At 68.1% G+C, this 56,735-nt stretch carries 48 protein-coding genes (1 of these 48 only partly in view); 25 read left to right on the forward strand and 23 right to left on the reverse strand.

Translation table 11 applies throughout. The annotated features are described in order from the left end of the window. The first annotated feature begins 80 nt into the window (after positions 1 to 80). Positions 81 to 464: a DUF6896 domain-containing protein gene (locus PotMrB4_RS16865; RefSeq protein ID WP_232060724.1), complete on the forward strand. Its 384-nt coding sequence runs from the start codon at positions 81 to 83 to the stop codon at positions 462 to 464. A gap of 374 nt (positions 465 to 838) precedes the next feature. Beyond that, positions 839 to 1,339 carry a BRO family protein gene (locus PotMrB4_RS16870; protein ID WP_044407080.1) on the forward strand — a complete coding sequence of 167 codons (501 nt, stop codon included), beginning with the start codon at positions 839 to 841 and terminating at the stop codon, positions 1,337 to 1,339. A 327-nt stretch (positions 1,340 to 1,666) separates the two neighbouring features. Here PotMrB4_RS16870 and PotMrB4_RS16875 read toward each other — a convergent pair whose 3' ends face one another. From PotMrB4_RS16875 to PotMrB4_RS16900, 6 genes are all read right to left on the reverse strand, one after another. After that, the gene (locus tag PotMrB4_RS16875; RefSeq protein ID WP_160483314.1) at positions 1,667 to 2,326 is read right to left on the reverse strand and encodes a hypothetical protein; all 660 of its coding nucleotides are present in this window, start codon (positions 2,324 to 2,326) and stop codon (positions 1,667 to 1,669) included. A 52-nt stretch (positions 2,327 to 2,378) separates the two neighbouring features. Further along, positions 2,379 to 2,774 (reverse strand): GFA family protein, encoded by a 396-nt coding sequence (locus PotMrB4_RS16880; RefSeq protein ID WP_142008407.1) that lies wholly within the window; start codon positions 2,772 to 2,774, stop codon positions 2,379 to 2,381. 151 nt (positions 2,775 to 2,925) lie between these two features. Then, positions 2,926 to 3,297, reverse strand: a complete 372-nt coding sequence (locus PotMrB4_RS16885) for a cupin domain-containing protein (RefSeq protein ID WP_232060725.1) — start codon at positions 3,295 to 3,297, stop codon at positions 2,926 to 2,928. Between the two features lie 199 nt (positions 3,298 to 3,496). Next, the gene (locus PotMrB4_RS16890) at positions 3,497 to 4,540 is read right to left on the reverse strand and encodes a hypothetical protein (protein ID WP_172433993.1); all 1,044 of its coding nucleotides are present in this window, start codon (positions 4,538 to 4,540) and stop codon (positions 3,497 to 3,499) included. 143 nt (positions 4,541 to 4,683) lie between these two features. Further along, a complete protein-coding gene (locus tag PotMrB4_RS16895; protein ID WP_172433994.1) occupies positions 4,684 to 5,814 on the reverse strand; it encodes a M14 family metallopeptidase in 1,131 nt (376 codons plus the stop codon). Positions 5,815 to 5,912: 98 nt separating this feature from the next. After that, the gene (locus PotMrB4_RS16900; protein ID WP_044403674.1) at positions 5,913 to 6,566 is read right to left on the reverse strand and encodes a YceH family protein; all 654 of its coding nucleotides are present in this window, start codon (positions 6,564 to 6,566) and stop codon (positions 5,913 to 5,915) included. A gap of 434 nt (positions 6,567 to 7,000) precedes the next feature. Between PotMrB4_RS16900 and PotMrB4_RS16905 the strand changes: the two genes are divergently transcribed. Further along, a complete protein-coding gene (locus tag PotMrB4_RS16905) occupies positions 7,001 to 7,531 on the forward strand; it encodes a hypothetical protein (protein WP_172433995.1) in 531 nt (176 codons plus the stop codon). A gap of 232 nt (positions 7,532 to 7,763) precedes the next feature. Continuing rightward, on the forward strand, positions 7,764 to 9,719 hold the full coding sequence (locus tag PotMrB4_RS16910; protein WP_172433996.1) for an acetoacetate--CoA ligase: 1,956 nt from the start codon (positions 7,764 to 7,766) through the stop codon (positions 9,717 to 9,719). A 627-nt stretch (positions 9,720 to 10,346) separates the two neighbouring features. Here the strand turns inward: PotMrB4_RS16910 and PotMrB4_RS16915 are convergent. The 6 genes from PotMrB4_RS16915 to PotMrB4_RS16940 all read right to left on the reverse strand — a co-directional run bounded on the left by PotMrB4_RS16915 (position 10,347) and on the right by PotMrB4_RS16940 (position 16,007). Then, positions 10,347 to 10,598, reverse strand: coding sequence for a DUF2790 domain-containing protein (locus tag PotMrB4_RS16915; RefSeq protein ID WP_044403681.1), 252 nt, complete (start codon positions 10,596 to 10,598; stop codon positions 10,347 to 10,349). 190 nt (positions 10,599 to 10,788) lie between these two features. Next, a complete protein-coding gene (locus PotMrB4_RS16920) occupies positions 10,789 to 11,043 on the reverse strand; it encodes a DUF2790 domain-containing protein (protein WP_142008358.1) in 255 nt (84 codons plus the stop codon). 206 nt (positions 11,044 to 11,249) lie between these two features. After that, positions 11,250 to 12,131, reverse strand: a complete 882-nt coding sequence (locus tag PotMrB4_RS16925; protein ID WP_394354041.1) for an efflux RND transporter periplasmic adaptor subunit — start codon at positions 12,129 to 12,131, stop codon at positions 11,250 to 11,252. Between the two features lie 6 nt (positions 12,132 to 12,137). Continuing rightward, positions 12,138 to 12,338 (reverse strand): DUF1656 domain-containing protein, encoded by a 201-nt coding sequence (locus PotMrB4_RS16930; RefSeq protein WP_044403687.1) that lies wholly within the window; start codon positions 12,336 to 12,338, stop codon positions 12,138 to 12,140. Further along, a complete protein-coding gene (locus PotMrB4_RS16935; RefSeq protein WP_172433998.1) occupies positions 12,328 to 14,508 on the reverse strand; it encodes an FUSC family protein in 2,181 nt (726 codons plus the stop codon). The genes PotMrB4_RS16930 and PotMrB4_RS16935 overlap by 11 nt, the downstream gene beginning before the upstream one ends. Beyond that, positions 14,505 to 16,007, reverse strand: a complete 1,503-nt coding sequence (locus PotMrB4_RS16940) for an efflux transporter outer membrane subunit (protein ID WP_172433999.1) — start codon at positions 16,005 to 16,007, stop codon at positions 14,505 to 14,507. Before PotMrB4_RS16940 ends, PotMrB4_RS16935 begins: the two co-directional genes overlap by 4 nt. Before the next feature lie 175 nt (positions 16,008 to 16,182). On the opposite strand from PotMrB4_RS16940, the gene PotMrB4_RS16945 reads away from it, so the two are divergent. Continuing rightward, a complete protein-coding gene (locus tag PotMrB4_RS16945) occupies positions 16,183 to 17,127 on the forward strand; it encodes a LysR family transcriptional regulator (RefSeq protein WP_044403693.1) in 945 nt (314 codons plus the stop codon). An 8-nt stretch (positions 17,128 to 17,135) separates the two neighbouring features. Here PotMrB4_RS16945 and PotMrB4_RS16950 read toward each other — a convergent pair whose 3' ends face one another. Further along, positions 17,136 to 17,348: a hypothetical protein gene (locus PotMrB4_RS16950; RefSeq protein WP_172434000.1), complete on the reverse strand. Its 213-nt coding sequence runs from the start codon at positions 17,346 to 17,348 to the stop codon at positions 17,136 to 17,138. Positions 17,349 to 17,561: 213 nt separating this feature from the next. On the opposite strand from PotMrB4_RS16950, the gene PotMrB4_RS16955 reads away from it, so the two are divergent. After that, a complete protein-coding gene (locus PotMrB4_RS16955) occupies positions 17,562 to 17,786 on the forward strand; it encodes a hypothetical protein (RefSeq protein WP_172434001.1) in 225 nt (74 codons plus the stop codon). Between the two features lie 24 nt (positions 17,787 to 17,810). Here the strand turns inward: PotMrB4_RS16955 and PotMrB4_RS16960 are convergent, their stop codons facing one another. Both PotMrB4_RS16960 and pdxB read right to left on the reverse strand, forming a co-directional pair. Next, positions 17,811 to 18,281 (reverse strand): hypothetical protein, encoded by a 471-nt coding sequence (locus PotMrB4_RS16960; RefSeq protein ID WP_052807548.1) that lies wholly within the window; start codon positions 18,279 to 18,281, stop codon positions 17,811 to 17,813. Between the two features lie 97 nt (positions 18,282 to 18,378). Further along, complete coding sequence (pdxB, locus tag PotMrB4_RS16965) at positions 18,379 to 19,521, reverse strand: 4-phosphoerythronate dehydrogenase PdxB (RefSeq protein WP_172434002.1); 1,143 nt, start codon at positions 19,519 to 19,521, stop codon at positions 18,379 to 18,381. Positions 19,522 to 19,781: 260 nt separating this feature from the next. On the opposite strand from pdxB, the gene PotMrB4_RS16970 reads away from it, so the two are divergent. Then, complete coding sequence (locus PotMrB4_RS16970) at positions 19,782 to 21,176, forward strand: MATE family efflux transporter (protein ID WP_232060726.1); 1,395 nt, start codon at positions 19,782 to 19,784, stop codon at positions 21,174 to 21,176. A gap of 51 nt (positions 21,177 to 21,227) precedes the next feature. Here PotMrB4_RS16970 and tusA read toward each other — a convergent pair whose 3' ends face one another. Then, positions 21,228 to 21,467 carry a sulfurtransferase TusA gene (gene tusA, locus PotMrB4_RS16975; RefSeq protein WP_044403704.1) on the reverse strand — a complete coding sequence of 80 codons (240 nt, stop codon included), beginning with the start codon at positions 21,465 to 21,467 and terminating at the stop codon, positions 21,228 to 21,230. A 140-nt stretch (positions 21,468 to 21,607) separates the two neighbouring features. Here tusA and PotMrB4_RS16980 point away from each other — a divergent pair, with 140 nt between their 5' ends. Beyond that, positions 21,608 to 23,140, forward strand: coding sequence for an alpha/beta hydrolase (locus tag PotMrB4_RS16980; RefSeq protein WP_172434003.1), 1,533 nt, complete (start codon positions 21,608 to 21,610; stop codon positions 23,138 to 23,140). Positions 23,141 to 23,149: 9 nt separating this feature from the next. Here PotMrB4_RS16980 and rlmM read toward each other — a convergent pair whose 3' ends face one another. Next, positions 23,150 to 24,202 (reverse strand): 23S rRNA (cytidine(2498)-2'-O)-methyltransferase RlmM, encoded by a 1,053-nt coding sequence (rlmM, locus tag PotMrB4_RS16985; RefSeq protein WP_172434004.1) that lies wholly within the window; start codon positions 24,200 to 24,202, stop codon positions 23,150 to 23,152. A gap of 249 nt (positions 24,203 to 24,451) precedes the next feature. Here rlmM and acnA point away from each other — a divergent pair, with 249 nt between their 5' ends. From acnA to PotMrB4_RS17015, 6 genes are all read left to right on the forward strand, one after another. Further along, entirely contained in the window at positions 24,452 to 27,148 is a 2,697-nt protein-coding gene (acnA, locus tag PotMrB4_RS16990) for an aconitate hydratase AcnA (RefSeq protein WP_172434005.1), read from the forward strand. Positions 27,149 to 27,310: 162 nt separating this feature from the next. After that, positions 27,311 to 28,876, forward strand: a complete 1,566-nt coding sequence (locus PotMrB4_RS16995; protein WP_074967834.1) for a methyl-accepting chemotaxis protein — start codon at positions 27,311 to 27,313, stop codon at positions 28,874 to 28,876. 239 nt (positions 28,877 to 29,115) lie between these two features. Next, a complete protein-coding gene (locus tag PotMrB4_RS17000) occupies positions 29,116 to 30,249 on the forward strand; it encodes an efflux RND transporter periplasmic adaptor subunit (protein WP_232060727.1) in 1,134 nt (377 codons plus the stop codon). Next, the gene (locus PotMrB4_RS17005) at positions 30,246 to 31,322 is read left to right on the forward strand and encodes an efflux RND transporter periplasmic adaptor subunit (RefSeq protein WP_172434007.1); all 1,077 of its coding nucleotides are present in this window, start codon (positions 30,246 to 30,248) and stop codon (positions 31,320 to 31,322) included. Before PotMrB4_RS17000 ends, PotMrB4_RS17005 begins: the two co-directional genes overlap by 4 nt. Next, the gene (locus PotMrB4_RS17010; RefSeq protein ID WP_172434008.1) at positions 31,319 to 34,396 is read left to right on the forward strand and encodes an efflux RND transporter permease subunit; all 3,078 of its coding nucleotides are present in this window, start codon (positions 31,319 to 31,321) and stop codon (positions 34,394 to 34,396) included. The genes PotMrB4_RS17005 and PotMrB4_RS17010 overlap by 4 nt, the downstream gene beginning before the upstream one ends. A 173-nt stretch (positions 34,397 to 34,569) precedes the next feature. Continuing rightward, on the forward strand, positions 34,570 to 35,106 hold the full coding sequence (locus tag PotMrB4_RS17015) for a hypothetical protein (protein WP_142008330.1): 537 nt from the start codon (positions 34,570 to 34,572) through the stop codon (positions 35,104 to 35,106). 385 nt (positions 35,107 to 35,491) lie between these two features. Here the strand turns inward: PotMrB4_RS17015 and PotMrB4_RS17020 are convergent, their stop codons facing one another. Both PotMrB4_RS17020 and PotMrB4_RS17025 read right to left on the reverse strand, forming a co-directional pair. Further along, on the reverse strand, positions 35,492 to 35,995 hold the full coding sequence (locus PotMrB4_RS17020; RefSeq protein WP_074967824.1) for a hypothetical protein: 504 nt from the start codon (positions 35,993 to 35,995) through the stop codon (positions 35,492 to 35,494). 288 nt (positions 35,996 to 36,283) lie between these two features. Further along, positions 36,284 to 37,543 carry an XAC2610-related protein gene (locus PotMrB4_RS17025; RefSeq protein WP_172434009.1) on the reverse strand — a complete coding sequence of 420 codons (1,260 nt, stop codon included), beginning with the start codon at positions 37,541 to 37,543 and terminating at the stop codon, positions 36,284 to 36,286. 197 nt (positions 37,544 to 37,740) lie between these two features. On the opposite strand from PotMrB4_RS17025, the gene PotMrB4_RS17030 reads away from it, so the two are divergent. From PotMrB4_RS17030 to PotMrB4_RS17055, 6 genes are all read left to right on the forward strand, one after another. After that, the gene (locus PotMrB4_RS17030; RefSeq protein ID WP_142008323.1) at positions 37,741 to 38,655 is read left to right on the forward strand and encodes a LysR family transcriptional regulator; all 915 of its coding nucleotides are present in this window, start codon (positions 37,741 to 37,743) and stop codon (positions 38,653 to 38,655) included. Positions 38,656 to 38,657: 2 nt separating this feature from the next. Then, positions 38,658 to 39,572, forward strand: a complete 915-nt coding sequence (locus PotMrB4_RS17035) for a LysR family transcriptional regulator (protein WP_172434010.1) — start codon at positions 38,658 to 38,660, stop codon at positions 39,570 to 39,572. 139 nt (positions 39,573 to 39,711) lie between these two features. After that, complete coding sequence (locus PotMrB4_RS17040) at positions 39,712 to 40,341, forward strand: glutathione S-transferase family protein (protein WP_172434011.1); 630 nt, start codon at positions 39,712 to 39,714, stop codon at positions 40,339 to 40,341. Positions 40,342 to 40,402: 61 nt separating this feature from the next. Then, complete coding sequence (locus tag PotMrB4_RS17045; RefSeq protein ID WP_172434012.1) at positions 40,403 to 42,454, forward strand: pyridoxamine 5'-phosphate oxidase family protein; 2,052 nt, start codon at positions 40,403 to 40,405, stop codon at positions 42,452 to 42,454. 43 nt (positions 42,455 to 42,497) lie between these two features. After that, the gene (locus tag PotMrB4_RS17050; protein WP_172434013.1) at positions 42,498 to 42,971 is read left to right on the forward strand and encodes a nuclear transport factor 2 family protein; all 474 of its coding nucleotides are present in this window, start codon (positions 42,498 to 42,500) and stop codon (positions 42,969 to 42,971) included. 171 nt (positions 42,972 to 43,142) lie between these two features. Then, complete coding sequence (locus PotMrB4_RS17055; protein WP_172434014.1) at positions 43,143 to 44,207, forward strand: alpha/beta hydrolase; 1,065 nt, start codon at positions 43,143 to 43,145, stop codon at positions 44,205 to 44,207. A 138-nt stretch (positions 44,208 to 44,345) separates the two neighbouring features. Here the strand turns inward: PotMrB4_RS17055 and PotMrB4_RS17060 are convergent, their stop codons facing one another. From PotMrB4_RS17060 to PotMrB4_RS17070, 3 genes are read right to left on the reverse strand one after another with little or no spacing between them, the layout of a single operon-like run. Next, entirely contained in the window at positions 44,346 to 45,623 is a 1,278-nt protein-coding gene (locus PotMrB4_RS17060; protein WP_172434015.1) for an MFS transporter, read from the reverse strand. A gap of 60 nt (positions 45,624 to 45,683) precedes the next feature. Next, positions 45,684 to 46,859, reverse strand: a complete 1,176-nt coding sequence (gene argE, locus PotMrB4_RS17065) for an acetylornithine deacetylase (RefSeq protein ID WP_172434016.1) — start codon at positions 46,857 to 46,859, stop codon at positions 45,684 to 45,686. Positions 46,860 to 46,897: 38 nt separating this feature from the next. Continuing rightward, complete coding sequence (locus tag PotMrB4_RS17070) at positions 46,898 to 48,274, reverse strand: L-serine ammonia-lyase (RefSeq protein WP_172434017.1); 1,377 nt, start codon at positions 48,272 to 48,274, stop codon at positions 46,898 to 46,900. A 140-nt stretch (positions 48,275 to 48,414) separates the two neighbouring features. Between PotMrB4_RS17070 and PotMrB4_RS17075 the strand changes: the two genes are divergently transcribed. The 3 genes from PotMrB4_RS17075 (at position 48,415) to betB (ending at position 52,648) form a co-directional block, all read left to right on the forward strand. Beyond that, the gene (locus PotMrB4_RS17075; RefSeq protein WP_142008306.1) at positions 48,415 to 49,326 is read left to right on the forward strand and encodes a LysR family transcriptional regulator; all 912 of its coding nucleotides are present in this window, start codon (positions 48,415 to 48,417) and stop codon (positions 49,324 to 49,326) included. Between the two features lie 245 nt (positions 49,327 to 49,571). Next, positions 49,572 to 51,155 (forward strand): N-acyl-D-glutamate amidohydrolase, encoded by a 1,584-nt coding sequence (locus tag PotMrB4_RS17080; RefSeq protein ID WP_232060728.1) that lies wholly within the window; start codon positions 49,572 to 49,574, stop codon positions 51,153 to 51,155. 20 nt (positions 51,156 to 51,175) lie between these two features. Continuing rightward, complete coding sequence (betB, locus tag PotMrB4_RS17085; protein ID WP_172434019.1) at positions 51,176 to 52,648, forward strand: betaine-aldehyde dehydrogenase; 1,473 nt, start codon at positions 51,176 to 51,178, stop codon at positions 52,646 to 52,648. Between the two features lie 24 nt (positions 52,649 to 52,672). Here the strand turns inward: betB and PotMrB4_RS17090 are convergent, their stop codons facing one another. Beyond that, positions 52,673 to 53,296: a TetR/AcrR family transcriptional regulator gene (locus PotMrB4_RS17090; RefSeq protein WP_160158553.1), complete on the reverse strand. Its 624-nt coding sequence runs from the start codon at positions 53,294 to 53,296 to the stop codon at positions 52,673 to 52,675. A 288-nt stretch (positions 53,297 to 53,584) separates the two neighbouring features. Between PotMrB4_RS17090 and PotMrB4_RS17095 the strand changes: the two genes are divergently transcribed. Continuing rightward, complete coding sequence (locus tag PotMrB4_RS17095) at positions 53,585 to 55,501, forward strand: DUF1302 domain-containing protein (RefSeq protein WP_172434020.1); 1,917 nt, start codon at positions 53,585 to 53,587, stop codon at positions 55,499 to 55,501. 32 nt (positions 55,502 to 55,533) lie between these two features. After that, positions 55,534 to 56,735 carry the 5' portion of a DUF1329 domain-containing protein gene (locus PotMrB4_RS17100; protein WP_172434021.1) on the forward strand. Its footprint extends 181 nt past the window's final position, so only the first 1,202 of its 1,383 coding nucleotides appear in the window; the start codon lies at positions 55,534 to 55,536; the stop codon falls past the right edge of the window.

Here is a 56,735-nt window from a genome sequence, read left to right on the forward strand (position 1 = left end):
ACAGGCGGGCAACTGATTGGTAGACTCCCGCTCCGCCTTCATTCCTGCCTCGGAAGCACATGGACACTCGACTTACCCGCTTGATCGCCGACTACCAGGCCGCCGTTCGTGAAGTGATCGACGCGATGCAACGCTCTGGCCTTCAACTGCCAGCCTCCAATGACGACTGGGCCGGCAACGACATGGAGCAACGGGGCGAATTGGCCGGTGGCATTCCCTACTTCAAACACGGGTACGGCTGCGCGGCTCGGCTGCCATCCGGAATCGCCGTGGATTTCGATTTTGGCGACAACGGTGAAATCGACGGTGTAGAAGCGTGGCGTCTGGCGGGCTTTGCTGGCTCACGGCTTCGGGATTACGGATTCGACGATGAAAGCGCCTTGATCGCCTGCTTCAAGGCGGCAGTGGAGCGCGATGAATTGGTGTACTCGGGGTACATCCTCTATTACCTGAAACGCTCCTGACCCTTGGTATGACGCGGGCTTCAAGACGGTGGGCTGAAGCCCACCCTACACGCCCCCTTGAATCCTCTGCGTGCTTGCCCTCCCCGCCCCACCTCCCTATCCTTCGCCGGTCGCGGTAAATCCCGCGGCCGGGTTTGACAGCCTGTTGTCTGGGCGCGATTGCGCCACTGGTGCATACGAAAAACGGCGTACGTTTTTTGTAGGCCCATGCACGTATGCAACTTTTACAGTTGCGCCGCTTTATGGCAGATCGCGCGGGGAGACCCTTGCGGTCTGCCGGTTCCTGGACCCGGTCTGTCAACCCCGCGCGGTCTGCCACCTTTCGATTGACAGCGAACAGTGGCAGCTCCTAACCCGTCCAGAGGAGCTTCACCATGCAAGACGCATATACCCCCGTTGTTTTTCTGCGCTACGCCTACCAACTCCGTGCCGTGATGGTCGACAACCGCCCCTGGTTCGTCGCCGAGGATTTCGCGCGGCTGATCGGTGCGCTGCGCCCCTATCGCCTGCCCCAGCGGGTGGACCCGCACCACCGGCGGGCGCTATTCCTGCTGCACCAGTCCGGCGCCCGCGAGGAGGTGGAGGTGATCAGCGATGCCGGGGCCTACCAGGCGCTGTACCGCTTCCACCACCCGGAGCACCGGGCCATCAGCCAGTGGCTGAGCGAGCAGGTGGTGCCAACGCTGCACGACCGCCATCGGGATGCAGAGGCGGCGCCCCGCCGGGCCTACATGTGCTGGGCCAACCAGCCGATCAACGTGCTGAGCTGGCAGGGGGATGTCTGGATCAACCGGCAGGACCTGCCGGTCTTCCTCGCCAGCCTCGATGAGCCGGCATTGCGTACAGACGCCAGTTGGCGGCAAGCGCCCTGGTAAATCGCTGACAGACGGGCCCTTCGGGGCCCGTTTTCGTTTGGGCCGGCGGGATGGGTGCGGGCGGTTTTGCGGGGTGACGCGGGTGGGCGGGGCGTAGGGTGGACCGCGCTTTATCGGTCCACCGTTTGGTGTGAGCTGGGCATGGCGGTGGGAGGGTCGGCGCGGCTTGGGGTTGATGCGGTTCGCTGAGCTCACCGCATCCTACGGGTGCCATGCCGTGTGGTGGGGGTTGTGGGGCGTTGGTGCGTGCAGGTTCGCTCCCGGGCTGAAGCCCGGGCTAAGAGCGCATCGCGAATGGGTTCGCTGCCACTAGGTGAGCGACGTGTTTCAGCCGAAGTGCATGTCGACCAGTTGCATGGCCGGAGCAGGCCTGTCGGAGTGGATATTGCAGAGCTTCACATTTCCGAATCCGAAGCGCGTATGGCACTGGACGTACCATCTCCAGACACCCCCCACGAATGCACCCACGAAGGTGTATTCGAGGTAATCCTGCTTGTATTGGTTGTTCTCCGCATCCCAATCCAGCGACAGCCTGGAGTCGAAACCCACCTCGATGGAACTGTCCAGTTTGACGACCGATGCAGCGCGCTTTGCGAATAGGCCGTTGCCATTCTTCAGATCAGCTGCAACATGAGCGACCTGTTGTGCGCCAACCGCGATGTAGCACCCTGTGAGCATCGAAGTGAAGACGAAGTCGGCCCTTCGCTCAGCGATGCTGGTGACCGCAACGGCACCAGGGGCGTAGTCCACCCAATACCCCCTCAAAGGTGCTTCAGCCCCCGACTGGGGCTCAGTGCCTTGCTTTAGATGACGCACCAGTTCGACACCTGAACTGCCAGCGCGGATATCAAATTCGGCCACCTTGTGTTCATCAAGCCGCAACAGAAACATGTCCGTACCCCACTCACCCTTGGTACCGATCTGCAGGGGGTAGCGCAGCAGGAAGCCGAGCACGTCATCCCGAAATTCCTTGTTGTATCTCTGCATGGGGTGGAAATCCTTCGCAGTATGTGGGTGGGGTGAGCCTTGCCCTGGAGACTCAGGCGTCGCTGGCCGACAGGTGCCACCAGGCTGGCCGGCGGTCGACGAAGGCGTGAGCGGTGGGTGCAAGCGCGGGGTGGTGGTTGTCGTCGAGGCTGCCGAGCAGCAGGCCGAGGGTATCGCCGTCGTCCAGGGCGCCGAGGGTGCTGCCGCAGTGCCGGCAGAACGCGCGGGAAGACTGGGCGGAGGAGCGGTAGCGGGCGGGCTCGCCGTCGGGGCCGGTCCAGGTGATGGCGGCCTTGGGCAGTTCCATCCAGCACAGGGTGAGGCTGCCGGAATGACGCTGGCAGGTGAGGCAAGAGCAGGTGTGCACGCTGACGTCGTGCTCGGGAAGGCGCGCGCTGAAACGGATGGCACCGCAGAGGCAGCCGCCGGTGAAGGTGAGGTCGCCCATGCCGGGCCTCCTTGCCGCGTGGAATTGGGCTTGGAGTGTAGGCGTGCCGCTTCGCTTCGGTAAGGCCCCTCCTCGGCCGGTATTGGGGCGTTTGCGGGCGTTGGCTGGTGGGGGTAGCCCGGGCTTCAGCCCGGGACGGAATGGCAGACGGTCAGATCCAGACGTCGTTCTGGGCGGTGCGTTCGCCGCCTTCTTCGCCGGTGTTGATTACGCCACGGGGTTCGATGAGCAGCATCTTCACTTCGCGTTCAGCATAGGGCTTGTGTTCGACGCCCTTGGGCACGACATACAGCTCGCCGGGGCCGAGCAGGACGGCGCCGTCGCGGAGGTCGATGCGCAACTGGCCTTCGATCACCAGGAAGGCTTCGTCGGTGTCGGCGTGGGAGTGCCAGATGAAGTCGCCTTCGATGCGCACGACCTTGAACTGGTAGTCGTTCATTTCGGCGATGACTTTCGGGGTCCACTGTTCGCTGAACAGGGAGAGCTTGTGCTGCAGGTTGATGCTCGGGTGGGTCGGCTGCACGACGCGGCTCCTGGCTGATGGGTGAGCTGCGAGGGTAGCGAGGGCCGCTGCGATGCGCTTGTACGATCCTGCGGTTTTCTCGGCGGCGTACTACTCGATCCCCCGTGCGCTTTCGGAGCAACTGCGGGGCGACCTGGCACCTCGCCCGCCTGGAACCCGCGAGCGACTACAGGAGCCGCTCGCGTTGCGCCCGCCGTGCCTACGGGGTGAGCGACAGCGGTACGCCCCAGATGGGGTCCTGCTTGCCCTGCTGGCGCAGCGGGGTGATCTGCAGGGGCTGGATCCGCGACAGCAGCGCCTGGTGCCTGTCACTGAGGATGCGCTGGGCGATGAGGGAGGTGGTGAAGTCCATGGGCGCGGGCCAGGTGTAGACGGTGAGGTTCTCCAGCGGGCATTCGACCTTTTCCGGGGCGGTGGCCCGGCATTTGGACGCCTGGTATCGGTAGCCCGGGGTGCGCAGGTGCATGCGTGGGGCCAGCAGCAGTTGACCGCCCTGGACGGTGAAGCTGGCGAGGGCCTTGTCGGCTGGCAGGCGCGACTGGACCTTGATGGAGGGGACGTCGCGGGAGTCGGTCTGCTGGTAGTAGCCGGCCCCCGAGCGCTGGGTGGTCTCGCTGTATTGCTGTTCGCCCCAGGCGACACAGGCGCCCGAGGCCATGTGCACGGCGGTGCAGACGGCCTGGCTCCTGGTTTCGGTGCCGTAGGTGGCGTCCTTCCACACGTCTTCGCGGTAGTACTCGCGGTACAGCTCGGTGGACAGGTACGCGGTGCCGTTGGGGCCGCTGCCGGAGCCGGGTGGGCCGCTGCGGGCGCCGATTTCGTCGAGCACGCCACGGATCTGGTAGTCGTCGCCGCCGGTGAGCAGGTACTTGCCGGGCGGCAGGATGTGCACTTCGAAGGCTTTGAACAGGTAGGTGGCGTTGCGATCCCGCTGCAGTTCGTTGGTCTGGAACCTGCGGCCGAAGGTGATCGTCGGGTCCTGCTCGTTCTGCCAGATCACCGTGGGCGTCCATTGGATCATGTCCAACCCGTCGTTCAGGGTCTTGTGGGGGTTCACGTCGGCCACCAGCACCACGGCCTTGTTGGCCTTGAGGGCGGCGTCGATCTCGTCCAGCAGTTGCGCGTAGCGCGGGTCGTCCATGGTGCCGGGGCTGCCGGTGTAGGGCTCGGGCACGCAGCCGGAAAGGGACAGGGCGAGCAGCACGGCGGCCGGCAGGGCGGAGAGCAGGCGAGGCAGTCTCATGCATCGTTCCTTGATGGGGGCGGACCGGGCATGTTGCGTCGACCGGGGGCGGGGCGAAATAGTGCAGATGAGCTAGCGCGGGGCTGAACGCGGCGGGGCTCCGCCTGGTACGCCCTCCCCGGTTGCCGGGGAGGGCCTTGGGGTCAGCGCAGGCCGTGGACCATGGCGGCGGCGACGCTGAGCACGTCCTGGCCGAGCTTCATGGAACGCTTGCCGTTCCAGCCGGTTTCCGGGGCGGGGTTGTCGTCGTGGTCCTTGAAGGGCATTTCGATGGTGAAGGACAGGCAGTCGAACTCCAGGCCGACGGCGTTGCAGGCCAGGGTGATGTTGGCCTGGCCGGGCTCGTCGCGGGGGTAGCCGTAGCGGGTCTGGAACTCGGCGCCCATGTCGACGAGGCGGCGGCGGAACTCTTCTTCCAGGGCGGCGAGGCGCGGGGTGTAGCCGGGGTTGCCTTCGCAGCCGGCGGTGAACACGTGGGGGATCTCCTCGTCGCCGTGGATGTCGAGGAACAGGTCGACACCGATGCGGCGCATCTGCTGCTGGACGAAGTGGACTTCGGGGGTCTCCGCTTCGCTGGCCGACTGCCAGGCGCGGTTGAGGTCCTTGCCGGCAGCATTGGTGCGCAGGTGGCCACGGTAGGCGCCGTCGGGGTTCATGTTGGGGACGAGGTAGAGGTCGGCGGCGTCGAGCAGGCGCTCCAGCTCCGGGTCCTGGCGCTGCTTGAGGCGCTCGATGATGCCTTCCATGAACCATTCGGCCATGTGCTCGCCGGGGTGCTGCTGGGCAATGATCCAGACGCGGCGCTGGGCCTGGGGGTTGCGGCTGACCTTGAGCAGGGGGATGTCGCGACCTTCGAGGCTCTTGCCGGTGGCGACGATCTCGGCGCCGGCCGCTTCGACGGCCTGGCGGATGAGGGCGTCGTGGCGCGCGCGGCTGTAGGGCTCGAAATAGGCGAACCAGATGTGCGACTGGGTGGGCTCCAGGCCGAAGTGCAGGCCGTTCTCGTCGAAGCGGCTGGGCACGCGGAACCAGTTGACCTGGTCATAGGAGGCGGCGGCGTTGTAGCCGGTCCAGGCGTGGGCGTAGGCGGACTGGCCGGCGTTGACCAGGCTGAAGTCATGATGGCTGCCGGGGGTCATGCCGTCGACCTTGAAGTGGAACCACTGGAAGTGGTGGCTGCGCAGGTCGGGGCGCATGGCGAGAAGGACGTGGCGGGGGTTGCTGGCGTCCTTGACTTCGATGTTGCCGCTGTCGAAATCGGCACTGATCTTCATGGCTACCTCGGGCTGTGTCAGGGGTGCGCGCAAGAATGGCAGGTCGCCCGGTGCGGGCATATGCACCAGGCGACAAAGGCTTGCGTGATGGGGACGGATCAGTGGCCTTCGAGCCGGGCGAGGCGCTCTTCCAGTTCGGCGATGCGGGCTTCCAGCTGCTCGACGCGGCTCTCCAGGCCGGCGCGGGATTCGCTGCGCTCGGGGGCGTCCTGCCGGGTGGCGAGCAGCGCTTCGAGGTCGGCCGCCTCGCCCAGCAGGTGCATGAAGCGCTCTTCACGCTGGCCGCTCTGGCGCGGCAGCACGGTGGCCAGGCCACGGGCGGCGAGGCGGTCGAGGTGGTGGCGGACCTGGTCCAGGTCGTCGAACTCGTGCATGCGGCCGCTGCGGGTGAGCAGTTCGCCGAGGGTCTGCGGGCCGCGCAGCAGCAACAGGCCAAGCAGGATGAGCTGCGGCTGGACCAGCTCCAGGGTCTTGTCGGCGCGCTGCTCCCAGCGGTCGGCGCGGCTGCCCATCACCAGGCGGGCCAGGCCACGCCCTTCGAGGGTGCGCATGCCCTGCCCCACCTGGCCGGCGGTGAGGTTCATCACCGGTTCGCGGCTGGTCTTCTGGTTGCTGGCCAGCACCAGGGCGTTGAGGGTCAGCGGGTAGGACTCGGGGGTGGTGGCCTGCTTCTCGATCAGGCTGCCGAGCAGGCGGACCTCGACGGCGCTCAGGGGCTCGTGGGTGAAGGGCGTTTCGATCTCGCTGGACATGGGGCCATCCATTGGTAGGAAAAGGCCCATAGCCTAGCAGGACGCCCGGCAGCTGCCTGCATGCGCGCAGCGCTCTGGCCCGGCCAGGCCAGCCTCCCCGTCGCTACCCGCTGGATGCCGCATGCTTGCGGGCGGCGCCAGACGTTCAATGATCCGAACACGAGCCTGCTATCGATGGCGTGTTTCAGGATATTTCCGGCCATTTAATCGAATTATTCGATTGTTATGATTTCGCGCAAGAGTGTTTTACATAAGGTTTCAGGCGTTCTCATAGAGTCAAAAATTACACATAACTAACTGTTTTTATTGGATAAATTAAGCACTATCAATGAAATCGATGGTCACCATTGACCATCTCCACTTTTTTATCGATTTTATTTCTCTAACATTGCCCTCGTGTTCACTTTCAACCCCACTTCCACGAGGAACCCATCATGAAAATGCGCATCCTTGCCAGCCTGTTCGCCGTCAGCCTGACCGCTACCGCCAGTGCCTTCGCCCTGCCCCAACAAACCCAGCAGGACTCGCTCCTGACCGCCGGTGCCGAACGCGCCGTGAACCCGCCGGTTGCCGAGAACGGCTCCGATCGCACCCCGGGCTTCCGCGTTGCTGAAGATGGCTCCGACCGCACCCCGGGCATCCGCGTTGCTGAAGACGGCTCCGACCGCACCCCTGGTTTCCGTGTTGCCGAAGATGGCTCCGACCGCACCCCCGGCATCCGCGTGGCCGAAGACGGTTCCGACCGCACCCCTGGCATCCGCGTTGCTGAAGACGGCTCCGACCGCACCCCCGGTATCCGCGTGGCCGAAGACGGCTCCGACCGCACCCCCGGCATCCGCGTCGCCGAAGACGGCTCCGACCGCACCCCCGGCATCCGCGTGGCCGAAGACGGTTCCGACCGCACCCCCGGTTTCCGTGTTGCCGAAGACGGTTCCGACCGCACCCCCGGTTTCCGTGTTGCCTGAGGCCACACGGAACGGAGCGCATCCCGCCTGAGTCAATGCTGTCGCGAGGCCAGATCGATGCCTGAAACATCCCACGCTTGAAGGCGCCCTGACCGGCGCCTTCGGCGTTTATGGGGTACCGCTCACCTCCCCTGTCCTCATCTCTAGGCTCCCGCGCCTGGAACGCACCCGGCTTTCCCCCGGCGTCTGGAGGGCCCATTATTCGGGCATTCCCGTGCACGAGGATGTCCCCATGAGCCAACCCCTCTGGAGCCCGAGCCCCGAGCGAATCGCCGCCACACGGATGGAAGCCTTCCGCCGCCATGTTGCCGAACGCCATGGCGTGGCCGTGCCCGACTACGCCGCGCTGCACGCCTGGAGCGTGGCGGACCGGCCGGCGTTCTGGTCGACCCTGGCCGCGTGGTTCGAGGTGCGTTTCCACCAGCCGCCCCGCGCGGTATTGGAAGAAGGCCCGGTCATGCCGGATGCGCGCTGGTTTCCCGGTGCAACGCTGAACTTCGCCGAGCACCTGCTGCGGCGCCGCGATGACGCGCCGGCGCTGGTGGCGGTGGACGAGGACGGCAGCCGGGTGCAGCTCTCCCATGCCGAGCTGGCCGCCCAGGTCGCCGGGTTGCAGCGCAGCCTGCGGGCGCTGGGCGTCGGGGTGGGGGATCGGGTGGCGGCCTTCATGCCCAACACCTGGCAGACGGTGGTGGGCATGCTCGCCAGCGCCAGCCTGGGGGCGACCTGGTCGTCCTGCTCGCCGGACTTCGGCACCCAGGGGGTGATCGACCGCTTCGGGCAGATCGAGCCCAAGGTGCTGATCGCCGCCGCCGGCTACCACTACGCGGGCAAGACCCTCGACCTCACGCCCAAGCTCAACGAGATCCTCGCCCGCCTGCCCAGCCTGGAGCAGTTGCTGGTGGTGCCCCATGCACGCCCGGACGCCCGGGCGGAGGACTTCCAGACCCCAGCACGGGTGGCGCTGTGGGGCGACTTCTACCAGCCCGGCGGCGAGCTCGTGTTCGTTCCCGTGCCCTTCGACCAGCCGCTCTACATCCTCTACTCCAGCGGCACCACCGGCGTGCCCAAGTGCATCGTCCACGGCGTCGGCGGCACCCTGCTGCAACACCTGAAGGAGCACGGCCTGCACTGCGACCTGAAGGCCGAGGACACGCTGTTCTACTACACCACCTGCGGCTGGATGATGTGGAACTGGCTGGTCTCCGGCCTCGCCCTGGGTGCCACCCTGGTGCTCTACGACGGCTCGCCTTTCCACCCCGCCCCGGAACGCCTGATCGACCTGATCGACGCCGAAGGCATCAGCCTCTTCGGCACCAGCGCCAAGTACATCGCCGCCCTGGAGAAGGCCGGCGTGGAGCCCTGCCGCAGCCACCGGCTGGAACGTCTGAAGACGGTGCTTTCCACCGGCTCGCCCCTGGCCCACGAAGGCTTCGACTACCTCTACCGCCACTTCAAGGCGGACCTCTGCGTGTCGTCCATCTCCGGCGGTACCGACATCGTCTCCTGCTTCACCCTGGGCAACCCGGTGCTGCCGGTGTGGCGCGGCGAGCTGCAATGCAAGGGCCTGGGCATGGATGTGCAGGTGTGGGACGAACAGGGTCAGCGCCTGGTGGGCGAGAAAGGCGAGCTGGTCTGCGCCCGGCACTTCCCGTCGATGCCGGTGGGGTTCTGGAACGACCCGAACGGGGAGAAATTCCACGCGGCCTATTTCGAAACCTTCCCCGGCGTCTGGGCCCACGGCGACTACGCCGAGGAAACCGCCCATGGCGGCCTGGTGATCCACGGCCGCTCGGATGCGGTGCTCAACCCCGGCGGGGTGCGCATCGGCACCGCCGAGATCTACCGCCAGGTGGAGAAGATCGAGGAGGTGCTGGAGTCGATCGCCATCGGCCAGGGCTGGCAGGGCGACGTGCGGGTGGTGCTGTTCGTGCGCCTGCGCGAGGGCGTGGCGCTGGACGAGGCCTTGCAGACGCGCATCCGCCGGGTGATCCGCGACAACACCACGCCGCGCCATGTGCCGGCGAAGATCGTGGCGGTCAGCGACATACCCCGCACCATCAGCGGCAAGATCGTCGAGCTGGCGGTGCGCAACGTGGTCCACGGTCGTCCGGTGAAGAACACCGACGCCCTGGCCAACCCCGCCGCGCTGGAGCAGTTCCGCGACCGCGCGGAATTGGCTGACTGACAGGCACCGGCACGTGGAAAACGGCCGAGGCGGCCACCACCGCCCGGCCTACCCCTATCCAGGGAAATGGCCGACGGGGCAGCCGAATGAAGGGAAACTTTACGTCGAGCGTTCGCGAGCAGCGCTCGCTCCTACGTTGGTGCTCATGACCCCTCCTCCCCAGCCTGAAGCCCGGCTACGTGTCGCGCTCCGTAGGATGCGGTGAGCTCGGCGAACCGCATCAGGTCGTTGCTCAGTGCCGCCGGGCACTCCGGATTGATGGGCTTCGCTGCGCTCAGCGCCATCCTATGAGGTGCCTGAGTCCGACTACGCGCCGTGCTCCGTAGGATACGGTGAGCTCGGCGAACCGCATCAGGCCTTTGCACGGTGCCGCCGGGCACTCCGGATTGATGGGCTTCGCTGCGCTCAGCGCCATCCTAAGGGGTGCCGGCCCGGGCTACGTTTCGCGCCCTGTAGGATGCGGTGAGCTCGGCGAACCGCATCAGGTCGTTGCACGGTGCCGCCGGGTACTCCTGATTGATGGGCTTCGCTGCGCTCAGCGCCATCCTACGGTGTGCTTGAGGCCGGATTGCGGCATGCAAAAAGCCCGGCACGTGGCCGGGCTTTTTGGGTGGATCAGGGGTCGGTTCAGTTGGAGCAACCGTTGCCGAACACGCGGTATTCCACGCGGTGGATTTCGCCCTGGCGGTCTTCGTAGACCATGTGGGCGGGGACGACCTCGCAGACGTCCGGGATGCGGCTGTGGGAGATGACCTTGGCCACATCGAGCTTCATGCCGTAGTGGTAGGTCTTGGTCTGGATGCCGTCGTCCATGGCGGGTGTGGTCGCGAGGGCCAGGGGCGAGAGAAGCGCCAGGGCCAGGGCGGTCAGTACTTTCATGGGCAGTCCCCGTAGGTCTGGAGGGTGGTCGCCGGCCGGGTAGCAGGCGGCGAATTCACGCTATCGGCAGCCTGGATTTCCTACAGGCTGTACGCCCACCCCCACACGGCAGGTGCGTCCTACAAAGCGCGGCCTCCTGAAACGACAATGCCCGGCTCATCGGGCCGGGCATTTGTCAGGGAGCGGGCGGTCAGCCGTTGGAGCAACCGTTGCCGAACACCATGTACTCCAGGCGGTGCACCTTGCCCTGGTGGTCCTCGTAGGTCAGGTAGGCCGGCACCACGCCGCACACATCGGGGACCTCGCTGCGGGAAATCACGCGGGCGATGTCCAGGTCCATGCCGTACTGGTAGTGCTCGACCTCGGCGGGAACGGCCTGGTCAGGCGAGGCAGCGAAGACGAGCGGAGACAGGCCGGCAAGCGCCAGCAACAGGAAAGCTTTCATGGGTTCTAGTACTCGATTGCCTTGAGAAGGGCTTCGGCCCGCCCTCCACGAGCGGGCCGAAGGTATTGCGCGACACCGCACACGAACGGTGAAGTGGATCAAGCATGTGCCTCTGTCGTGGGAGGCGGAATCCATTCTAATGCCCGCCCCACGGGGCTTACAGGGCGATCCAGCACAAGGACTGTGACGTGCTGGTCAACAATCCCTCAGGCGCCGGGCTGGCCCTGGCGCGACTCGTCCACCACCACCGTGCAGGTCATCCCGGCGGACAGCTCCAGCCCCTCGGGGACCTCGTCCAGGTGGATGCGCACCGGCACCCGCTGGGCCAGACGCACCCAGTTGAAGGTGGGGTTCACGTCGGCCACCAGCTCGCGGCTTTCCGGGTTGTCGCGGTCGTAGATGCCGCGCGCCACGCTGTCCACGTGACCGAGCAGGCGCTCGCCGCTCATCAGGCGCATCTCCACCTTCGCGCCCTGGCGGATGCGCGGCAGGCGGGTCTCCTCGAAGTAGCCGTTGACGTAGAAGGAGTGCGCATCCACCAGCGCCATGCCGGCTTGCCCGGCGTGCACGTAGTCGCCCCGGTAGAGGTTGAGGTTGGTCACGTAGCCGTCCACCGGGGCGCGGACTTCGGTGCGTTCCAGGTCCAGCCGCGCGGCGTCGAGCCGGGACAGCGCCTGGCGGTAGCGGGCCATGGCGCCGTCGGCCAGATGGCCGGCGTCCTCGCGGTTCTCCCGTGAGACCACCAGGTCGTCCATGTCGGCTCGCCGGCGGGCGTTCAGCCGGCGCATCTCCAGGTCGGCCTTGCGTGCGGCCACCTCGGCCTCGGCGTCACGTACGGCCAGCTCGTAGTGGGCACGGTCGATGCGCACCAGCACGTCGCCGGCCTTGACCCGCTGGTTGTCGCGCACCGGGATCTCCACCACCAGCCCGGCCACGTCGGGGGCGATGTTGATCACGTCGGCCCGTACCCGGCCGTCACGGGTCCAGGGCGAGTCCATGTAGTGCTGCCACAGGCGCTGCACCAACAGCACCGCCAGGGCGAGGATGAGCAGGGTCGCGCTGACACTGATGATTCGTTTCACGGACAGGGTCTCTCAACGGTAGGTGGCCAGGGCCAGGGAGGCGTACAGGCAGGTGAACAGGCAGACCCGCAGCAGCACGGGGTGCCAGGCCAGGCGGTAGAGGCCGAGCCGCGCGGCGACGCGGTCGATCAGCCAGCCGCCGACCAGGGTGATCAGGAACAGCAGGGTCAGGCTCGGCAGGTAGACGCCGTGCACGGCGATTTCACGGGGCATGGGCGGGTACCGGGGCGGTGCCGGCGTCCTGGTGCTCGGCCCAGGGTGCCAGGGGGTCCAGCAGGGAGGTGCGGATGAAGTGCAGGTAGCTCTGCAACCGCCGCAGCGGCGAGGTCTCGAACTGTGGCGCGCAGGGCTCTGGGGTGGCGCGCACCGCCTCGATGGCCTGCTCGACGGCCTGCAGCGCACGCTGGCGGTTGACCTCGCCGGGCTGGATCAGCAGGCGGATCAGCGCCCGGCCCATGGCGCGCACGGCGTGGCGCCAGGGCATGGATTCGGCATAGCAGGACAGCGCCGGCAGGCGCGCCTGCTCCAGGCGCAGTTCGATCACCGCGTGCCCCACCTCCTGCACGGCGAACATCCAGCGCAGCAGCCGGCGCTGGATGTCCGGACGCCCGGCGGAGAAGGCATAGGCCTGGGCCAGCAGGTCACGGGTGCCGCTCTCGAAACCGCTGATCAGCCCACGGATGCGCCCACTGACGGTGTGCACTGCGCACATGCGCAGGTCGTGCTCCAGACGCCGCCACAGCCAGGGCCGGTTGGGCGGCAGAATCAGCGCCGCCGCCAGGGTCGCCACGGTCATCGACAGCAGCACCGCCAGGTACTCGTTGAGCAGCCGGTAAGGGTCGTACTGCACCAGGTTGCCCGGCAGCGACAGCAGGCAGAACCACACCAGCAGCCCCACGCCGTAGCCGGACCAGGCCGGGCGCGACAGCAGCAGCGCGCCGAGGGCGAAGGTGGGCGCCAGGGCGCAGCAGAGCATGACGAAGCCATCCAGCGAGGGCAGCACGCAGAAGGTGGTGAAGATGCCCGCCAGGGCGCCGCCGGTGGCGCCCAGGGTCAGTTGCAGCGCCAGCCGCTTGGGGTTGGAGGAGGACGAGGCCAGGGCCGAGATCATCCCCACCGTCATGGTGAAGGTCTCCCCGGCGGGCCAGGCGGTGGCCATCCAGAAGGTGCCCAGGGCGAGGATCAGCAGGCTGCTGCGCATGCCCGCCACGGCGGCGGCCAGGAGGTTGGCGCGGGGGCGGAAGCTCTCCTGCCAGTCCTCCCGGTGGTGGCGGTGTTCCAGCAGCGAGGCCAGGGTCATGGCGTAGCCATGGAGGTCGTCGACGAAGCGGAACAGCAGCTCGGCGGCGGTATCGAAATCCAGCGCGCCGGCCTCGTCCACCTGGCGTTCGGCCAACCAGCCGCGCCCGCTGCGGATCAGTTGCATCAGCTCCTGCCGGCAGGCGGCCAGACGTTCGGCGAACTCCGCCGCCTCGGCGTCGCTGCCCAGGCGCTCGCGCTGCGCGGCCAGCAGCGCCGAGACCTCGCCGAGGCACGGCTGCAAGGCCTCGCGCACCAGGTGGGCGCCGCCCAGGTGCAGGCGCTTGAGCAACTGGTGCAGGGCGTGGAAGCGCGTGGAAAGGACCATGAACTCGTTGTTCAGCCGTGCCAGCCGCCCGGCGCGCATGCGCATGTGCGGGTCCTCGAAGGTGGTGGCGTTGCGCATGTTCTCCAAGCCCACGGCCACGGCGGCGAAGCGCGCGTTGAGCGCTTCGAAGCGCTCGCTGTCGAGGCTGCCGGCCAGGCCTTCGCAGGCGAATGCAGCGAAGTCGCGAAAGCGCGCCTGCAAGGTGCCGCGCAGGTCGGCGCTGGTGGTCTGGGGCAGCACCAGGGCGCTGACCAGGCCGGTGCAGAGGATGCCCAGGGTGATCTCCAGCACCCGCCACAGCGCCGACATGAAGGCGCCTTCGGGGTGCAGGGTGGCGGGCAGGCCGATGATCACGGCGGTGTAGCCGGCCAGCACGCAGGCGTAGCCACGGAAGTCCCGGTAGCGTGCCGCGCCGGCGGTGCACAGGCCGATCCAGATGGCGATGGCCAGCATGAACAGCACCCGCTCCTGATTGAACAGGGCGATCAGCGCCACCATCACCGTCAGCCCCAGCAGCGTGCCGATGATGCGGTAGAAGCTCTTGGCCAGGACCTGCCCGCTCTGCGGCTGCATGACGATGAACACGGTGACCAGCACCGTGCCGGGCTGCGGCAGCTCCAGGCGGTAGGCCAGCCACAGGGCGATGAAGGCGGTGAGCAGGGCCTTGAAGATGAAGACCCAGGTGACCCCTTCGGTACGGGCCCAATGGGCAAGGTCACGGCGCAGCGCCGTGGTCCAGGTAGCGTCGATGTTCATGGGCGTGCCAGGCGGAAGCGGGGTTCGGAGGGCGTCAGGTGTTCAGTGGCAGGGCCGGCTTCCTGCGGCAGGCCACCGCCCAGCTGCAGCAGCAGGTCGGCCTGGGCGGCGAGGCGCCGTGCGCGCACCTGCTGCTCCACGCGCTGGGCCTCGAACAGGGCCGGCTGCGCCTGCAGCACCTCGCTGTAGTCGGTCAGCCCGCGTTGCTGGGCCAGCAGGGTCAGGTCGCAGGCGTGTCGCGCCTGGGCCACGGAGACTTCCGCCAGGCGCTGTTGCTGGTGCAGCGACTCCAGGCGCACCAGGGCATCGGCCACGCCCTTGATGGCCTGCACCAGGGTCTGGTCGTAATGCCCCACTGCCAGGTCGTAGCCGGCGCTGGCTTCGGCCAGTTGGCCGCGCCGCCGCCCGCCGTCGTAGAGCGGCAGGGACAGCGCCGGGCCGAGGCCCCAGGTGAGCTTGTCGTAGCGCAGGAAATCCAGCACGCCGCCCTGCACCGCCGAGCTGCCAAGACCGCCGAGCAGGTCGACATTGGGGTAGAAATCCGCCTTGGCCGCCTCGATGCCCTTGGCTTCGGCCGCCACCTGCCAGCGTGCCGCCACCAGGTCCGGGCGATGGCCGAGCAGTTCCAGGGGCAGGCGCGGCGGCAGGCCGATGTCCCTGAGCAGCGCCAGGCGCGGCCGAGTCATGGCTTCGGCAGCCCCCGGCCCCTCCCCTGCCAGTGCGGCGATCAGGTTGTGATCGAGGGCGATGCTTTCGCGCAGTTCGTCGATCTGCCGCTCCACGGGCGGGATGCCCATTTCCGCGCGGGTCACCTCCAGGCGGGTGCCGATACCGTCGTGGCGACGACGCTTGGCCAGCCCCACCAGCTGCTGGCGCTGGGTCAGCTCGGCCTGGGCGATGTCCAGCTGGCTGTGATGGAGCGCGAGGCCGATATAGGCGCGCACCAGGTTGCCCTGCAGTTCCAGGGCTGCCAGCCGGGCTTCGGCGACGCTGGCCCGGGCACGGTCCACCGCCGCCTCGCCACGGGCACGCTCGCGGCCCCAGAGGTCCAGCGGGTAGCTGAAGCCGAGCTGGCTGGTGTTGTTCCACGAGCTGGTGCGCGCCAGGTCGCCGGGGCCATAGAAGGCGTCGTCGGGCCAGCGCTTGCGCTGCACGTTGGCGGCCAGGCCGAGGCTGGGCGATTCGTCCGCCTCCACCACGTGGGCCAGGGCCCGCGCCTGGCGGACCCGGGCGGCGGCCATGTCCAGGCTCGGGCTGCCGGCCAGGGCGCGGTCCATCCAGGCGTCCAGCTGCGGGTCGCCGAAGGCTCGCCACCACTGGCTGGCGGGCCAGCCGGCCTGGGCCTCGGCCGAAGCGATGGCGGCCCCCACCTCCAGCGCGGCCGGGTCGGGGACCTGGCTGGCCGGGGCGATGCCGTTGGAGTCGATGCAGGAACAGAGGAGCGGGAAACAGACGTACAGGCTGACCCGGAGCAAGCCGGGCCGATCGATGCGGGGCACGTGCGGCGAATCCTGATGGCAAGGGCTCTGGTGGCCCGTAACGGCGGCGATTCTATGTGTCGCCCGGGGGTCAGGATAAGCACACGGATAGGTGATTCATTGTGTACTCAGCGGCCATAATCGGCGGCACCACTTCATGCCAGAATTCGCGCCCCGTTCCGGGCCGGAGCCCTTGATGGACATCCTCTTCAACATGCGTGCCTTCGTCTGTGTCGCGGAGACCGGCAGCTTCACCGCCGCCGCCCAACGACTGGACCTGACCACCTCCTACGTTTCCCGCGCGGTCGCCACCCTGGAGACCCACCTGCGAACCCGCCTGTTGCACCGAACCACCCGCCGCATTGCCCTCACCGAAGCCGGCCAGCGCTACCTGATGCGATGCGAGCAGATCCTCGGCTACATCGAGGAGGCCGAAGCCGAAGCCAGCGAAGCCCACGCCCGCCCCGCCGGCAACCTGAAGGTCCACGCCATGACCGGCATCGGCCAGCACTACCTGATCGAAGCCATTGCCCAGTACGCCGAGACCTACCCGGACGTGAGCTTCGACCTGACCCTGGCCAACCGCACTACGGACATCCTCGACGAGGGTTACGACATTTCGGTGGTGATCGCCCAGGAGCTGCCGGACTCGGGCTTCATCTCCAAGCAGCTGGGCACCACCTACAGCGTGCTCTGCGCCTCCCCCGGCTACATCGCCAAGCACGGCGCGCCACGCCAGCCCGCCGACCTGCTGGGGCATCGCTGCCTGCGCCTGGTGAACTCGGTGATGTCGCTGGACAAGTGGACCTTCGATGGCCCGGACGGGCAGCAGATGATCACCATCACCCAGACGCCCTTCCAGGTGAACACCGCCGATGCGCTGACCGAGGCGCTGCGGGCGGGCATGGGCATCGGCGTGCTGCCGGTGTACTCGGCGGTGCACGGCCTGCGGGACGGCAGCCTGGTGCGGGTGCTGCCCCATCACAGCCTGTTCCCGTTGGGCATCTATGCGCTGTACCCGTCGCGGCAGTTCCTCGATGCGAAGATCCGCACCTGGGTGGAGTTCCTCCGCGACTTCCTCCCCGGCCGCCTGAAGGCCGACGAGTCGGTCTTGCTGGAGCACAGCGCAACGCTGGGTTGAGCCTTCCGTCAGGCGGCGAGCGCAGCACTCTGGCGCTTGCGCCGCTTGGCGCTCTCCAGCAGCCAGATGGCCTGGCTGGCCTGGGCGTCGGCCAGGCGCACGAAGGGGCCGGCCTTCACCGTGCCATCCAGCACCACCAGCCAGCACGCCAGGTGGCCGGCGCGGCGCAGGGTTTCGGGGACGGCTGAGCCGACCAGGGACATGATCTCGGCACTGTGCATGCTGGACTCCAGGGCGATGTGGACGATGGCGTCACTCTAGGAGCCGGCCTGGCGGTACGGAAATCAGTCCGCTCGATAGTGCTCATGGGTCGCCACGATGCCGCCACCGCCCTGCCCGCGCTGACCGGCGAGGTGCCCCGAAGCCGTCAAATGCCCCGCACCTTCACGGCATTCCGCCGTCCAACATCGGACAGCCGCAAGCGGAGACGCGAGATGCCTGGCAGCTATCGATACGAAATCATCTACCGGCTCCACGGGAGCCCGCAGGCGTTCATCGTCGAACGGGACGGACCGCCCAGCAGCGCCGATATCCATGCGCTGCTGGTGGAGCGACACGGCATTCCACTGGGGGAGACGCCGCCGAGGGACAACCGGGACTACCTGCGCCTGACCACCGGCCACGGTATCCAGGACGTGGCGGTCAGGCGCAAGTACTGACGGCCACGCAGGCCGTCGGCAGGATCAGCTGAGGGTGCCGAGGTTGAAACCGGTGACCGAGGCCAGGGTGCCGCGCCACAGCGTCAGTCCGGTGCAGGTCAGGCCGCCGGCGGCGTAGACGCTGACATCACGCAGGTGGATGTACTGGGGCGGCAGCAGGTTCGGGTCTTCCCCGGTGGACTTGGCCATGACGCCGAGCTTGGCGAAGGTGGCGCGGATGTCCTCGCGGCCCTCTTCCGGCCAGGAGTGGGCGTATTCCTGGGCGAACAGGTCGAAGTAGCTCTCCACGGAGATCAGCGTCCCGCTGACCAGGCCTGCGCCGACGGTGAGGGTGATGCCCACTTCCACGCCGAGTTCGTTGGCCTGGCGCACCAGCATCTGCAGGAACCAGTCCATGCTGCGCCCCGTCCACTCGAAGTCCTTCGCCGTGCTCAGGTCATAGCTGCTGAGGATTTCGGCGGCATTCGACTTGGGGGTGTTCTGGGTGTCGCTCATTCGTCCATCTCCGTGGTTGCGGGGCTTGAAGTCCAAGGGTTATAGCACGGCGCCGGCGACAGGCAGGCGCCGCCGTTGCGCGGCAGCTCGCCGCAGGTCAGGCGAGGGTCGCGCCGAGGGCGCGGATGCAGCGCTGCAACGCGGGCGACTCGCCCAGCAGGCGCACCCGCAGGCCGTCGATCTCGCGGCGCACCGGGTAGTGCTTGCGCAACGCGTCGAAGGCAGCGCGGCGCTGGATGGCGTCCCCCACCAGGCTGCGGCGGAAGTCGGCGTCGTCCCGGCGCGGGTCGTACACCGCGCGGCAGAGCATGGGCAGCGCCCACTGCGGATCGGCGCTGGCATCCAGAACCAGTTCGGGCAGCCAGGGCGCCGGCAACAGGTCGGCCAGGCGCACCGTCTCGGGCTGCTTCAGGGCCCGGCAGAAGGCCTGGTAGATCTGCTCGGTGCCGCGCAGCTTGCCGTCCAGGCTGTAGCCGGCGATATGCGGGGTGGCGATGCGGCACAGCGCGGCCAGTTGCGGGTCCGCCTCGGGCTCACCCTCCCACACGTCCAGCACCACGCGCAGGTCCGGGCGCCGGCCCAGCACGTCGCGCAGGGCATGGTTGTCCACCACCGCGCCTCGGGCGGCATTGATCAGCCAGGTGCCGTCGCGCAAGGCGGCCAAGCGGGTGGCATCGAGCAGGTGATGGGTGGGGTGGTCGCCGGATTTTTCCAGCGGGGTGTGCAGGCTGATGGCATCGCAGCGCGCCAGCAGGGTGTCCAGGTCCACGTAGTCGCCACCCTCGGCAGCCTGGCGCGGTGGGTCACAGACCAGCACGGTCCAGCCCAGCTCGCGCAGCACCTGCACCAGGCGCCCGCCCACCTGGCCGGCGCCAACGACGCCATAGGTGCGGCTGGCCGGGTCGACGCCGGCGTCCTCGGCCAGGGTCAGCAGGCTGCCCAGCACGTAGTCCACCACGCCCCGGGCGTTGCAGCCCGGCGCACTGGACCAGGCGATACCACCCGCGTCGAGGGCCTGGGTGTCCAGATGATCGGTGCCGATGGTGCAGGTGCCGACAAAGCGCAGCGCGCTGCCTTCCAGCAGGGCGCGGTCCACATGGGTCACCGAGCGCACCAGCAGCACCTCGGCATCGCCCAGGGCGGCGCGGTCGATGGCCCGGCCGGGCAGGCGGCGGATGGTGCCGAAGCCTCCGAAGAAGGCATCGACCAGGGGAATGTTCTCGTCAGCGAGGATCTGCATGGGGGCACTCCATGGGCGGGGTGGGCATTCTACGGAATCCGTCGCGCAAGGTCCTACAGCCCTTTCCTGACCCATGCGTCAACGCGTAGACTACGCGGTCTTTCGCCTCCGCTGATTCCCCATCGCCGGCAGTCCCCCTGCCACGGCCGCTTCAGCGCCCGCTGCGAGCCCATCGCAGCCAGGCGGCCCGCCCTGGGCATACGCAAGACGGACGCCACCGCCGTACCGGTGAACGCTACACAGCCATGGAAAGACCTCCCGTGACCATCCGAACTCGCCTCGACCGTACCCGGCGCGAACTCCGAGCCCTATTCACCCTCGCCCTGCCGATCATGATCGCCCAGCTCTCCCACTCGGCCATGGGCTTCGTCGACGCCGTGATGGCCGGCCGCGTGAGCCCCCGCGACCTGGCCGCCGTGGCCCTGGGCAACTCCATCTGGATACCCGTGTTCCTGCTGATGACCGGCATTCTCCTGGCCACCACCGCCAAGGTGGCGCAGCGCTTCGGCGCCGGCCAGCAGGGCGAGATCGGCCCTCTGGTGCGCCAGGCCCTGTGGCTGGCCGTGGCCGTGGGCCTGGGCGGCGCCGGCCTGCTGCTGTGTGCCGAGCCGGTGCTGCACCTGATGGGCGTGGAGGAAGACCTGATCGCCCCGAGCATGGGCTACCTGCACGGCATCGCCTACGGGCTGCCGGCGGTGGCGCTGTACCAGGTGCTGCGCTGCTTCAGCGACGGCCTGGGCAGGACCCGCCCGAGCATGGTGCTGGGCATCTGCGGGCTGCTGCTGAACATCCCGCTGAACTACGTGCTGATCTACGGCCACCTGGGCTTCCCGGCCATGGGCGGCGTGGGCTGCGGCTGGGCCAGCGGCACGGTGATGTGGATGATGTTCCTGGGCATGCTCGGCTGGGTGCGCTTCGCCCGCGTCTACCAGGGCAGCGCCCTGTTCGCCCGCTTCGAGCGGCCCGACTGGTCGGTGATCCGCCGCCTGCTGTCGGTGGGCCTGCCCATCGGCATCGCGGTGTTCGCCGAGTCGAGCATCTTCGCGGTGATCGCCCTGCTGATCGGCGGCCTTGGCGCCAACGTGGTGGCCGGCCACCAGATCGCCCTGAACTTCAGCTCCCTGGTATTCATGATCCCCTACTCCCTGGCGATGGCCGTCACCGTGCGCGTAGGCCAGGCCCTGGGCCGTGGCGAGCCCCGCGAGGCGCGCTTCGCCGCCGGCGTGGGGATGGCCACCGCGCTGGCCTACGCCTGCCTCTCGGCGAGCCTGATGATGCTGCTGCGCCAAGGCATCGCCGGCATCTACACGCCGGACCCGGAGGTGATCGCCATGGCCGCCTCGCTGCTGGTGTTCGCCGCGCTGTTCCAGTTCTCCGACGCCATCCAGGTGACCGCCGCCGGTGCGCTGCGGGGCTACCAGGACACCCGCGCCACCATGGTCATCACCCTGTTCTCCTACTGGGGCATCGGCCTGCCGGTGGGCTGGCTGCTGGGGCTGACCGACTGGCTGGGCGAAGCCAGCGGCCCGCGCGGGCTGTGGCAGGGGCTGATCGTCGGCCTGACGGTGGCGGCGGTCATGCTCAGCTACCGCATCACCGGCAGCGCCCGGGCGCACATCCGCCACCTGAGCCAGCGGCCGACCGCTGTGGCCTGATCCGGCGATAGTGTCTCAACAACGCAACAGGGCCCTTTCGGGCCCTGTTTGTTAATCGGCTTTCTTGCGAATCCAGTACAGATAAGTGCCTGCCTCTTCCGCCTGGTCCACCAGCTCGTGGCCGAGGAACATGCAGAACTTCGGAATGTCGCGGCGGGTCGAGGGATCGGTGGCGATCACCTTGAGCAGGCCGCCGGCCTGCAGGTCGCGCACCTTGTTGTGCAGCATCATCACCGGCTCGGGGCAGTTGAGGCCGGTGGCGTCGAGAATGGCATCGGGCTGATCGGTCATGGGGCACTCCGTCGAAGGGGCGCTATTGTCGCGCAAAGCGCCGCGTCCGCCCACTCCCAGGGCCCGACCTTGGATGGGCCGCCGGACGGAACGCAACGGTGGTAGCCTGCCGCGCCACGCCCACCACATGCCCAACCACCATGCGCCCGACCTGCCTGCTGCTTGCCCTCCTCCTGCTCGGCGGCTGCGCCGCCCGCGACCACCTGCCCGACTACAGCACCCAGGCCGGCAAGGCCCTGCCCGCCACCTGGTACGACGCGGTGATCATCGCCCGCGATGGCACACGGCTCTCCGCCACCGTGTTCCAACCCGCCCTCGCCGCTGGGGAAACCGCCCCGCTGGTGGTGCACACCCACGGCTGGGGAGGCTGGCGGGTCACCGGGCCGGACGGTTTCTACGGCCAGCGCATGATCTCCGGGCGCACCGCCCTGCGGGCCTGGCGCGCCGGCTACTGGGTGGTCAGCTACGACCAGCGCGGCTGGGGCGGCAGCGAAGGCGACATCGAGATGATGGACCCGCGTTATGAAGTGCAGGACGCCCGCGCCGTGGTGGACTGGGCCAGCGCCCACCTGCCGCGCCTGACCGAGGACGGCCCCGGCGACCCGCGCGTGGGCATGCTCGGGGAAAGCTACGGCGGCGCCGTGCAACTGCTGGCCGCCAGCGAAGACCCGCGCATCGACGTGCTGGTGCCCATCGCCACCTGGTACGACCTGGCCGACGCCCTCGCCCCCGGCGGCCGCCTCAAGGTGGGCTGGACCGGCGTACTGGTCAGTCTCGGCCTGGCCACCGGCTACGACCTCGGCAAATTCATCCAGGCGCCCTACCTGCGCAGTGCCGGCGGCGAACTGACCGAGCCGGTACGCGACGAACTCCACGCCCACAGCCTGGCGGCCTACTGCGAACAAGGCCGCCGCCCGCGAGCCGACGCCCTGCTGATCCAGGGTCTGCGCGACACCCTCTTCCCCCTCGACCAGGGCCTGGCGATCCGCGACTGCCTGCGCCAGGGCAGCGCCGACGTGCGCCTGCTGGGCATCCAGGGCGGGCACATCCTGCCGCCACCGCTGCAGCAGTGGAGCGGCCTGCCGCCCTTCAACAACGAACCGGTGCTGCACTGCGACGGCCAGGCCCTCAACCTCGAAACCGCAGTGGTGAACTGGTACGAAGATCGCCTGCGCGGCCGTCACGGCGCGGCGGACAGCATCCCGCGCCTGTGCCTGAGCCTGTCCACCGACCAGGGCCTGGCCCTGCACGAAGCACCGCGCCAGGCCAGCACGCTGCCCCTGCAGGAAACCCGCCTGCGCCCCGCCACCAGCGGCTGGCTGCAGCCGGCGGCCTTCGTCGAACTCAAGCGGATCGAACAGCCGGCTGCCCTCGTGGGGCCGACCCTGCTGCACCTGCGCCCCCGGGAAGACGATCACGAAGTCTTCGCCGCCCTTGCCGTGCGCCGGGCCAACGGGGATGTGGAGGTGCTGAGCGAGCAGGTCACCCCACTGGCCGCGCGAGCCGACGTGCGCCTGCCTTCGGTGAGCACCCGTCTGCAACCGGGTGACCGCCTCGGCCTGCGCTTCAGCGGCTTCAGCGGGCAGTACCTGTTCAACGGGTCCTGGTGGCCGGGCCAGGTGAGCCTGGCCGGTGAAGTGGAGCTGCCGGAGCTGCAGCCCCTGCCCCACTGAGCGGCAGCCTCAGCCGAGGCGCCGCAGGTGGCAGGTGACTTCCTCGCGGTCGTGGTAGAGCTGCTTGCAGGCCATCGCCACCTTGATGCGGCGCGCCTTGAAGCTTTCTTCAAGGCGTTGCAGCAGGCGCTGCACTTCCGCATAGCGCTGCTTCATCGGCAGCTTGAGGTTGACCACCGCCTCGCGGCACAGGCCCTCGCCGATCCAGGTCTCCAGCAGCGCCGCATTGCGCGCCGGCTTCTCGACGATGTCGCAGACCATCCAGTCCACCGGCTGCTTCGGCTTGTAGGTGAAGCCGTCGGCCCGCAGGTGCTGCACCAGGCCGGTGTCCATCAGGCTCTGCGCCATCGGGCCGTTGTCGATGGCGGTGACCAGCATGCCGCGCCGCACCAATTGGTAGGTCCAGCCGCCGGGCGAAGCCCCCAGGTCGACCCCGGTCATGTCGCCGGACAGGCGCGTCTCCCACTGCTCGCGGGGGATGAAGGTGTGCCAGGCCTCTTCCAGCTTCAGGGTCGAGCGGCTGGGCGCCTCGCGGGGGAACTTCAGGCGCGGGATGCCCATGGGCCAGAGGGCCGAGTTGTCCGGCTCGGCCAGCCCGACGAAGACCTCGCGGCCACTGCGGAACGTCAGCAACAAGCGCGGCAGGCGCGGGTCGTCCCGCAGGCACCCGGCCTTATCCAGCGCCTTGCGCAGCGGGCCCTCGAACTTCTTGCAGAAGTTCGACAGCTCCTTGCCTTCATTGGTGTCCAGCACCTCCAGCCAGAGGCTGCCGCACACCGGGTACGCGCCCAGGTGCTCCAGCAGCACGCTGATGCGATCGGTCTCCGGCAGCGCGAGGAACTCACCCCGGGCCCACTGGCGCGGGAAGATCAACCGGGCGAAACGCTGCCCCAGCATCAGGCGCTCGGCACCGCCGGGCTCCTGGCAGATGAATTCGGCATGGGCGCTGCCGGCCTTGCCCTTGGCATAGCCGGGCACCTCCAGGCGCGCAGCCAGGTCGGTGATCTCGGCGCAGACCTCGCCCTCGAAGCCGGGCCGGCAGTGCAGTAACAGGGTGTTCATGGTGGTGTCTCCTCGGGCGCGCACTATAGAGCCGACGTAGCCGATTTCACACAACCGTCTGCGCAAAAGTCTTAGATCAAAGGAAATTCCTACCGACGGACTGGCGCCCTCGGCGTGTGAACGCTCGACAGGCGGAACCCCAGCCCGGCCAACGCAGTCCAGAACATGGCGAGGCCCGTGCAGCGCGACTAGCTTTGAGGGTCTCCGTCCGTGTACCGGCCCCCGCCGTGTGGGCCAAAGGAGAAGCAGATGCCCTCGTTGGATAGCCTGAACAGCCGCCGCACCCTGGATGTGGACGGCAAGACCTATCACTACTTCAGCCTGCCGGAGGCCGCCAAGAGCCTCGGCAGCATCGACAAGCTGCCCCTGTCCCTGAAAGTGCTGCTGGAGAACCTGCTGCGCTGGGAGGACGGCAAGACCGTCACCCGGGACGACCTCGATGCCCTGGTCGCCTGGCAGAAGGAGCGTCGCTCCGACCGGGAGATCCAGTACCGCCCGGCGCGGGTGCTGATGCAGGACTTCACCGGCGTGCCGGCGGTGGTCGACCTGGCCGCCATGCGCGATGCCGTGGCCAGCGCCGGGGGCGACCCGCAGAAGATCAATCCGCTCTCCCCGGTGGACCTGGTGATCGACCACTCGGTGATGGTGGACCGCTACGCCAGCCCCGAGGCTTTCGCCCGCAACGTGGAGCTGGAGATGGCCCGCAATGGCGAGCGCTATGCCTTTCTGCGCTGGGGCCAGAGCGCCTTCGACAACTTCAGCGTGGTGCCGCCGGGCACCGGCATCTGCCACCAGGTGAACCTGGAATACCTCGGCCGCACCGTCTGGACACGGGAGGAAGACGGTCTGACCTACGCCTTCCCCGACACCCTGGTGGGCACCGACTCCCACACCACCATGATCAACGGCCTCGGCGTGCTCGGCTGGGGCGTCGGCGGCATCGAGGCGGAGGCGGCCATGCTCGGCCAGCCGGTGTCGATGCTGATTCCCGAGGTGGTCGGCTTCAAGCTCAGCGGCAAGCTGCGCGAGGGCATCACCGCCACCGACCTGGTGCTGACGGTCACCCAGATGCTGCGCAAGAAAGGGGTGGTGGGGAAATTCGTCGAATTCTACGGCGACGGCCTGGCGGAACTGCCCCTGGCCGACCGCGCCACCCTGGCCAACATGGCGCCGGAATACGGGGCCACCTGCGGCTTCTTCCCGGTGGACGAGGTGACCCTCGGCTACCTGCGCCTGTCCGGCCGGCCCGAGGCCACCGTCAAGCTGGTGGAGGCCTACTGCAAGGCCCAGGGCCTGTGGCGCAATGCCGGCGACGAGCCGCTGTTCACCGACAGCCTGGCCCTGGACATGGGCACGGTGGAAGCCAGTCTGGCCGGCCCCAAGCGCCCGCAGGACCGCGTCCCGCTGACCCGCGTGGCCAAGACCTTCGATGACCTCCTCGCCCTGCAGCCCGCCCCGGCCGGCACCGGAGGCCAGGCCCAGCGCGGCACGGCCGAGTACCAGCACGAGGGCCGGAGCTACCGCCTGGAGGATGGCGCCGTGGTGATCGCCGCCATCACCTCCTGCACCAACACTTCCAACCCCAGCGTGATGATGGCGGCCGGGCTGCTGGCGAAGAAGGCCGTGGAGAAGGGCCTGGCGCGCAAGCCCTGGGTGAAGAGTTCCCTGGCCCCCGGCTCCAAGGTGGTGACCGAGTACTTCGCCGCCGCCGGGCTGACCCCGTACCTCGACACCCTGGGTTTCGACCTGGTGGGCTACGGCTGCACCACCTGCATCGGCAACTCCGGGCCGTTACTGGAACCCATCGAGCAGGCCATCCAGCAGGGCGACCTGACGGTGGCCTCGGTGCTCTCCGGCAACCGCAACTTCGAAGGCCGCGTGCACCCATTGGTGAAGACCAACTGGCTGGCCTCCCCGCCCCTGGTGGTCGCCTATGCCCTGGCCGGCAGCGTGCGCCTGGACCTCAGCCGCGAGCCCCTGGGCGAGGACCGCAACGGCCAGCCGGTGTACCTCAAGGACATCTGGCCCAGCCAGCAGGAGGTGGCCGAAGCCATCGCCAAGGTGGACACCGCGATGTTCCGCAAGGAATACGCCGAAGTCTTCACCGGCGACGAGACCTGGCAGGCGATCCAGGTGCCGGACGCCGACACATACGCCTGGCAAGCCGACTCCACCTACATCCAGCACCCGCCGTTCTTCGCCGACATCGGCGGCGAACCGCCCCGGGTGACGGACGTGCAGCGCGCCCGCATCCTCGCCTTGCTGGGAGATTCGGTGACCACCGACCACATCTCCCCCGCCGGCAACATCAAGGCCGACAGCCCGGCCGGGCGCTACCTGCGCGAGCACGGCGTGGAGCCGGCCGACTTCAACTCCTACGGCTCGCGCCGGGGCAACCACGAGGTGATGATGCGCGGCACCTTCGCCAACATCCGCATCCGCAACGAAATGCTGGGCGGCGAGGAAGGCGGCAACACCCTCCACGTGCCCAGCGGCGAGAAGCTGGCCATCTACGACGCCGCCATGCGCTACCAGGCCGAAGGCACGCCGCTGGTGATCATCGCCGGCAAGGAATACGGCACCGGCTCCTCCCGCGACTGGGCGGCCAAGGGCACCAACCTGCTGGGGGTCAAGGCGGTGATCGCCGAGAGCTTCGAGCGTATCCACCGCTCCAACCTGGTGGGCATGGGCGTGCTGCCGCTGCAGTTCACCGGCGGCATCGACCGCAAGCGCCTGGGCCTGACCGGGCGCGAGCGGATCGCCGTCCTCGGGCTCAGCGGCGTGGAGCTGCGCCCGCGCATGGACCTGACCCTGGAGATCACCCGCGAGGACGGCTCCCACGAGAATGTCGAGGTGCTCTGCCGCATCGACACCCTCAATGAAGTGGAGTACTTCAAGGCCGGCGGCATCCTCCACTACGTGCTGCGCCAGCTGCTCGCAGCCTGACCTGTAAGCGGCCCGGAGCCCCGCAAGGGCTCTGGGTCGCGGGCTGGCAGGAAACTTTCCCGACGGCGACACGACACAAACTGTTTACACTGCACGGCAAAAAATGGCTCAACTTTGGTTCACCAGAGCCGATACCCGCCTCAAGCCTTGCGGAAGAACAACATGAGAAACAACCAACCGGTTACCCAACGCGAAAGGACCTACCCCGCCGAGCAGCGCCTCATTTCGACCACGGACGGCAAGGGTGTCATCACCTACTGCAACCAGGCCTTCGTCGATATCAGCGGCTATTCCAGGGAGGAGCTGATCCACGCTCCGCACAACCTCGTCCGCCACCCGGACGTACCCCCCGCCGTGTTCGCCCACATGTGGGCCACCCTGAAGAAGGGCCGGCCGTGGATGGGCATCGTCAAGAACCGCTGCAAGAACGGCGACCACTACTGGGTCAACGCCTACGTCACGCCCATCTTCGAGGGCAGCCAGGTCACCGGCTACGAGTCGGTGCGGGTCAAGCCCACCGCCGAGCAGGTGCGCCGGGCCGAAGCGCTCTACGCACGGATCAACGCCGGCAAGTCCGCCATCCCCAGCCAGGACCGCTGGCTGCCGGTGCTGCAGGACTGGCTGCCGTTCATCCTCATCAGCCAGATCGGCTTCTTCATCGGTGCCTGGCTGACCTCCCACTGGGGCTTCCTGCTCGCGGCGCTGCTCTCCGTGCCCCTCGGGCTGATCGGCCTTGCCTGGCAAGGGCGCGGCATCAAGCGCCTGCTGCACCTGGCCGAGCAGACCACCTCCGACCCGCTGATCGCGCGGATGTACACCGACAGCCGGGGCGACCAGGCCCGCCTGGAGATGGCCCTGCTCAGCCAGGAGGCACGCCTCAAGACCTGCCTCACCCGCCTGCAGGACACCGCCGAGCACCTCACCGACCAGGCCCGCCAGGCCGATGCCCTGGCCCACAACAGCTCCGACGGGCTGGAGCGCCAGCGCCAGGAAACCGACCAGGCGGCCACCGCCGTCAACCAGATGGCCGCCACCACCCAGGAAGTTGCCTCCAACGTCCAGCGCACCGCCGACGCCACCCAGGAGGCCAACCGCCTCACCACCCAGGGCAGGCATGTCGCCGCCGAGACCCGCGCCGCCATCGAGCGCCTGTCGCAGTCGGTGATCGAGACCAGCGAGACCGTCGCCCGCCTGGCCCAGGACAGCAACGAGATCGGTGGCGTGGTGGACGTGATCAAGGGCATCGCCGACCAGACCAACCTGCTGGCCCTCAACGCCGCCATCGAGGCTGCCCGTGCCGGCGAGATGGGCCGGGGCTTCGCCGTGGTGGCCGACGAGGTGCGCTCCCTGGCGCAGCGCACCGCCGAGTCCACCGGGCAGATCCACCAGCTCATCGCCCAGTTGCAGAAGACCGCCGAGGAAACCGTGCGCACCATGGAGAACGGTCGTCGCCAGGCCGACGAAGGCGTCGAGCAGGTGCTGCAGGCCGACCAGGCCCTGGTGGGCATCAGCGAAGCCGTGGCCAACATCACCGCCATGACCGACCAGATCGCCGCCGCCACCGAGGAACAGAGCGCCGTGGCCGAAGAGATCAACGTGCGCATCGGCAGCATCGCCCAGCTCGCCGACCAGACCTCCGGCGAAGCCCAGCGCACCGCGCTGCTGAGCGAAGAGCTGGCCCACACCGCCCACGGCCAGTACTCCCTGGTGGACCGCTTCAACCGCTGAACCCCACCCGGTCGAAACGGAGCGCCCCAGGGCGCTCTTTTTCGTTGTGCCGCCCGCTCGCCGCCGCGCCTCCCTGACCCGTTCGACCGGCGCCGTACAGGTCTTTTCGCCGCAGATCCGCACCGGGTCGGGCCGCCGGCCTGAAGATTCCACTTGAACGTTCCCGCTTCGCCCCACTCACAGTTCGTATCCCGCTGCGCTCGCGTGGGCGCGGCAGTCTGACAAGGATGGGGAAACGGATGGCAACCCGAACGCCCACACTCGCGTTCTGCCTGGCGACGCTGGCACTGGCCGGCTGCGGCCAGGACACACCGCAGGAACACCTGCCCCGCGTACTGGTGCGCGAGGCCACCCGCACCGACTACGCCCCGCGCCCCAGCGTGGTGGGCGATATCCAGGCGCGGGTCGAGGCGCAGCAGGCCTTCCGCGTCGGCGGCAAGATCATCGAACGCCATGTCGACGTGGGCGACCGGGTGCAGGCCGGCCAGGTCCTGGCCCGCCTCGACCCGCAGGAGCTGCGCACCCAGGTGGACAACGCCCGCGCCGCCGTCGCGGCCGAGCAGGCGCGGCTGCGCCTGGCCGAGGTCGACTTCAGGCGCCAGGGCCAACTGCTGCCCAAGGGCTACACCAGCCGCAGCGAATACGACCGCGCCCAGGCCGAGCGCCGTGCCGCACAAAGCGCCCTGGACGCCGCCCTCGCCCAGCAGGCCTCCGCCGAGGATCAGCTCTCCTACACCGAACTCAAGGCCTCCACCGACGGCGTCATCACCCAGCGCAGCGGCGAGGTCGGCCAGGTGGTGCAGGCCACCCTGCCGATCTTCACCTTGGCCGGCGAAGGCGAGCGGGACGCCGTGTTCAACGTCTACGAATCGCTGTTCCAGGGCGACCAGGGCGATCAGCCGGTCAGCGTCCACCTGCTCTCCGACCCGACCGTGCAGGTCGAGGGCCGCATCCGCGAAGTCACCCCCACCGTCGACGACCGCAGCGGCACGCTGAAGGTGAAGGTCGGCCTCGACCGGGTCCCCGCCGCCATGGGCCTGGGCAGCGTGGTGGGAGCCGAGCTGCCGCAGGCCGCGCAGCCCCGCGTGGTGCTGCCCTGGTCGGCACTGTTCAAGCAGGGCCGGAACCCGGCGGTGTGGGTGCTGGACGACGAGGACCGCGCCCACCTGCAACCGGTGGGCCGGGTCAGCTACGCCCGCGAACGGGTGATCGTCGGCGAAGGCCTGGCCGCCGGGCAGCGGGTCGTGGTGGCGGGCGGCCAGATGCTGCACCCCGGGCAGAAGGTGGAAGTGGCCCGTGACGAACAGGCCGCCGAGCCGGTGGAGCACAGCGCCAGCGCCGAGCCCCGCACCCGGACGGAGGCCCGCCCATGAAGCCCTGGCTGCCAGCCCTTGCATTGGCCGCACTGGCCGGTTGCTCCCAGGAGGCGGACGAGGCCCCGGCGCCGCGCCCGGTGCTCTACGTCACCGTGCGCAGCGACGACGTCCACCAGGTCGGCCGCTTCGCCGGCAGCATCCAGGCCCGCTACGAGACGACCCTGGGCTTTCGCACCAACGGCCGCATCGCCGCACGCACCCTCAATGTCGGCGACAGCGTGGAAACCGGCACCCTGCTCGCCACCCTCGACCCCACCGACCAGCAGAACGCCCTGCTCAGTGCCCAGGGCGATGCCTCCCGCGCCGAGGCCGAGTGGATCGACGCCCAGGCCGACGAGCGCCGCCAGGCCGAACTGCTCACCCGTGGCGTAGGCGCCCAGGCCAACCTGGACCGCGCCCGCACCCGCCTGAAGACCAGCCGCGCCACCCTCGACCAGGCCAACTCGGCGGTGCGCCGAGCCCAGGACCAGCTGGGCTACACCGAGCTGCGCAGCGACATCGCCGGCGTCATCACCCAATGGCACGCCGAGGCCGGCCAGGTGGTGCAGGCCGGCCAGGAGGTGGTGACCCTGGTCCGCCCGGACGTGAAGGAAGCGGTGGTCGACCTGCCGGACGAACTGGTCCAGCGCCTGCCCGCCGACGCGCGCTTCGAGGTAAGCGCCCAGCTCGACCCGCAGGCGCGCACCACCGGCACGGTAAGGGAACTGGCGCCCCAAGCCGACGCCACCACCCGCACCCGGCGCCTGCGCCTGTCCCTGGACGAGGCCCCGCCCAGCTTCCACCTGGGCAGCACCGTCAGCGTGCTGCTCAGCAGCCCGGTCGCCCCGCGCACCCACCTGCCGGCCACGGCGCTGATCGGCGATACCCACGCCACCGGGCCGGCCCAGGTCTGGGTGCTGGACCCGCAGGCACGCCAGGTGCACCGCCGCACCGTGGAGGTGCTGCGCAACCAGGACGGCAAGGTCACGGTCGGCAGCGGGCTGGCCGACGGCGAACGGGTCGTCAGCGCCGGCGTGAACAGCTTGAAAGAGGGCCAGGAGGTGAAGATGGACGAAGGAGCGCAACCGTGAGCGAGCAGCACAGGGACCGCCCGCGCGGCGACACCGGCAAGGCCGGCTTCAACCTCTCCGAATGGGCGCTGCGGCACCCCTCGTTCGTCTGGTACCTGATGGTCGTGTCGCTGGTGATGGGGGTGTTCTCCTACTTCAACCTGGGCCGCGAGGAAGACCCCTCCTTCACCATCAAGACCATGGTGATCCAGGCCCGCTGGCCGGGCGCCACGGTGGACGACACGCTGCTGCAGGTCACCGACCGCATCGAGAAGAAGCTGGAGGAGCTGGACAGCCTGGACTACGTGAAGAGCTACACGCGGCCGGGCGAAGCGACGGTGTTCGTCTACCTGAAGGACACCACCAGCGGCAAGGCGATCCCGGACATCTGGTACCAGGTGCGCAAGAAGATCAACGACATCCGCGGCGACTTCCCCCAGGGCCTGCAGGGCCCCGCGTTCAACGACGAGTTCGGCGACGTGTTCGGCAGCGTCTACGCCTTCACCGCCGACGGCCTGAGCTTCCGCCAGCTGCGTGACTACGTGGAAAAGGCCCGGCTGGACATCCGCAGCGTGGACAACCTGGGCAAGGTGGAACTGATCGGCGCGCAGAGCGAGGTCATCTACCTCAACTTCTCCACCCGCAAGCTCGCCGCCCTGGGCATCGACCAGCGCCAGGTGCTGGACAGCCTGCGCCAGCAGAACGCGGTGACGCCCTCCGGCGTGATCGAGGCCGGGCCCGAACGCATCTCGGTGCGCACCAACAGCGAGTTCCGCTCCGAGGCCGACCTCGCCGCGGTGAACCTGCGGGTGAACGACCGTTTCTACCGCCTCTCCGACCTGGCGGACATCCAGCGCACCTACACCGACCCGCCCAGCACGTTGTTCCGCTACAACGGCCAGCCCGCCATCGGCCTGGCCGTGGCCATGCGCAAGGGCGGCAATATCCAGGAGTTCGGCGAAGCGCTGCGCCAGCGCATGGAGCAGATCACCGCCGAGCTGCCGGTGGGCGTCGGCGTGCACACGGTGTCGAACCAGGCCGAGGTGGTGGAGAAGGCCGTGGGCGGCTTCACCAGCGCCCTGTTCGAGGCCATCGTCATCGTCCTCGCGGTGAGCTTCGTCAGCCTCGGGGTGCGCGCCGGGCTGGTGGTGGCCTGCTCCATCCCGCTGGTGCTGGCGATGGTCTTCGTGTTCATGGAATACACCGACATCACCATGCAGCGGATCTCCCTCGGCGCGCTGATCATCGCCCTCGGCCTGCTGGTGGACGACGCGATGATCACCGTGGAGATGATGGTCACCCGGCTGGAACTGGGCGACTCGCTGCACGAAGCGGCCACCTTCGCCTACAGCTCCACGGCCTTCCCCATGCTCACCGGCACCCTGGTGACCATCGCCGGCTTCGTGCCCATCGGCCTCAACGCCAGCTCGGCGGGGGAATACACCTTCACCCTGTTCGCGGTGATCGCCGTGGCGCTGATCCTCTCGTGGATCGTCGCCGTGCTGTTCGCCCCGGTGATCGCCGTGCACATCCTGCCCAGGACGCTCAAGCAGCCTGCGGAGAAGCAGAGCCGGCTGTTCGGCTTCTTCGACCGCTGGCTGCAGCGGGCCATGCGCCGCAACCTGCTGACCCTGGTGGTCACCCTCGGGCTGCTGGGGGTGTCGCTGTACCTGCTGCAGTTCGTCCAGCAGCAGTTCTTCCCCGCCTCCGACCGGCCCGAGCTGCTGGTGGACCTGAACCTGCCGCAGAACAGCAGCATCGACGAGACGCGCCGGGTGATGGACCGGGTCGAAGCGCTGCTCAAGGACGACGAAGACGTGTCGCGCTGGAGCGCCTACGTCGGCCAGGGCGCGGTGCGCTTCTACCTGCCCCTGGACCAGCAGCTGCAGAACCCCTTCTACGGCCAGCTGGTGATCGTCGCCCGCGACCTGGAAGCCCGCGAGCGTCTGGCGGGCCGCCTGCGCGAGCACCTGCGCCGAGACTTCGTCGGCATCAGCAGCTACGTGCAGCCGCTGGAGATGGGGCCACCGGTGGGGCGGCCGATCCAGTACCGCATCAGCGGCCCGGACGTGGACAAGGTGCGCGACTACGCCATGCAGCTCGCCGCCCTGCTGGACAGCAACCCGCACATCGGCGAGATCATCTACGACTGGAACGAGCCGGGTAAGGTGCTGCGCATCGAGATCGCCCAGGACAAGCTGCGCCAGCTGGGCCTCGGCTCCGAGGACGTGGCGCAGATGCTCAACAGCGTGGTCACCGGCACCACCGTGACCCAGGTGCGCGACGACATTTTCCTGATCGACGTGGTCGGCCGCTCCGGGCGCGAGGAACGCAGCTCGCCGGAAACCATCGAGAACCTGCAGATGGTCAACGCCAGCGGCACCTCCATCCCGCTCAAGGCCTTCGCCCGCGTCGGCTACGAACTGGAGCAGCCGCTGGTGTGGCGGCGCGACCGCAAGCCCACCATCACCCTCAAGGCCAGCATCAGCGACGACATCCAGCCCACCGACCTGGTGAAGGTGCTCCGGCCGGACATCGACGGCTTCGCCGCCAAGCTGCCGGCCAACTACCGGCTGGCTGCCGGCGGCACCGTCGAGGAGAGCGGCAAGGCCCAGGGGCCCATCGGCCGGGTGGTGCCGTTGATGCTGTTCCTCATGGCCACCTTCCTGATGATCCAGCTGCAGAGCGTGCAGAAGACCCTGCTGGTGGCCAGCGTCGCCCCGCTGGGGCTGATCGGCGTGGTCGCCGCCCTGCTGCCCACCGGCACGCCCATGGGCTTCGTGGCGATCCTCGGGATCCTCGCGCTGATCGGCATCATCATCCGCAACTCGGTGATCCTGGTGACCCAGATCGAGGCCTTCGAGGCCGAAGGCCGCTCACCCTGGAAGGCCGTGATCGAAGCGACCCACCACCGCACCCGGCCGATCCTGCTGACCGCCGCCGCCGCCAGCCTGGGCATGATCCCCATCGCCCGCGAAGTGTTCTGGGGACCGATGGCCTTCGCCATGATCGGCGGGATCATCGCCGCGACACTGCTGACGCTGTTCTTCCTGCCGGCGCTGTACGTCACCTGGTACCGCATCCGGGAGGACTGACGGGGCCGCCCGCCCCGGCCGGTGCGGTTTCCCCGGCAGGCTGCGATGGAGTTCGTAAAAGCGGCGGATGGCGCCGGGGGCCGGGCTGCGCAGACCCGGGGCCTGTGCTAAAAACCGCCCACGAACGCGGGTGCCGAGCCGTCGCCCGGCAGCGCTGAAAAAGGAGCGACACCATGGGCATTTCCTCCAGGGCCAGCCTGGCACTGGCACTGCTGCTGGGCGCAGGCAGCGCCACCGCCGAAGAGCCGACCGACACCGGCAGCCCCATCAAGGACTCGGCCAAGGCCGCCGTTTCCGCCGCCATCTCGGCCGGCAAGAATCTCCTTGGCGGCGCCTCCGAAGGCATCACCGAAGGCCGCCAGTCCGCCCAGGGCGCGGACGGCGCCCTGGTGATCTCCCAGCTGGACCAACTGGACGGCAAGATCGAGGTCCACCTGCTCAAGACCGAAGCCCAGGATGAGAACCTCAGTGTCCTGTTCGGCTTCAAGAACCTCACCGACAAGCCGATCCGACTGATCAACCTGACCTACAACGGCGCCCTGCTGGCCATCGACCAGGACGACTACTCCAGCAACCTGACGCCGATGGACAACCCCGAGGAAGTCACCGTCCCACCCAAGACCGGTGTTCGGCAGAAATTCGTCTTCCAGGGTCCGGTGGAAGGACCCAAGACCGTGCGCCTGTGGGGCCGGGACTACCCCGTCAAGTAAGCCAGGCACGCCGACCTCGGAAGGCCGGGCCCGCCCCCGCCTTCCCCGGGCCACACCTAGGTGTTTCACGGTGGATGGATGAAGCGCCATCCCCCCTACCCACCTGGAAACACCCGTAGCCCGGGCTTCAGCCCGGGGATACACCGCGCTGTATCCGGGCACAGGCTCGGCACCGTCCCGGACTGAAGTCCGGGCTACGCAGAGCCACGCCTGGGAATTCGCGGTGGCGGGTGAAGCGCCGCTCACCCCACCCGCCTGGAAACGCCCGTAGCCTGGGCTTCAGCCCAGGGATGCGCCGGACTGTACCCAGGCACGGGCTCGGCACACTTCCCGGACTGAAGTCCGGGCTACACAGGGCCACGCCTGGGTGTTTCACGGTGAAGTGTTACCCGCCCTGCGCACCGTCCAAGGCAGCCTCCTTTGCCCAGGCCTCGTTGCTTCGGTGACTCCCCAACCCAAGGGCGTCGAACTCGTCCTCGCCCTCGGCCGCGACAACACCGACATGGCGCAACACCCGGCTGATGGGGGAGTCCGGCCAGGGAGACATGGCGTCCTCGTCGTCCCCCAGGTTGATCACCACCTGGCCGCCGAGCCAGGCAATGGCATCCTGCCCTCCGGTGCCGCCGTGGATGTAGGTGGCGGCGTAGACGATGGGCCCGGCCTCCGAGAGCTCGGCGGCAAGCCGGGCCACGCCGACAGCCATCTCGCCGGAATGGGGACGAACCGCCTGGGCCTGGTCCCCACGCACCCGCAGCGCAGCCTCGACCTCGTCCGTGATCGGTATCAGCGCGAACCCCTGCCGCAGCGGACAAACCACCGCCGCAGGCAACTCCCGGCGTGCTGCCGTCAACGTTTCAAGCGGGCCGATGATTACCTGAATCCAATGCATATCGTCTCCTGTGGTTCAGATCCCGTGGGCTTGTGTCATGACCTTCCAAGGTGGAGGGAAAAAGCGCAATCCACCCTACCCGTCTCCTTGGTGGCCCGGAAACACCCGTAGCCCGGTCTTCAGCCCGGGGAGACTCCGCACCGTCCCGGACTGAAGTCCGGGCTACGCAGGGCCACGCCTGGGAGTTCGCGGTGGAGGGGTGAAGCGCCGCTCACCCTACACGCCTGGAAACACCCGTAGCCTGGGCTTCAGCCCAGGGATGTGTCGGGCTGCTGCCGGGGCACGAGGTCAGGGCTGTAGCGGGTTCTGTTCGCTGCACAGGTCCGGGTTGTCGTTCAGCACGCGGCGGATGCGGCCGTTGTCGTAGTACGGCACTTCAGGGCAGTAGCGCTGGCCGGCGGCGGTCTGCACCGGTTTCCAGGTGGTTTCCTCGGTGCGCAGCAGGGTCGGCGGCTGGCCGGACGATGCGGGTTTCCAGATTTCGATGTAGGTGCGTTCGAGGAAATTGCCTTCGTCCATGTCGCAGGACGTGGGGTCGAGCCCGCGCAGGCGCAGGCGGCCGTCGTCGCCCTGCTCCACCCGGCTGCTGTATTCGATGAAGCCGTCGCCGTAGCTGGGTATGACGTAGCACAGGCGCCGCTTGTCGCCGTCGATCAGCGGCAGCAGGTAGCTGCTGCGGGAGTCCACTTCCTGCACGTCGCCGTCCTGCCAGCGGTAGGTGGAGACGCCGTGCTCGCAGCAACTGGCGCGCCAGTACGTGTAGACGATGCGGTGGACCGGATCGAACTCCGCCGAGCTGATGTCCTGCAGCATGGGCGGGGCGTCGACATAGCGGCCGGTGGCCGGGTCGTAGAGCCAGGTCTGGTGGGGGATGTTGGGGCCGGCCGGGAGGAACTGGGCGATGGTCAGGTCCGGCCAGCCGTCGAAGTTGGCGTCGATCAGCGAGGGCGTGAACATCCCACAGGTGCCCTGGGACTCGGTGGCCAGGGTCTGCACCAGCTGGCCGTCCTTGTACAGGCGGATGGCCGAGACCATCGGCGGCGTGGGGCAACCGTCGCCCTCCTCCTCGGGCGGTGCGTCCGCCACCAGGCGCAGCTCGAAGGGGAAGCGCGCCTCCAGCGCGTCCTCGGCAGTGGCCGGGCGCAGGGCCAGGGGCAGCGAGCGCTTGCCGTTGGGCGAAATCCAGGTGCCGGTCAGGCCCTTCTCCAGCGAGGTGATGCGCCAGGTCCCGGTCGCCACGTTGGCACGGCTGCTGTCGGACTCGCCCAGCTCGGCCCCCTCGCCGGTGATACGCCCGCTGAGCCTGAGCACGTCGCGCGTCTGGTTGCTGCAAGGCTGGTAGCAATAACGGCCGCGCAGGCCATCGGCCACCCGCTGCAGGGACACCTCCACCGTCTTGGTGCCCAGAGTGCCGACCCAGCTGCGATTCCACACCGGGATCTCCACCGCCGGGGCCGACACCTCGTCCGCCCGGCCAGGCAGGGGCAGCGCCGCCAGCGCGAGGATCAGCCCGGAAACAACGCCACGGTAAGAAAGGACAACGCGCATGCAACCTCCATGTCGGCGGAATTGGGGCGCGCAGGGTAGCAGACCCGGCGCCCGGCCCCTGAGACCTGGGCGAGCAAAACCGCCGGCACGGTGCCCGTACCGACACACCCGGCAAGAACAGCGGCCGTCACGGACGATCTGTTGCCAGCGACACAACACAGGCTCCACTCTTGCGCATCGCCCCACAGGAGCCCGAGATGGACCGTTTCCAGGAGATGCAGGTGTTTCTCGCCGTGGCCGAGGAACAGGGCTTCGCCGCCGCCGCGCGCCGCCTGAACATGTCGCCACCCAGCGTGACCCGCGCCGTGGCGGCGCTGGAGGAGCGCATCGGCACCCTGCTGCTGGCCCGCACCACCCGCAGCGTGCACATCACCGAGGCCGGCCAGCGCTACGTGGAGGACTGCCGGCGCATCCTCGCCGAGCTGGAGGAGGCGGAGGAATCCGCCGCCGGCAGCCACGCCACCGCGCGCGGCCAGTTGAGCGTCACCGCGCCGGTGCTGTTCGGCGAGCTGTTCGTCACCCCGCTGATGGTGGAGTACCTGGACCAGCACCCAGCGGTGCAGATCAAGGCGCTGCTGGTGGACCGGGTGGTCGCCATGGTGGACGAAGGCATCGACGTCGCCGTGCGCATCGGCCACCTGCCGGACAGTGGCCTCAACGCCGTGCGCGTGGGCGAAGTGCGCCGGGTGGTCTGTGCCTCGCCGGGCTTCCTCGCCACCCACGGCCGCCCCACCCACCCCACACAATTGCAGGAGGCCCAGGTGGTGGCCTCGGCCAGCAGCCAGGCGCTGGGCGAGTGGCAGTTCATCGAAGAAGACCGGCCGCTGAACATCCGCCCCCAGCCGCGCCTGGTGGTCACCGCCAACCAGGCCGCGATCCACGCCGCCTGCCTGGGCTGGGGGCTGACCCGGGTGCTGAGCTACCAGGTGGCCGACAAGGTGCGCCGGGGTGAGCTGGAGATTGTCCTGGAGGCCTTCGAGCAACCGCCGCTGCCGATCCACGTGGTGTACCAGGGCGGACGGCGGATCGCCGCCAAGGTGCGCACCTTCGTCGACTTCTGCACAGAACGCCTGGCCCGGGACCCGGCCCTGAACCGCAACCGGCAGCCCTGAACATGGACCGCCACGGGCAGATGCAGGCCTTCCTCGCCGTCAGCCAGACCCTGAGCCTGGCCGCCGCCGCGCGCCAACTGGGGTTGTCGGCGCCCACCGTGACCCGCGCCGTGGAGGCACTGGAGCAGCGCCTGGGCCTGGCCCTGCTGCAGCGCAGCACCCAGGGCGTGACGCTGACCGAAGCCGGGCAGCGCTTCGCCGCCGACTGCGAGCGGCTGCTGCAGCAGGTGCGGGAAGCCGAAGCCTCGGCCGCCGGGCTGCACCTCGAACCGCGCGGTCGGCTCACGGTGAGCATGCCGCTGCTGCTCGGGCAGCAGATGCTGACCCCGATGCTGCTGGACTACCTGCAGCGCTTCCCCGAGGTGGATGTGGTCGTCCGCTACCTGGAACGGCTGCCCAACCTGCATGAGGAAGGCCTCGACGTGGCCATCGTCGCCGGCAGCCTGCCGGATTCCTCCCTGGTGGCGCTGCCGGTCGGCCAGGTGCGCCGGGTGGTCTGCGCCAGCCCCGGCTACCTGGCCCGGCACGGCGAACCCCAGGCCCCGGCGGACCTCGCCCGGCACCGGATCATCCACGCCCTGGCGGACTCGCGGCTCCCCGAGTGGCGCTTTCGCGTCGACGGTGAGCTGCGCCCGTACCCGCTGCGCCCGCGCCTGGCCTGCGCCACGACCCAGGGTGCGATCCAGGCGGCCTGCCTGGGCGGCGGCCTGACGCGCTGCCTGGGTTACCAGGCCCATGAGCAACTGGCCAACGGGCAGCTGCGCACCGTTCTCGACCCCTTCGCCCCGCCCCCTGTGCCGCTGCACGTGGTGTACCGCGAGGGGCGCCGCGCCGCCGCGCGGGTGCGCAGCTTCGTCGACCTGGCGGTGGCCGGCTTGCGCAATCACGGCGCCCTGAACGGGACGGGCGACGACTAGCCGCTCGGCGTTTATTCCAGATTCCAAAACAAAGGATTGCCATTCCTGGCGATTCCGCCCAAACCCTTGCGCACCGAAGATGACTCCACAGCACGGCCGACCGGCCCCTGTTTCCCCCACCTGTGCCACGGAGATCATCATGTCCAAGCCGATCAAGCTCTTTCACCACCCCCTGTCGGGCCACGCCCACCGCATCGAGCTGTTCCTCTCGCTACTGGGCATCCCGGCGGAGCTGGTCTTCGTCGACCTGGCCAAGGGCGCCCACAAGAGCCCGGAATTCCTCGCCATGAACCCCTTCGGGCAGATCCCGGTGATCGACGACAACGGCGTGGTGCTCAGCGACTCCAACGCCATCCTCGTGTACCTGGCGAAGAAGCATGACCCGGCCGGCCGCTGGCTGCCCAACGACCCGCTGGGCGCCGCCCGGGTGCAGCGCTGGCTCTCGGTGGCGGCCGGGCCGATCGCCTCGGGCCCGGCTACTGCGCGGTTGATCACCGTGTTCGGCGCGCCCTACGAGGCCGAGCCCACCATCGCCCGCTCCCACGCGCTGCTCGCGGTCATCGAGCAGGAGCTGGCCCAGCGCCCCTTCCTCGCCGGCGACCAGGCGACCCTGGCCGATGTGGCGGGCTACAGCTACATCGCCCACGCGCCGGAGGGCAACGTATCCCTGGAGCCCTACCCCCAGGTCCGCGCCTGGCTGGCCCGCGTCGAAGCGCTGCCCGGCTTCGTGCCGATGCCGCGCACGGCAGCCGGCCTGCAAAGCGCCTGACGCGCCCCCGGCGCAGCCACGGCTGCGCCGGGCCTTACGCCTCTCCAGCGGGAGCCCCACCATGAACCAGCCGACCGAGCCCTCCCCCTGGCACGCCGGGGAACAGCAACTGCAGGCACGCGCCGGGGTGGCCCAGCGCATGGCGGACATGGGCCGGCGGGTGATCCGCGACCACATGCCCGAGCAGCACCGCGCCTTCTACCGCCAGTTGCCCTTCGTGCTGCTGGGCACGGTGGACGCCGAGGGGCGCCCCTGGGCCAGCATCCTCGAAGGCCCGGTCGGTTTCGCCCACTCGCCGGCCCCACGCATGCTGCGGCTGGACGCCCTGCCCCAGGCCGGCGACCCGGCCGCAGCCGCCCTCACCGACGGCGCGGCGGTCGGCCTGCTGGGCATCGAGCTGCACAGCCGGCGGCGCAACCGCCTCAACGGTCAGGTGGTGGCCCGTGACGGGCATGGGCTGGGCATCGCCGTGGAACAGACCTTTGGCAACTGCCCGCAGTACATCCAGCTGCGCCAGTACGAGACCGTCGCAGCCACGACTCCGCCAGCAGCCCCAGTCGAGCACCTCGCCCAGCTGGACGATGCGGCACGCCAGGTGATCGCCAGCGCCGACACCTTCTTCGTCGCCAGCTACGTCACCCTCGCCGATGGCCACCGGACCGTGGACGTCTCCCACCGGGGCGGCCAGCCCGGCTTCGTCCGGGTGCAGGGCAACCGCCTGAGCATCCCGGACTTCGCCGGCAACCTGCACTTCAACACCCTCGGCAACCTGCTGCTCAACCCGCAGGCGAGCCTGCTGTTCATCGACTTCGCCAGCGGCGACATCCTGCAACTCAGCGGGCGCACCGAGCTGACGCTGGAGGGTGAGGAAATCCGCGCCTTCCAGGGAGCGGAACGGCTCTGGCACCTGGAGGTGGAGCAGGTCATCCGCCGCCCCGCCGCCCTGGCGTTGCGCTGGGCCTTCCAGGGCTATTCCGCCAACAGCCTGATGACCGGCAGCTGGGACGAGGCCGAGGCCCGCCTGCAGGCCGCCGCGCAGCGCGACCACTGGCGCCCGCTGCGGGTGACGCGGGTGCAGGACGAGAGCGCCAGCATCCGCTCCTTCTACCTGGAGCCCGCCGACCAGGGCGGCTGGCCGACCTTCTCCGCCGGGCAGCACCTGCCGCTGCGGCTCACCCTGCCGGGCCAGGCGCAACCCCTGATCCGCACCTACAGCCTGTCCAGTGCACCGTCGGACGGCTTCCTGCGGATCAGCGTGAAGCGCGACGGCCTCGTCTCCCAACACCTGCACGCGCACCTGGGCGTCGGCAGCCTGCTGGAGGCCAAGGCCCCGCGCGGCCGCTTCGTGCTCGACCCGGAGGAGCGCCGCCCGCTGGTGCTGCTGGCGGCCGGTGTCGGCATCACGCCGCTGCTGAGCATGCTGCGCGAGGTGCACTACCAGAACCATCGCCTGCGCCGTCGCCGTGTGGTCTGGCTGATCCAGTCCGCGCGCCACGGGAGCGAGCTGGCCTTCGGCCGCGAACTGGCCGCCCTGCAGCAGGAAGCCGGCGACACGCTGCAGTGGCTGCGGGTACTCAGCCAGCCGGAAGGCGAACTGCAGGAAGGGCGGGACTTCGACCAGGCGGGGCGCATCGACACCGCCCTGCTCAAGGCCGTGCTGCCCTTCGACGACTACGACTTCGTCCTCTGCGGCCCCTCCGGCTTCACCCAGGCGCTTTACGACGACCTGCGGGCGCTGAACATCAGCGACAGCCGCCTGCACGCCGAGACGTTCGGCCCCTCCAGCCTGCAACGCCGGCCGGACACGGCGAGCCCAGCCGACGCGCTGCCCCCGGCGGCCACCGAGGCGGTGCCGGTGCTGTTCCAGCAGTCCGCCAAGGAGGCCCGCTGGCAGCCCGAGGGCGGCAGCCTGCTGGAGCTGGCGGAGAGCCGCGGGCTGCAGCCGGACTTCAGCTGCCGCAGCGGCTCCTGTGGCACCTGCCGCACGCGCATCCTCAGCGGCCAGGTGACCTACCCGCAGCCACCGGCCAGCCTGCCAGACGCGGGCGAGGCGCTGATCTGCTGCGCGGTGCCCGCCGCCGGTGCGCCACAGCCGCTGGTGCTCGACCTTTAGCGGCTACCTTTGACACCACGCCCACACCTGAAGAGGCACGACCATGACTGCCGAAACCCGCCCCCCGCTTCCCCCCTTCACCCATGAAACCGCCGTGCAGAAGGTGCGCATGGCCGAAGACGGCTGGAACAGCCGCGACCCGGAGCGGGTCGCCCTGGCCTATACCGTCGACAGCCGCTGGCGCAACCGCAGCGAGTTCCCCCGTGGCCGCGAGCAGATCCGCGAGTTCCTCACCCGCAAGTGGCAGCGCGAGCAGCAGTACCGCCTGATCAAGGAACTCTGGGCCTTCGAAGGCCACCGCATCGCCGTGCGCTTCGCCTACGAATGGCACGACGCCGAGGGGCAGTGGTACCGCTCCTACGGCAACGAGAACTGGGAGTTCGACGAACACGGCCTGATGCAGGCCCGCCACGCCAGCATCAACGACCTGCCGATCCGCGAGGACCAGCGGCTGTTCCACTGGCCCCAGGGCCGGCGGCCCGACGAGCACCCCGGGTTGAGCGAGCTGGGGTTGTAGCGGGCCCGCCTCACGCTGCAGCCGCTGCTGGAAAGCGCAGCGGCTCACCCGGCCCTGGAGCCGGGAGCAAGCGTTCCAATAAACAGAACAAAACACTCGCACCACCCGAATTGCCCCCATCCGGCGTGCTCAGTAGATTTCCGGCCTCACACCGTCCGGGGCTGCTGTTTGATGAAGAAGAAACTGTCCCATCACGCTTTGAAGTACCTCGTGGAAGCACTGGGCGCGTTACCTGGGTCGCTGCAGAAGAAGATCGGCGCGGGCCGGCTGGACCTGCCCGGCCATACGCTGTGCCCTGAGGTGTCGATGTTCCTGCGGTTGATGGGCGACATCGATGCGGCCAACCCGCAGAACCGCCCCATGGACCAGGTACGGGCCCAGACCGATCTGGACGCCTGGACCTTCGGTGGGCGGGAGATCCCGCTGCACAGCGTGCGCGCACTGAGCATCGACGCCGATCCGCGCCCCATTCCGGCGCGGCACTACGTCGGCTCCCCGGACGCCAAGGGGGTGCTCCTCTACTTCCATGGCGGGGCCTGGGTTTCCGGCGGGCTCGACAGTTGCGACTCCATCTGCCGCTACCTCGCCCGGTACGCCGACATCCATGTGGTGTCGGTGGACTACCGGCTGGCGCCCGAGCATGTCTATCCCGCCGCGCTGGATGACGCCAAGGCAGCCTACCGCTACACCCTGGACCACCTCGCCAGCTTTGGCGGGGTGCCCTGTTTCGTGGCCGTGGGGGGCGACAGTGCGGGGGGCAACCTGGCCGCTGCGCTCTGCCGGAAGGTGCTGAGCTCGGACTGGCCGATGCCGCACTACCAGTTGCTGTTCTATCCGGTGCTGGATGTGCTGAACAAATCGCGTGCCTACCAGACCTTCAGCAGCGGCTACATATTGAGTGAGGCGCAAATGGACTGGGCGAAAGCCCTCTACGCCCCGGAAGGAAACTACCAGGACCTGGGCCTGTCGCCTGCAACCGCCAGCTCGCTGGCCGGGCTTCCGCCCGCCTACGTCGCCACCGCCGAGTTCGATGTACTGAGGGATGAAGGCGAGTTCTATGCCGCCCGGCTCAGTGCCTTTGCTCCAGCGACCCGGCTGCGACGCGCGCCCGGACTGATCCACGGCTTCGCCAACATGATGGGCGTGAGCCGTACCGCACGGGCCGAAATGCAGCGGGCGGCAGAAGCGCTCGCCGCCGCCCGCACGAACTGGCCGGATCGCCCCATCACGGGCTGAACCGTCCACCTGCACGCTGCTCCACCTTGATACCGGCTTCGGCCGGTTTTTTTATTCCCGCTCCACGGGCTAGAGGGCCATCCGCCAGGCATGAAAAAGGCGGCCGAAGCCGCCTGTGCAGTGCACACCGCGTGCGCGCTACGGCACGCTCTTGATACGGAAGACCAGCAGCCCGCCGGCGATCCCCACCAGCCCGGAGAAGGCGTAGAGAGCGTGGTAGCCACCCACCTGGGTGATCAGCAGCGCGCAGATCACCGGCGCGAGGATCTGCGGGCCGACGATGGCGATGTTGATCACCCCCAGGTCCTTGGCGTGGTCGGTGGAGCTGGGCAATACCTGGCTGATCAGCGCCTGGTCCACGGCCACATAGGCGCCGTAGCCAAGCCCGAGCACCGCCGAGGACAGGATCGCCATCGGCCAGGTCTGCCAGAACGCCAGCAGCAACGAAGCACACCCCATGACCAGCCCGGCGATCACGACGATGATCCGCCGCCGGCCGGTGCGGTCGGAAATCATTGCGCTGAGGAAGGCCGACGCCACCACCGCTGCCGTATAGACCAGCACCAGGACCAGCAGGCCGTCCTCGGCACGCTCACCGGGGAACAGCTGCTCGTAGCGCAGCCCGTCCCGCAGGAAATAGAGGAAGAACATGGTGCCCGTGGCGCTGCTCAGGCCCACCAGGAAGCGAGTCGACCAGGCCCAGGCGAAGTCGGGGTGCTTGCTGGGGCTGATCCAGAACCCCTTGAGGAACCCCGAAAGGCTCCATGGCTGCAGTGAGGCTCGCTGGATCGCCGGGTCGCGCGTGGCCAGCACGAAGGGTATCGAAAACAGCACGAAGCCACCGGCCACCAGCAGGTAGCCGTTGGCGATGCCGGAGGTGAAGACGGTGGTGAGCATGGCGCCGATCACCACGGCCAGCGACAGCGTCACGCCGTTCCAGGCGCTGACCGTCGCGCGCTGCTGCAGCGGAACGCTGTCCGGGATGGCGGCGGTGACCGAGCACAGCACGGCGCTGGTACCCACCTGAACCACGCTCCACCACAGCAGCACACCGGGCAGGCTGGACTGCTGGCCGAGCATCGCCAGGGCCAGGGCGCCCAGCAGGATGCCGGCCAGGTTCCAGGGATGGCGCCGGCCGAAGCGCAGGGTGGTGCGGTCGGAAAGCGCGCCGATGATGGGTTGCGCCAGCAGCGCCACGGCCGACCCCATGCCCATGACGATGCCCAGCGCGGCCTCCTTGCCCGCAGGCGCGATCAGCTCCATCTGCTGGGCCAGCAGCACCTGGATGGGGGCGAAGACGGACAGCCACACCCCCAGCAGCGAGAGCGCCATGGTGCCGATGAAAAGTTTGGTGACGCGCACCTGCGGGTGGCCGTGGGCCGTGTCCGCGTGCAGATTCGATTGCCATTGGCTCATGCTCGTCCTACCTGTTCCCGTGTTGTGATTGTTGTGCGGTCCATGGCGGCAGCCGGAGCCCTAGAGGCTCTGGCTGGCGATCAGCCGGCGCAGGAACTGCTCGCACTGGGCGAGTTGGTCCAGCGCCACGTATTCGTTGCTCTTGTGGGCCTGGGCGATGTGGCCGGGGCCGCAGACGATGGTGGGCACCCCGACTTCCTGGAACAGCCCCGCCTCGGTGGCGTAGGAAACCTGGCGCATGGTGCGGTCCTGCCGCAGGCCGGCGATCAGGGCGCAGAGCGCTTCCTTCTCGCCGCTGTCCAGCGCGGGCGCCCGGGAGATGGTCTCGAACGAGATGCCGGCACTCTCGACCCGCGCCTGCATCTCCGGCTGCAGCACACTGCTGGCATAGCGGTGGATGCGCTCGAAGATGGCGTCCGGATCGGCACCGGGGAGGTTGCGGAACTCGAACTGGAACTCGCAGTGCTCGGGGATGGTGTTGAGGGCGATACCGCCCTGGATGGTGCCGGTCTGGGCGGTGCTGTAGGGCACGTCGAAGGCGCTGTCGAAGGGGCCGTCGGCGGCGGATTGGCGGGCCAGGTCGCTGATGAAGGTGATGAGGCGCGCGGCGTACTCGATGGCATTGACGCCGCGTGGTTGCAGGGATGAATGCGCCGCATGGCCACGCACGCAACAGCGGTAGGCGTTGATGCCCTTGTGGGCGACGACGATGCCCATGCCGGTGGGCTCGCCGACGATGCAGCCTTTGGGCTGCACGCCGCGCTGTACAAGGTCGCGCACCATGGACGGGGCACCGGCGCAGCCGATCTCTTCGTCGTAGGAGAGCGCGAAATGCATCGGGTCTGCGAGCCGGCTGGCCAGCATCACCGGGAGCATTTCCAGGGCAACGCCAAGGAACCCCTTCATGTCGCAGGCCCCCCGGCCATAGAGCCAGTCGCCGCGGACCGTGGGCACGAAGGGGTCGGAGTCCCAGGCCTGCCCTTTCACCGGCACCACGTCGGTGTGCCCGGAGAGCACCAGCCCGCCGGTGACACGGCCGTCATGGGCGGGCACCGTCGCGAAGAGGTTGGCCTTGCGCCGGTCCTTGTCATAAGTGAGAACGCTGTCGATTCCATGGGCGGCGAAGTAGCCGCGCACCTCTTCGATGAGGTGCAGGTTCGAGAGGACGCTGGTGGTGTCCATGGCGATGAGCCGCTCGACCCAGGGATAGGGAGTGAGGAAGTTTTCCGATGGCATTGCAAAGCCCTTCAGGCAGGTGGAATCGGTGGGCTGCGTCAACATTCGATGATGTTCACGGCCAGCCCGCCCAGTGACGTTTCCTTGTATTTGGTCTGCATGTCGGCGCCGGTCTGCTTCATGGTGCTGATCACCGCATCCAGCGACACCACGTGCCGGCCATCGCCGAACAGCGCCATGCGCGCAGCGTTGAGCGCCTTCACCGCGCCCATGGCATTGCGCTCGATGCAGGGGATCTGCACCCGTCCGCCCACCGGGTCGCAGGTCAGGCCCAGGTGGTGTTCCATGCCGATCTCGGCGGCGTTCTCGACCTGCTCGGGCGTGCCGCCCAGAACCGCACAGAGCCCGGCAGCCGCCATGGAACAGGCGACGCCGACCTCGCCCTGGCAGCCCACTTCGGCGCCGGAGATGGAGGCGTTGAGCTTGTAGAGGATCCCGATCGCCGCAGCGGTGAGCAGGAAGCGGTTGACCCCTTCCTCACTGGAGCCGGGGATGAAGTCGACGTAGTAGCGGATGACCGCAGGGATGATCCCGGCAGCGCCATTGGTGGGCGCAGTCACCACGCGGCCACCGCAGGCGTTCTCTTCGTTGACGGCCATGGCGTACAGGCTCAGCCAGTCCAGGGCGGCATCCGGCGTGTGCTGTAGCGCGGGGTCGCGGCCGCTGAGGATGGAGTAGACCTGCGAGGCGCGTCGCCGAACCTCCAGCGGGCCGGGCAGTACGCCGGTGCTGTGCATGCCCCGGTCAATGCACGCCGACATGGTGCGCCAGAGGTGCTGCAGCCCGCCGTACACGGCCTCGGGCGAACGCACCTGGCATTCACGCCGCTGCATGATGCCGGCGATGTCAGTGCCCTCGCGGCGGCACAGCTGCAACAGCTCGGCGGCGCTGCTGAACGCCAGCGGTTGGTCGTCCACCACCGGGGTGGACGCGCTCGCATGCTCCCCCTCGCTGACCACGAAGCCACCGCCGATGGAGAAGTAGGTGCGGGCGAAGACCACCACACCGGCCTCGTCGCAGGCGCTCAGCCGCATCCCGTTGGGGTGCTGGGGCAAGGCGCCGGGGTGGAACAGCAGGTCATCGTCCAGGGAAAAGCGCAGGGTGCTCTCCATGCCACGCAGAGGCAGGCGCTTGAAACGCTGGACATGGGCGAAGAGCTGGGCGGAGGTGTCCGGCCCGATGGTCTCCGGCGCCTCCCCGCACAGGCCGGCCAGGATCGCCTCGGCCGTGCCGTGCCCCCTGCCGGTTGCGCTGAGCGACCCGTGGAGTTCGACCCTGACGCGGACCACCCGGGACAGGTCGCCCCGCTCATCCAGCGTCTCGACGAAGGTGCGCGCCGCGCGCATGGGTCCGACGGTGTGGGAGCTGGAGGGCCCGACCCCGATCCGGAAGAGATCAAAAACGCTCAATCGCATGATGTTCAGCCCGCAGGATTCAGCGGAAATTTGCCGTGTCCGCCAGAGTGGGGCCGATGCTAGGATCGAGCAGAAGTGACTTCAATCAAGCGAATTTCGCTTTTTGTTCTCTTAATTCGAACAACCCCGAGGCGCCCCGCATGGCCAGTCCCCTGAACCTTTCCCGCATCGCGTATTTCTACGAAGCCGCTCGCTTGGGCAGTATCCGGGCAGCGGCGGACCTGCTGAACGTCGCGCCCTCGGCAGTGACTCGCCAGGTCCAGCTGCTGGAAGCGGAACTGGGCACCGCGCTGCTGGAGCGCCGTGGCCGGGGGGTGGCCGTCACCGAAGCCGGCCGCCAGGTGCTGGAGTTCCACCGCGAACAGGAGGCTCACGTGGCCGACCTGCAGGCCCGCCTGCAGTCGCTGCGGGAGATGCGCTCCGGCCACGTCAGCGTGGTGCTGGGCGAGGGTTTCATCGCCGACATCCTGGCCGGCCCGCTGGGTCGCTTCTGCCGCAAGCACCCCGGCATCAAGCTCAGCCTGGATTCGGCCGGCACCAATGAGGTGATCCGCAAGGTGCTCGAGGACGAGGCCGAAATCGGCCTGGTCTACAACCCGCCGAGCCACCCCAAGCTGGTCTCGCGCTCGGTGCGCAAGCAGCCGATGAAGGTCATCTTCGGTCCCGACTCGCCGCTACGCGGGGACGACACGCCCCTGAAGGCACGCGACCTGCTGGAGTACCCGCTGGCGGTGACCTACCCGACCCATGGCGTTCGCCAGTTGCTGGACGTGCTCGAATTCGCCGAGAAGGTGCGCTTCGACCCGGTGATGACCACCAACTCCATCGCCACGCTCAAGCAGTTCGCCAAGTCCGGCCTGGGCATCGCCTTCCTCCCTGCCTTCGCCATCGCCAGCGAGCTGGAATCCGGCGAGATCCATTGCCGCGACATCGACCATCCGCTGTTCCTCGAAGCCGAGGCACACCTGGTCACACGGGTCGGGCGACGCCTGTCGGTGGCCGCCAGCAGCATGCTCCAGGTCCTCACCAGCCAGATGCAGGCCTTCCGCTAACCACCACGGAGGCGGCTTGACAGGCCTAGGCTCGCCTGTATTCTGATGTTGATCGTAGTCATATTAAAGGACAAGAAATGAACTATGACCTGATCATCAGAAACGGCCTCTTCTTTGACGGCACCAATGAATCCGGCATACAGGCAGACATCGGCATCAAGTCAGGGCAAGTCGCCACTATCCAACCGAAAATACCTGACGACGCCAAAAGCCAGAAATCAATCGATGCGAAGGGGTGCTGGGTGATGCCCGGCTTCCTCGAGATGCACTCCCACTACGACGCGGAGATCCTCACGGCGGCAGGCCTGAAGGAGTCGATCCGCCATGGCGTAACCACCGTGGCCACCGGGTTGTGCTCGCTGAGCATGGTGACGGCCAGCGCCGAAGACTGTGCCGACCTGTTCAGCCGCGTGGAATCCATCCCGCACGATCACGTGCTGTCGCTGCTGCAGGAGAAGAAGACCTGGCGCACGCCCTCCGAGTACCGACGCTTCCTCGAAGGGTTGCCCCTGGGGCCGAACGTGGCCTGCTTCATTGGCCACTCGGATATCCGCTCCGCCGCCATGGGCCTGGTGGACGCCACCACCCCGCGCCTGCCCAGCAGCGCCGAGCAGGCGCACATGGAGCGCCTGCTGGACGAGGCACTGGACAGCGGCTTCCTCGGCCTGTCGGTGATGAAGACCAAGATCGACCGCGTTGCCGGCGAGCGTGCCTGGTCGCGTCCCCTGCCCTCCACCTTCGCCACCTGGAAGGAGTACAAGCGCCTGTTCGCCAAGCTGCGCAAGCGGGGAGCGATCCTCCAGGGCGCGCCGGACGTGGCCGAACCCTCCAGCGCGGTCAGGCTGATGTTCGCCACCGCCGGCTGGTTCCGTCCGAGACTGAAGACCACCCTGCTCACCGCCCTGGACCTGAAGGTCGCGCCGCTGCTGCACCTGCAGGCGCGCCTCAGTGGCTGGATTTCCAACTGGCTGCTGCAGGGCAACCTCAAGTGGCAGTTCCTGCCGGCACCGCTGCGGGTCTACAGCTCGGGGTTGAACTTCAACAACTTCGACGAGTTCGCTGGCGGCCTGGTCCTGCGCAACCTGCAGAACGAGGAAGACCAGTACGCCGAGGCGGCCAAGCCCGAGTTCCGCAAGATGTTCAAGGACGGCATCAACAGCGTACTGAAGGTCGGCCTCTGGCAGCGCGACTTCTCCGATGCCCACGTGATCGCCTGTCCGGACCCGTCGGTGGTCGGCAAGAACTTCGGCGAGATCGCCGCTGCCCGCCAGCAGGATCCGGTGGACTGTTTCCTGGACCTGGCCACCACCTACAGGACCGACCTGGTCTGGACCACGCTGATGGGCAACAGCCGCGAGAAGGTGATGCACAGCCTGATCCGCAGCCCGAATGTGCACGTGGGCTTCGCGGACTCGGGCGCTCACATCCGCGGGCTGGCGTTCTACAACTTCCCGTTGCGCCTGCTCAAGTACGTACGTGACGCCGAACTGGCCGGCCGCCCCTTCATGCGCACCGGTGATGCCGTGGCCCGCCTGACGTCGGAGCTGGCCAACTGGTACGGCCTGGATGCGGGGCACCTGTACGTCGGCGCCCGCGCCGACATCGCCATCGTCGACCCGAGCGGTCTGGACGATAGCCTGGACACGGTGACCGAGGCCCGCATCGAGAACACCTCGCTCATGCGTCTGGTCAATCGCAACGACCGCGCCGTGCTGGCCACCCTGGTCAATGGACGCGTCGCCTACAGCCGCGACGAGGGTTACGCCGAGGATCTTGGCGTGTCCCAGGTCTACGGCCGCTTCCTTCCCGCCCACCATCCCCACGGCTGAGCCAGCCGGAGAACCGCACCATGGAAACGAAAACGATTGGCCAGTTCATCGGCGGCAGGCACTGCCGCGTGGTGGGCGCAGCTGACTTCACCACCCTGAACCCGGCCAATGGCCAGGTCCTGGCCAACGTGCAGCAGGCCAGCATCGAACAGATCGACGACGCCGTCGGCCAGGCGGCAAGCGCCCAGCGCGACTGGGCCGCACTGCCACCGGCAACGCGCATGGAGACCCTGCTGGCCGCCGCCAGCCTGATCGAGCGCCACAACGACGAACTGGCACACCTGGAAACGGCCGACACCGGCAAACCGATCCACGACACGACCCGCGTCGACATCGCCGGGGGTGTGGCGGTGATGCGCTACTTCGCCGGGCTGGCCGCCGCCCTCGAAGGGCGGCAATCCTCCTCAGGGAGCAGTGCCTTCACCTACACGCGCCGCGAGCCACTGGGCGTAGTGGCGGGCATCGGCGCCTGGAACTACCCGGTGCAGATCGCCATGTGGAAGCTGGCACCCGCCCTGGCGGCAGGCAACGCCATGGTGTTCAAGCCCAGTGAGGTCACCCCCCTGAGCACCCATCGGCTGGCTGAGCTGCTGGTGGAGGCCGGCGTGCCCGCCGGCCTGTTCAACGTCGTGCAGGGCAACCATACGGTGGGCCGCGCCCTGATCGAGCACCCGGGCATCGCCAAGGTGTCCTTTACCGGCAGCGTGCCCACCGGCATGCGGGTCATGGAAGCGGCGGCCGGTACGCTGAAGAAGACCACCATGGAGCTGGGCGGCAAGTCGCCATTGATCGTCATGCCCGATGCCGACCTTGAACGCGCGGCGGACATCGCCACCATGGCCAACTTCTTCAGCAGCGGCCAGGTGTGCACCAGCGGCACGCGGGTGTTCGTCCACCGCAGCATCCAGGCACCCTTCGAGGCGGCGCTGATGGCACGGGTGAAGGCCATCGCCCTGGGCGACCCGGCTGCCCCCGAGACGCGCTTCGGGCCACTGGTGAGCCAGGCGCACCGGGACAAGGTGATGCACTACATCCAGTGCGGGATCGACGAAGGTGCTCGCCTGCTCAGCGGCGGCAGCGCCCCGCAGGACCCACGCTACGCCGCCGGGAGCTACCTGCTGCCGACGGTCTTCACCGACTGCGCCGACACCATGCGCATCGTCCGCGAGGAGATCTTCGGGCCGGTCATGAGCATTCTCGGCTTCGACGATGAGCACGAGGTCCTGCGCCGCGCCAACGACTCGGACCTGGGCCTGGCCAGCGGCGTCGTCACCCGTGACCTGGCCACGGCACACCGCATCGCCCACGGGCTGCAGGCCGGCATCTGCTGGATCAACACCTGGGGCCAGGTGCCGGCGCACATGCCGGTGGCCGGGCAGAAATGCTCGGGCCTGGGCCAGGAGAACGGCATCGAGGCGCTGTACGAGCACACCCAGGTGAAGTCGGTGTTCGTCGAACTCGGCGCCTACACCTCGGTGTTCCCACCGGGCTGAGCCGTGGCAGGAAGGTGCGCCCGGCTAGCGGGTGCACCCCTCGATGATGGCGTTGGCGCTGTCCACCAGCTTCTCGATCGGGTCGCGGTAGTTGCCCAGGTACCAGAACACCGCCATCTGGTTGATCGCCCCGATCAGCCCCATGCACACGTAGAGCTCGGACCCCACCGGCTTCAGGCCGCCATACAGACGGCCGATGCCGCTGAGCAGGAGGTTGCAGAAGCGCAGGTTGTTCTGCTGGTAAAGATTGTCGATACGCTCGCTGACCCCGAGCACTTCCACCAGCACGATGCGCGCGACGTTGGGGTTGCGCATGCCCTCGAAGAAGGTCGCCAGCACGGCACGCTTGGCCTCGTCCTTGTCGAGGCCATCGTCCTGCAACTGGGCGGCGATTCGCTGCTCCACCTCCCCCATCACCCGGGTATAGACCTCGCAGAGCAGGTCTTCGGCACCTTCGAAGGATTCGTAGAAGTAACGATCCGTGAGCTTCGCCTGGGTGCAGAGGTCACGCACGGTGGTCGCGCGGTAGCCGGCCGAGCCGAACAACTCGATGCCCGCCTGCAGGAATGCCTCGCGGCGCACCTTCACCCGCTGCTCCTGACTGACGCCGCGATAGGCCCGCTCGCCTGCCCCCGTTCCTTTCGCCATCCTTGTCTCTCCTGATTCTGGACTCATTGATCTTCAGATGTATCGAAGGCCCGAATCATAGCATCCCGGCTGCCGACGACACCCTGCCCTTACGTGGCAAGGCTCTAATTTACTGAACAAATCCATTGAAACAACTGAATACCCAGGCCCAGATCCCGATTGACACGAAACACGGCCGAGCGCCATCTTGACGTTGCTCGTCATCAGATTTTAATCATCGCGATGAGGCCTGCGTTGCGCCCTTCCGAGGGACGCATACAACAAAAACAACATCTGTGGAGCAGTACCATGACCACCCACTCCCTGGTCCGTTGGCACCATTCAAAGCATGGCTTTGCATTGCTCGGGCTCGCCTCTGCACTCACCCTCGCCCCTGACGCCCGCGCCGTCGAGTTCAGCTTCGCGGACGGCGAAGTCACCGGCACCCTCGATACCACCGTCTCGTACGGGCAGATGTGGCGCGTCCAGGGCCAGGCCAAGGACAACGACGCACTGAACGGCAACGACGGCAACCGCAATTTCGACACCGGCCTGGTATCGGAAGTGTTCAAGGTGACCTCGGAACTGGAAGCCAAGTACCAGAACTACGGCGTCTTCGTCCGTGGCTCGGCGTTCTACGACACCCAGGTGATGGACAAGCGGAACGACTTCGAGAAGAACAACCCCAACCAGGAGCCCAGCCAGAACTACCCCGACAACAGCAGCTTCACCCAGGGCACGCGGCACACCGCCGGCCGCTCCGCCGACATCCTCGATGCCTATGTCTACGGCAACTGGGACCTCTACGACCACCCGCTCACCGCACGTCTCGGCAAGCAGGTGTTCAACTGGGGCGAAGGGTTGTTCTACCGGGGCGTCAGTGTGGCGAACCCGCTGGATGCCACCAAGTACCGGCTGCCCGGCGCACAGGTCAAGGAAGTGATCATTCCGGTCGAGGCCTTCAGCTTCAACGTGGGCCTGACCGACAGCCTGAGCCTCGAGGCCTATTACCAGTTCAAGTGGAAACCCACCCAGATGGACGCGGTGGGCTCCTACTACTCCACCTCGGACATCTTCGGCGCCGGCGGCGAAGCCGCCTATGCCAGCATCCCGGACCTGGCGCCGGCCCTGGCCGCCTACGACTTCGCCACGACCCTCCCCGGTGGGCTGGGTACCGGCCCCAACCAGGCAGGCCGCTACATCGACCCTGCCACTGGCACCTTCAAGGTCAGCTCCGTCCAGTCGGACGCCAAGGCCCGTAATGGCGGGCAGTTCGGCATCAGCCTGCACTACATTGCCGAAGCCCTGAACTACACGGACTTTGGTTTCTACTTCGCCAACTACCACACCAAGGAGCCAGTGCAGCAGGTGGACTTCGGCGGCTACAACGGGGTGGACATGGCGACCCTGGGCTCGATCCTCGGCCCCGCCACCGCCCAGGCACTGGCCACCGTCGACATGTCGCAAAACGCCAACGTACGCCGCCGCTACGTAGAAGACGTCCGGGTGATGGGCCTCAGTTTCAGCACCACCATCGGCGACGCCTCGGTCTTCGGTGAATTGGCCTACAAGCCCAACCTGCCGATCGCCGTGAGCGCCACCAACGACATCCTCGGTGACCTTCTCGCCCAGGGCATCGCGGGCACCGCCGCCCTCTACGACGCCAACCAGCCGGCGGCCAACGCCTGCGCCCAGGTGGCCAACCAGCGCCTCTGCCGAGGCGGCAAGGTGGCCAACTACGAGCGCGTCGAGGCCTTCAACGCCTCACTCGGCACCATCTACAACTTCGGCCCATCCCTGGGCTTCGACGCCCTGACCGGCGTGGCGGAAGTCGCCACCGAACAGCTCCACGGCAGCAGCCTGACCTACACCGGCCATGGGCCGAACGCGGTGCCGCGCAAGTTCGTCGGCACCCCGGACCTCCCCAGCAACCCGATCGACCGCGAGTCCTACGGCTACACCGTGAGCATGCGCGGCACCTGGAACAATGTGTACGCGGGGGTCAACCTCTCGCCTTTCGTGGTCCACAGCTACGACTTCAAGGGCAACTCCCACCTGACCGGCAGCTTCATGGAAGGACGCAAGGCCTACACCGTCGGCATCCGGGCGGACTATCTCAAGCGATTCGAAGCGGGCCTGCAGTACACGGCGTTCACCGGCGCCGGGACCAGCAACCTGATCCGCGACCGCGACAACGTCAGCTTCGACGTCCAGTACTCGTTCTAAGCCTGCCCAGCCATCAAACCGTGAGACCCACCATGCGCACTTCCCTGTCCTACAGCAAACGCTGCCTGCTGGCCCTGGCCACGGCAGCCTCGCTCGGCATCGGCTCAGCCGGCGCCGCCATCAGCGCCGAAGAGGCTGCCCAGCTCGGCACCACCCTGACCCCCCTGGGCGGTGAGCGTGCCGGCAACGCCGACGGCAGCATCCCCGCCTGGAACGGCGGCCTGACCACGCCCCCGGCGGGCTTCGTGCCCGGCAAGCACTATGTCGACCCCTTCCCGGACGACAAGCCGCTCTTCACCATCACCGCGCAGAACGTCGAGCAGTACCGCGACAAGCTCTCTGCCGGCCAGGTCGCCCTGCTCAGGCTCTATCCGCAGACCTTGTCCTACCCGGTGTACACGACCCGCCGCACGGCTGCGGCACCGCAATGGGTGTACGACAACACCCGCAAGAACGCCGTGAGCGCGACGCTGCTGGAAGGGGGCAACGGTTTCAGCAACGCCTACGGCGGACTGCCCTTCCCCATCCCGAAAAACGGCGTGGAAGCGTTGTGGAACCACATTGCCCGCTACCGCGGCACCTACCTGGTGCGGAACCTGTCCGAAGCCACCGTGCAGACCAATGGCGCCTATAGCCTGGCGACCTTCGATCAGCGCGTGCTGTTCAACTACTACATCAAGGATGGCGACACCTCGAAGCTGGGCAACATCCTCTTCTATTACCTTGCCCAGGCCCGCAGCCCGGCGCGTAACGCCGGGCAGGCCGCACTGGTCTATGAAACCCTCGACCAGGTGAAGGAGCCGCGCAAGGCCTGGGGCTATGTGCCTGGCGTTCGCCGGGTACGACGCGCGCCGACCCTGGCCTACGACACCCCTGAAGACAACTCCGACAACCTGATGACGGTGGACGACCGCGACATGTTCAACGGCTCGCCGGACCGCTACGAGTGGAAGCTGGTGGGTAAACAGGAGATGTACATCCCGTACAACAACTACCGGATCCTCAGCCCGTCGATCAAATACAAGGACCTGCTGCAACCGGGCCACATCGCACCGGAACAGACCCGCTACGAGCTGCATCGCGTCTGGGTGGTGGAAGGCTCACTGAAGAGTTCGGCACGCCACATCTATTCCAAGCGCACCTTCTTCCTCGACGAAGACAGCTGGCAGATCGCGATGGCCGACCGCTACGACAACCGAGGTGAGCTGTGGCGCGTTGGGGTCGGTTACCTGAC

The organism is Metapseudomonas otitidis (assembly GCF_011397855.1).
In the GTDB taxonomy this organism is placed as follows: domain Bacteria; phylum Pseudomonadota; class Gammaproteobacteria; order Pseudomonadales; family Pseudomonadaceae; genus Metapseudomonas; species Metapseudomonas otitidis.

Excerpts from the sequence above, each read along its gene's own strand:
- PotMrB4_RS16870 (WP_044407080.1), top strand. The coding sequence starts at position 839 with ATGCAAGACGCATATACCCCCGTTGTTTTTCTGCGCTACGCCTACCAA.
- PotMrB4_RS16875 (WP_160483314.1), bottom strand. The coding sequence starts at position 2,326 with ATGCAGAGATACAACAAGGAATTTCGGGATGACGTGCTCGGCTTCCTG.
- PotMrB4_RS16880 (WP_142008407.1), bottom strand. The coding sequence starts at position 2,774 with ATGGGCGACCTCACCTTCACCGGCGGCTGCCTCTGCGGTGCCATCCGT.
- PotMrB4_RS16890 (WP_172433993.1), bottom strand. The coding sequence starts at position 4,540 with ATGAGACTGCCTCGCCTGCTCTCCGCCCTGCCGGCCGCCGTGCTGCTC.
- PotMrB4_RS16895 (WP_172433994.1), bottom strand. The coding sequence starts at position 5,814 with ATGAAGATCAGTGCCGATTTCGACAGCGGCAACATCGAAGTCAAGGAC.
- PotMrB4_RS16900 (WP_044403674.1), bottom strand. The coding sequence starts at position 6,566 with ATGTCCAGCGAGATCGAAACGCCCTTCACCCACGAGCCCCTGAGCGCC.
- PotMrB4_RS16905 (WP_172433995.1), top strand. The coding sequence starts at position 7,001 with ATGAAAATGCGCATCCTTGCCAGCCTGTTCGCCGTCAGCCTGACCGCT.
- PotMrB4_RS16910 (WP_172433996.1), top strand. The coding sequence starts at position 7,764 with ATGAGCCAACCCCTCTGGAGCCCGAGCCCCGAGCGAATCGCCGCCACA.
- PotMrB4_RS16915 (WP_044403681.1), bottom strand. The coding sequence starts at position 10,598 with ATGAAAGTACTGACCGCCCTGGCCCTGGCGCTTCTCTCGCCCCTGGCC.
- PotMrB4_RS16920 (WP_142008358.1), bottom strand. The coding sequence starts at position 11,043 with ATGAAAGCTTTCCTGTTGCTGGCGCTTGCCGGCCTGTCTCCGCTCGTC.
- PotMrB4_RS16930 (WP_044403687.1), bottom strand. The coding sequence starts at position 12,338 with ATGCCCCGTGAAATCGCCGTGCACGGCGTCTACCTGCCGAGCCTGACC.
- PotMrB4_RS16935 (WP_172433998.1), bottom strand. The coding sequence starts at position 14,508 with ATGAACATCGACGCTACCTGGACCACGGCGCTGCGCCGTGACCTTGCC.
- PotMrB4_RS16945 (WP_044403693.1), top strand. The coding sequence starts at position 16,183 with ATGGACATCCTCTTCAACATGCGTGCCTTCGTCTGTGTCGCGGAGACC.
- PotMrB4_RS16950 (WP_172434000.1), bottom strand. The coding sequence starts at position 17,348 with ATGCACAGTGCCGAGATCATGTCCCTGGTCGGCTCAGCCGTCCCCGAA.
- PotMrB4_RS16955 (WP_172434001.1), top strand. The coding sequence starts at position 17,562 with ATGCCTGGCAGCTATCGATACGAAATCATCTACCGGCTCCACGGGAGC.
- PotMrB4_RS16960 (WP_052807548.1), bottom strand. The coding sequence starts at position 18,281 with ATGAGCGACACCCAGAACACCCCCAAGTCGAATGCCGCCGAAATCCTC.
- pdxB (WP_172434002.1), bottom strand. The coding sequence starts at position 19,521 with ATGCAGATCCTCGCTGACGAGAACATTCCCCTGGTCGATGCCTTCTTC.
- tusA (WP_044403704.1), bottom strand. The coding sequence starts at position 21,467 with ATGACCGATCAGCCCGATGCCATTCTCGACGCCACCGGCCTCAACTGC.
- PotMrB4_RS16980 (WP_172434003.1), top strand. The coding sequence starts at position 21,608 with ATGCGCCCGACCTGCCTGCTGCTTGCCCTCCTCCTGCTCGGCGGCTGC.
- rlmM (WP_172434004.1), bottom strand. The coding sequence starts at position 24,202 with ATGAACACCCTGTTACTGCACTGCCGGCCCGGCTTCGAGGGCGAGGTC.
- acnA (WP_172434005.1), top strand. The coding sequence starts at position 24,452 with ATGCCCTCGTTGGATAGCCTGAACAGCCGCCGCACCCTGGATGTGGAC.
- PotMrB4_RS16995 (WP_074967834.1), top strand. The coding sequence starts at position 27,311 with ATGAGAAACAACCAACCGGTTACCCAACGCGAAAGGACCTACCCCGCC.
- PotMrB4_RS17000 (WP_232060727.1), top strand. The coding sequence starts at position 29,116 with ATGGCAACCCGAACGCCCACACTCGCGTTCTGCCTGGCGACGCTGGCA.
- PotMrB4_RS17005 (WP_172434007.1), top strand. The coding sequence starts at position 30,246 with ATGAAGCCCTGGCTGCCAGCCCTTGCATTGGCCGCACTGGCCGGTTGC.
- PotMrB4_RS17015 (WP_142008330.1), top strand. The coding sequence starts at position 34,570 with ATGGGCATTTCCTCCAGGGCCAGCCTGGCACTGGCACTGCTGCTGGGC.
- PotMrB4_RS17020 (WP_074967824.1), bottom strand. The coding sequence starts at position 35,995 with ATGCATTGGATTCAGGTAATCATCGGCCCGCTTGAAACGTTGACGGCA.
- PotMrB4_RS17025 (WP_172434009.1), bottom strand. The coding sequence starts at position 37,543 with ATGCGCGTTGTCCTTTCTTACCGTGGCGTTGTTTCCGGGCTGATCCTC.
- PotMrB4_RS17030 (WP_142008323.1), top strand. The coding sequence starts at position 37,741 with ATGGACCGTTTCCAGGAGATGCAGGTGTTTCTCGCCGTGGCCGAGGAA.
- PotMrB4_RS17035 (WP_172434010.1), top strand. The coding sequence starts at position 38,658 with ATGGACCGCCACGGGCAGATGCAGGCCTTCCTCGCCGTCAGCCAGACC.
- PotMrB4_RS17040 (WP_172434011.1), top strand. The coding sequence starts at position 39,712 with ATGTCCAAGCCGATCAAGCTCTTTCACCACCCCCTGTCGGGCCACGCC.
- PotMrB4_RS17045 (WP_172434012.1), top strand. The coding sequence starts at position 40,403 with ATGAACCAGCCGACCGAGCCCTCCCCCTGGCACGCCGGGGAACAGCAA.
- PotMrB4_RS17050 (WP_172434013.1), top strand. The coding sequence starts at position 42,498 with ATGACTGCCGAAACCCGCCCCCCGCTTCCCCCCTTCACCCATGAAACC.
- PotMrB4_RS17055 (WP_172434014.1), top strand. The coding sequence starts at position 43,143 with ATGAAGAAGAAACTGTCCCATCACGCTTTGAAGTACCTCGTGGAAGCA.
- PotMrB4_RS17060 (WP_172434015.1), bottom strand. The coding sequence starts at position 45,623 with ATGAGCCAATGGCAATCGAATCTGCACGCGGACACGGCCCACGGCCAC.
- argE (WP_172434016.1), bottom strand. The coding sequence starts at position 46,859 with ATGCCATCGGAAAACTTCCTCACTCCCTATCCCTGGGTCGAGCGGCTC.
- PotMrB4_RS17070 (WP_172434017.1), bottom strand. The coding sequence starts at position 48,274 with ATGCGATTGAGCGTTTTTGATCTCTTCCGGATCGGGGTCGGGCCCTCC.
- PotMrB4_RS17075 (WP_142008306.1), top strand. The coding sequence starts at position 48,415 with ATGGCCAGTCCCCTGAACCTTTCCCGCATCGCGTATTTCTACGAAGCC.
- PotMrB4_RS17080 (WP_232060728.1), top strand. The coding sequence starts at position 49,572 with ATGCCCGGCTTCCTCGAGATGCACTCCCACTACGACGCGGAGATCCTC.
- betB (WP_172434019.1), top strand. The coding sequence starts at position 51,176 with ATGGAAACGAAAACGATTGGCCAGTTCATCGGCGGCAGGCACTGCCGC.
- PotMrB4_RS17090 (WP_160158553.1), bottom strand. The coding sequence starts at position 53,296 with ATGGCGAAAGGAACGGGGGCAGGCGAGCGGGCCTATCGCGGCGTCAGT.
- PotMrB4_RS17095 (WP_172434020.1), top strand. The coding sequence starts at position 53,585 with ATGACCACCCACTCCCTGGTCCGTTGGCACCATTCAAAGCATGGCTTT.